The sequence below is a fragment of the Isoptericola haloaureus genome, assembly GCF_036689775.1.
Lineage (GTDB): Bacteria > Actinomycetota > Actinomycetes > Actinomycetales > Cellulomonadaceae > Isoptericola > Isoptericola haloaureus.
The window spans coordinates 454,587-511,724 of record NZ_JBAGLP010000116.1; the positions used below are offsets into that span (position 1 = coordinate 454,587).

General features: G+C 72.2%; 49 protein-coding genes (1 of these 49 cut by a window edge). 20 read left to right on the forward strand and 29 right to left on the reverse strand.

The genetic code is table 11. The features are described from left to right. The 3 genes in view from V5O49_RS07555 to V5O49_RS07565 are tightly spaced (at most 34 nt apart) and all read right to left on the reverse strand, a layout consistent with a single transcriptional unit that may run on beyond the window. Window positions 1-771, reverse strand: partial view of a TIGR03842 family LLM class F420-dependent oxidoreductase gene (locus V5O49_RS07555; protein ID WP_332901673.1) — the 5' portion only. 261 nt of this gene lie to the left of the window's left edge; the window shows 771 of its 1,032 coding nt (coding positions 1-771); it begins with the start codon at window positions 769-771; the stop codon falls past the left edge of the window. Window positions 772-792: 21 nt separating this feature from the next. Further along, complete coding sequence (gene hydA / locus V5O49_RS07560) at window positions 793-2,226, reverse strand: dihydropyrimidinase (RefSeq protein ID WP_332901674.1); 1,434 nt, start codon at window positions 2,224-2,226, stop codon at window positions 793-795. 34 nt (window positions 2,227-2,260) lie between these two features. Then, window positions 2,261-3,109 carry a nitrilase-related carbon-nitrogen hydrolase gene (locus tag V5O49_RS07565; protein WP_278237024.1) on the reverse strand — a complete coding sequence of 283 codons (849 nt, stop codon included), beginning with the start codon at window positions 3,107-3,109 and terminating at the stop codon, window positions 2,261-2,263. Between the two features lie 188 nt (window positions 3,110-3,297). Here V5O49_RS07565 and V5O49_RS07570 point away from each other — a divergent pair, with 188 nt between their 5' ends. Beyond that, entirely contained in the window at window positions 3,298-4,716 is a 1,419-nt protein-coding gene (locus V5O49_RS07570; RefSeq protein ID WP_332901675.1) for an aminotransferase class I/II-fold pyridoxal phosphate-dependent enzyme, read from the forward strand. A 25-nt stretch (window positions 4,717-4,741) separates the two neighbouring features. On the opposite strand, the gene V5O49_RS07575 is transcribed toward V5O49_RS07570, so the two are convergent. After that, the gene (locus tag V5O49_RS07575; protein ID WP_332901676.1) at window positions 4,742-6,337 is read right to left on the reverse strand and encodes a molybdopterin-dependent oxidoreductase; all 1,596 of its coding nucleotides are present in this window, start codon (window positions 6,335-6,337) and stop codon (window positions 4,742-4,744) included. A 311-nt stretch (window positions 6,338-6,648) separates the two neighbouring features. Between V5O49_RS07575 and V5O49_RS07580 the strand changes: the two genes are divergently transcribed. The 3 genes from V5O49_RS07580 to V5O49_RS07590 are packed head-to-tail and all read left to right on the forward strand — an operon-like array spanning window position 6,649 to window position 9,705. Further along, a complete protein-coding gene (locus V5O49_RS07580; protein WP_278237021.1) occupies window positions 6,649-7,683 on the forward strand; it encodes a putative F420-0 ABC transporter substrate-binding protein in 1,035 nt (344 codons plus the stop codon). Continuing rightward, window positions 7,673-8,752 carry a putative F420-0 ABC transporter permease subunit gene (locus V5O49_RS07585; protein ID WP_405001149.1) on the forward strand — a complete coding sequence of 360 codons (1,080 nt, stop codon included), beginning with the start codon at window positions 7,673-7,675 and terminating at the stop codon, window positions 8,750-8,752. Before V5O49_RS07580 ends, V5O49_RS07585 begins: the two co-directional genes overlap by 11 nt. Further along, window positions 8,749-9,705, forward strand: coding sequence for an ATP-binding cassette domain-containing protein (locus tag V5O49_RS07590; protein WP_332901677.1), 957 nt, complete (start codon window positions 8,749-8,751; stop codon window positions 9,703-9,705). The genes V5O49_RS07585 and V5O49_RS07590 overlap by 4 nt, the downstream gene beginning before the upstream one ends. Before the next feature lie 14 nt (window positions 9,706-9,719). Here V5O49_RS07590 and V5O49_RS07595 read toward each other — a convergent pair whose 3' ends face one another. Then, window positions 9,720-10,775: a hypothetical protein gene (locus V5O49_RS07595; RefSeq protein WP_332901678.1), complete on the reverse strand. Its 1,056-nt coding sequence runs from the start codon at window positions 10,773-10,775 to the stop codon at window positions 9,720-9,722. Window positions 10,776-10,854: 79 nt separating this feature from the next. After that, window positions 10,855-11,235 (reverse strand): DoxX family protein, encoded by a 381-nt coding sequence (locus V5O49_RS07600; RefSeq protein WP_332901679.1) that lies wholly within the window; start codon window positions 11,233-11,235, stop codon window positions 10,855-10,857. A gap of 29 nt (window positions 11,236-11,264) precedes the next feature. Between V5O49_RS07600 and V5O49_RS07605 the strand changes: the two genes are divergently transcribed. From V5O49_RS07605 to V5O49_RS07630, 6 genes are all read left to right on the forward strand, one after another. Further along, entirely contained in the window at window positions 11,265-11,867 is a 603-nt protein-coding gene (locus V5O49_RS07605; RefSeq protein ID WP_332901680.1) for an HhH-GPD-type base excision DNA repair protein, read from the forward strand. Further along, entirely contained in the window at window positions 11,864-12,943 is a 1,080-nt protein-coding gene (locus tag V5O49_RS07610) for a glutathione S-transferase family protein (RefSeq protein WP_405001150.1), read from the forward strand. Before V5O49_RS07605 ends, V5O49_RS07610 begins: the two co-directional genes overlap by 4 nt. Window positions 12,944-12,956: 13 nt before the next feature. After that, entirely contained in the window at window positions 12,957-13,616 is a 660-nt protein-coding gene (locus V5O49_RS07615) for a DUF4126 domain-containing protein (RefSeq protein WP_332901681.1), read from the forward strand. Between the two features lie 10 nt (window positions 13,617-13,626). Beyond that, complete coding sequence (locus V5O49_RS07620) at window positions 13,627-14,472, forward strand: hypothetical protein (RefSeq protein ID WP_332901682.1); 846 nt, start codon at window positions 13,627-13,629, stop codon at window positions 14,470-14,472. A 173-nt stretch (window positions 14,473-14,645) separates the two neighbouring features. Next, window positions 14,646-15,278, forward strand: a complete 633-nt coding sequence (locus tag V5O49_RS07625) for a DUF6318 family protein (protein WP_332901683.1) — start codon at window positions 14,646-14,648, stop codon at window positions 15,276-15,278. 1 nt (window position 15,279) lies between these two features. Beyond that, entirely contained in the window at window positions 15,280-16,116 is an 837-nt protein-coding gene (locus V5O49_RS07630; RefSeq protein WP_332901684.1) for a hypothetical protein, read from the forward strand. A 6-nt stretch (window positions 16,117-16,122) separates the two neighbouring features. Here V5O49_RS07630 and cutA read toward each other — a convergent pair whose 3' ends face one another. Together cutA and V5O49_RS07640 are read right to left on the reverse strand one after the other, a co-directional pair. Then, on the reverse strand, window positions 16,123-16,440 hold the full coding sequence (cutA, locus tag V5O49_RS07635) for a divalent-cation tolerance protein CutA (protein ID WP_332901685.1): 318 nt from the start codon (window positions 16,438-16,440) through the stop codon (window positions 16,123-16,125). A gap of 100 nt (window positions 16,441-16,540) precedes the next feature. Continuing rightward, window positions 16,541-17,413 carry a Rossmann-fold NAD(P)-binding domain-containing protein gene (locus V5O49_RS07640; protein ID WP_332901686.1) on the reverse strand — a complete coding sequence of 291 codons (873 nt, stop codon included), beginning with the start codon at window positions 17,411-17,413 and terminating at the stop codon, window positions 16,541-16,543. Between the two features lie 139 nt (window positions 17,414-17,552). Here V5O49_RS07640 and V5O49_RS07645 point away from each other — a divergent pair, with 139 nt between their 5' ends. Then, window positions 17,553-18,545 carry an AraC family transcriptional regulator gene (locus V5O49_RS07645; RefSeq protein ID WP_332901687.1) on the forward strand — a complete coding sequence of 331 codons (993 nt, stop codon included), beginning with the start codon at window positions 17,553-17,555 and terminating at the stop codon, window positions 18,543-18,545. Here the strand turns inward: V5O49_RS07645 and V5O49_RS07650 are convergent. From V5O49_RS07650 to V5O49_RS07690, 9 genes are all read right to left on the reverse strand, one after another. After that, window positions 18,511-19,110, reverse strand: coding sequence for an STM3941 family protein (locus V5O49_RS07650; protein ID WP_332901688.1), 600 nt, complete (start codon window positions 19,108-19,110; stop codon window positions 18,511-18,513). The genes V5O49_RS07645 and V5O49_RS07650 overlap by 35 nt on opposite strands. 54 nt (window positions 19,111-19,164) lie before the next feature. Continuing rightward, window positions 19,165-19,692: a hypothetical protein gene (locus tag V5O49_RS07655; RefSeq protein ID WP_332901689.1), complete on the reverse strand. Its 528-nt coding sequence runs from the start codon at window positions 19,690-19,692 to the stop codon at window positions 19,165-19,167. A gap of 10 nt (window positions 19,693-19,702) precedes the next feature. Continuing rightward, window positions 19,703-20,992, reverse strand: coding sequence for an MFS transporter (locus V5O49_RS07660; protein ID WP_332901690.1), 1,290 nt, complete (start codon window positions 20,990-20,992; stop codon window positions 19,703-19,705). Between the two features lie 681 nt (window positions 20,993-21,673). Beyond that, a complete protein-coding gene (locus V5O49_RS07665) occupies window positions 21,674-23,395 on the reverse strand; it encodes a DNA/RNA helicase domain-containing protein (RefSeq protein WP_332901691.1) in 1,722 nt (573 codons plus the stop codon). Continuing rightward, the gene (locus V5O49_RS07670; protein ID WP_332901692.1) at window positions 23,382-23,702 is read right to left on the reverse strand and encodes a nucleotide pyrophosphohydrolase; all 321 of its coding nucleotides are present in this window, start codon (window positions 23,700-23,702) and stop codon (window positions 23,382-23,384) included. Before V5O49_RS07670 ends, V5O49_RS07665 begins: the two co-directional genes overlap by 14 nt. A 16-nt stretch (window positions 23,703-23,718) precedes the next feature. Beyond that, on the reverse strand, window positions 23,719-27,255 hold the full coding sequence (locus V5O49_RS07675; protein ID WP_332901693.1) for a DEAD/DEAH box helicase: 3,537 nt from the start codon (window positions 27,253-27,255) through the stop codon (window positions 23,719-23,721). Next, window positions 27,252-29,078 carry a phospholipase D family protein gene (locus V5O49_RS07680; protein ID WP_332901694.1) on the reverse strand — a complete coding sequence of 609 codons (1,827 nt, stop codon included), beginning with the start codon at window positions 29,076-29,078 and terminating at the stop codon, window positions 27,252-27,254. The genes V5O49_RS07675 and V5O49_RS07680 overlap by 4 nt, the downstream gene beginning before the upstream one ends. Further along, complete coding sequence (locus tag V5O49_RS07685) at window positions 29,078-30,277, reverse strand: DUF6361 family protein (RefSeq protein WP_332901695.1); 1,200 nt, start codon at window positions 30,275-30,277, stop codon at window positions 29,078-29,080. The genes V5O49_RS07680 and V5O49_RS07685 overlap by 1 nt, the downstream gene beginning before the upstream one ends. Window positions 30,278-30,353: 76 nt before the next feature. After that, entirely contained in the window at window positions 30,354-31,064 is a 711-nt protein-coding gene (locus V5O49_RS07690) for an 8-oxoguanine DNA glycosylase OGG fold protein (RefSeq protein WP_332901696.1), read from the reverse strand. Between the two features lie 359 nt (window positions 31,065-31,423). Between V5O49_RS07690 and V5O49_RS07695 the strand changes: the two genes are divergently transcribed. Together V5O49_RS07695 and ddaH are read left to right on the forward strand one after the other, a co-directional pair. Further along, on the forward strand, window positions 31,424-34,081 hold the full coding sequence (locus V5O49_RS07695; RefSeq protein ID WP_332901697.1) for an FG-GAP-like repeat-containing protein: 2,658 nt from the start codon (window positions 31,424-31,426) through the stop codon (window positions 34,079-34,081). A 59-nt stretch (window positions 34,082-34,140) separates the two neighbouring features. Then, window positions 34,141-34,902 (forward strand): dimethylargininase, encoded by a 762-nt coding sequence (gene ddaH / locus V5O49_RS07700; RefSeq protein WP_332901698.1) that lies wholly within the window; start codon window positions 34,141-34,143, stop codon window positions 34,900-34,902. A gap of 5 nt (window positions 34,903-34,907) precedes the next feature. On the opposite strand, the gene V5O49_RS07705 is transcribed toward ddaH, so the two are convergent. Next, window positions 34,908-35,342: a hypothetical protein gene (locus V5O49_RS07705; RefSeq protein WP_332901699.1), complete on the reverse strand. Its 435-nt coding sequence runs from the start codon at window positions 35,340-35,342 to the stop codon at window positions 34,908-34,910. 237 nt (window positions 35,343-35,579) lie between these two features. On the opposite strand from V5O49_RS07705, the gene V5O49_RS07710 reads away from it, so the two are divergent. From V5O49_RS07710 to V5O49_RS07725, 4 genes are all read left to right on the forward strand, one after another. Continuing rightward, window positions 35,580-37,970 carry a family 43 glycosylhydrolase gene (locus V5O49_RS07710; RefSeq protein ID WP_332901700.1) on the forward strand — a complete coding sequence of 797 codons (2,391 nt, stop codon included), beginning with the start codon at window positions 35,580-35,582 and terminating at the stop codon, window positions 37,968-37,970. 208 nt (window positions 37,971-38,178) lie between these two features. Further along, complete coding sequence (locus V5O49_RS07715) at window positions 38,179-38,871, forward strand: histidine phosphatase family protein (RefSeq protein ID WP_332901701.1); 693 nt, start codon at window positions 38,179-38,181, stop codon at window positions 38,869-38,871. Between the two features lie 93 nt (window positions 38,872-38,964). Beyond that, a complete protein-coding gene (locus V5O49_RS07720; protein ID WP_332901702.1) occupies window positions 38,965-40,017 on the forward strand; it encodes an alcohol dehydrogenase catalytic domain-containing protein in 1,053 nt (350 codons plus the stop codon). Between the two features lie 294 nt (window positions 40,018-40,311). Beyond that, window positions 40,312-41,469, forward strand: a complete 1,158-nt coding sequence (locus V5O49_RS07725; RefSeq protein WP_332901703.1) for a magnesium and cobalt transport protein CorA — start codon at window positions 40,312-40,314, stop codon at window positions 41,467-41,469. Window positions 41,470-41,478: 9 nt separating this feature from the next. On the opposite strand, the gene V5O49_RS07730 is transcribed toward V5O49_RS07725, so the two are convergent. Further along, window positions 41,479-41,925, reverse strand: a complete 447-nt coding sequence (locus tag V5O49_RS07730; RefSeq protein WP_278236996.1) for a cold-shock protein — start codon at window positions 41,923-41,925, stop codon at window positions 41,479-41,481. Between the two features lie 103 nt (window positions 41,926-42,028). Here V5O49_RS07730 and V5O49_RS07735 point away from each other — a divergent pair, with 103 nt between their 5' ends. Continuing rightward, entirely contained in the window at window positions 42,029-43,246 is a 1,218-nt protein-coding gene (locus V5O49_RS07735) for an AI-2E family transporter (protein ID WP_332901704.1), read from the forward strand. Window positions 43,247-43,303: 57 nt separating this feature from the next. Here the strand turns inward: V5O49_RS07735 and V5O49_RS07740 are convergent, their stop codons facing one another. Beyond that, window positions 43,304-44,092, reverse strand: a complete 789-nt coding sequence (locus tag V5O49_RS07740) for an alpha/beta fold hydrolase (protein ID WP_332901705.1) — start codon at window positions 44,090-44,092, stop codon at window positions 43,304-43,306. Window positions 44,093-44,149: 57 nt separating this feature from the next. On the opposite strand from V5O49_RS07740, the gene V5O49_RS07745 reads away from it, so the two are divergent. After that, complete coding sequence (locus V5O49_RS07745; RefSeq protein WP_332901706.1) at window positions 44,150-44,644, forward strand: YbaK/EbsC family protein; 495 nt, start codon at window positions 44,150-44,152, stop codon at window positions 44,642-44,644. An 88-nt stretch (window positions 44,645-44,732) separates the two neighbouring features. Here the strand turns inward: V5O49_RS07745 and cofE are convergent, their stop codons facing one another. From cofE to V5O49_RS07760, 3 genes are read right to left on the reverse strand one after another with little or no spacing between them, the layout of a single operon-like run. Continuing rightward, a complete protein-coding gene (cofE, locus tag V5O49_RS07750) occupies window positions 44,733-45,554 on the reverse strand; it encodes a coenzyme F420-0:L-glutamate ligase (RefSeq protein ID WP_332901707.1) in 822 nt (273 codons plus the stop codon). Further along, window positions 45,551-46,561, reverse strand: a complete 1,011-nt coding sequence (locus V5O49_RS07755) for a TIGR03557 family F420-dependent LLM class oxidoreductase (protein WP_332901708.1) — start codon at window positions 46,559-46,561, stop codon at window positions 45,551-45,553. Before V5O49_RS07755 ends, cofE begins: the two co-directional genes overlap by 4 nt. Before the next feature lie 20 nt (window positions 46,562-46,581). Then, window positions 46,582-47,475 carry a bifunctional helix-turn-helix transcriptional regulator/GNAT family N-acetyltransferase gene (locus V5O49_RS07760; RefSeq protein ID WP_332901709.1) on the reverse strand — a complete coding sequence of 298 codons (894 nt, stop codon included), beginning with the start codon at window positions 47,473-47,475 and terminating at the stop codon, window positions 46,582-46,584. A 110-nt stretch (window positions 47,476-47,585) separates the two neighbouring features. Here V5O49_RS07760 and valS point away from each other — a divergent pair, with 110 nt between their 5' ends. Then, complete coding sequence (gene valS, locus V5O49_RS07765) at window positions 47,586-50,372, forward strand: valine--tRNA ligase (protein ID WP_332901710.1); 2,787 nt, start codon at window positions 47,586-47,588, stop codon at window positions 50,370-50,372. A 124-nt stretch (window positions 50,373-50,496) separates the two neighbouring features. On the opposite strand, the gene V5O49_RS07770 is transcribed toward valS, so the two are convergent. From V5O49_RS07770 to tig, 6 genes are all read right to left on the reverse strand, one after another. After that, complete coding sequence (locus tag V5O49_RS07770; protein ID WP_332901711.1) at window positions 50,497-51,738, reverse strand: baeRF2 domain-containing protein; 1,242 nt, start codon at window positions 51,736-51,738, stop codon at window positions 50,497-50,499. Window positions 51,739-51,906: 168 nt separating this feature from the next. Continuing rightward, complete coding sequence (locus V5O49_RS07775; RefSeq protein WP_278236987.1) at window positions 51,907-52,284, reverse strand: chorismate mutase; 378 nt, start codon at window positions 52,282-52,284, stop codon at window positions 51,907-51,909. 105 nt (window positions 52,285-52,389) lie between these two features. Further along, on the reverse strand, window positions 52,390-53,655 hold the full coding sequence (gene clpX, locus V5O49_RS07780) for an ATP-dependent Clp protease ATP-binding subunit ClpX (RefSeq protein WP_332901712.1): 1,266 nt from the start codon (window positions 53,653-53,655) through the stop codon (window positions 52,390-52,392). A gap of 156 nt (window positions 53,656-53,811) precedes the next feature. Further along, complete coding sequence (locus tag V5O49_RS07785) at window positions 53,812-54,525, reverse strand: ATP-dependent Clp protease proteolytic subunit (RefSeq protein WP_332901713.1); 714 nt, start codon at window positions 54,523-54,525, stop codon at window positions 53,812-53,814. A gap of 50 nt (window positions 54,526-54,575) precedes the next feature. Further along, the gene (locus V5O49_RS07790) at window positions 54,576-55,196 is read right to left on the reverse strand and encodes an ATP-dependent Clp protease proteolytic subunit (RefSeq protein WP_278237464.1); all 621 of its coding nucleotides are present in this window, start codon (window positions 55,194-55,196) and stop codon (window positions 54,576-54,578) included. A gap of 187 nt (window positions 55,197-55,383) precedes the next feature. Then, window positions 55,384-56,799 carry a trigger factor gene (tig, locus tag V5O49_RS07795; protein ID WP_332901783.1) on the reverse strand — a complete coding sequence of 472 codons (1,416 nt, stop codon included), beginning with the start codon at window positions 56,797-56,799 and terminating at the stop codon, window positions 55,384-55,386. Window positions 56,800-57,138: the final 339 nt, after the last annotated feature.

The following is a 57,138-nucleotide window of genomic DNA, read 5'->3' on the forward strand; positions in this document are numbered from 1 at the left end:
GATGTAGTCGGTCAGCGCCTGCGGGATCGCCGAGTCCGTGCCGTAGCGCCGCACGATGTCGGCGACGTGGTTGCCGACCATGCCGCCGAACCACCGGCACTGCTCGCGCATGTGCGCCCGGGCGGCCGGCGAGGACCCGTCACCCGTGTAGCCGGGGGCGGCGACGCAGAACGTCACGTCGTCGGGGTCCCGCCCGGCGGCCTCGGCGGAGTCGCGGACGGCCTTGATCATCCACGCGGCGATGTCCGGGTCGGCGAGCTGCAGGATGAACCCGTCACCCACCTCACCGGTCAGGGCGAGCGCCTTGGGCCCGTACGCGGCGACCCAGACGTCCAGCTCGGAGCCGTGGCTCCACGGGAAGCGGACGGTCCGCTCCCCCACCTCGGCCTCGCGGGAGTTGCCGAGCTCACGGATGACGTGGACGGCGTCGCGCAGGGTCGCCAGGTTCGAGGGCCGGCCGTTGAGGGTGCGCACCGCCGAGTCGCCGCGACCGATGCCGCAGACGGTGCGGTTGCCGTACATGTCGTTGAGCGTGGCGAACAGCGAGGCCAGGACCGTCCAGTCGCGGGTGGCCGGGTTGGTGACCATCGGCCCCACGGTGATCTTGCGGGTGGCGGCGAGCATCGCCGAGTAGATGACGAACGGCTCCTGCCACAGCAGGTGCGAGTCGAAGGTCCACGCGTAGTCGAAGCCGTGGTTCTCGGCCTGGCGCGTGAGCTCGACGACGCGGGAGGCGGGCGGGTCGGTCTGCAGGACGACACCGAAGTCCATGGGGTGCTCCTTCTCCCTCGCTCAGACGAGGTACTGGGACAGGTCGCGCTTGACGTACTTGCCGTGCCCGACGCGGCCGACGAACTCGTCGTCGGCGACCAGGACCTGCCCGCGCGAGATCACCGTGTCGACGTGGCCGTCGATCTCGAAGCCCTCCCAGGGCGAGTAGTCGAGGTTCGAGTGGTGCGTCTTGCCCAGGCCGATGGAGGTGTGGCCGGCCGGGTCGTAGACCACGACGTCGGCGTCGGCGCCCGGGGCGAGCACGCCCTTGCGTCCGTACATGCCGAACATCCGCGCCGGGGTGACCGAGGTGATCTCCACCCAGCGCTCCAGCGAGATCTGACCGGTGACCACGCCCTGGTACATCAGGTCCATACGGTGCTCGACCGACCCGATGCCGTTGGGGATCTTGGAGAAGTCGCCGCGCCCGAGCTCCTTCTGGTCGGCCATGCAGAACGGGCAGTGGTCGGTGGAGACGAGCTGCAGGTCGTTGGTGCGCAGGGCCTGCCACATGTGGTGCTGGTGGCCCTCGTGCTTCGAGCGCAGCGGGGTGGAGCACACCCACTTGGCGCCCTCGAAGTCGCCCCACTGCTCGCTCACGGCGCCGAGCTGCTCCTCCAGGGACAGGTAGAGGTACTGCGGGCACGTCTCGCCGAACACGTTCTGGCCCTTGTCGCGGGCCAGGGCGATCTGCTCGACGGCCTGCTTGGCCGAGACGTGCACGACGTACAGCGGAGCACCGGTGAGGTCGGCGAGCATGATGGCCCGGCTCGTGGCCTCGGCCTCGGCCTGCCACGGGCGGGTAGTGCCGTGGAAGAACGGGGACGTGTTGCCGGCGGCGAGCGCCTGCTGCACGAGGACGTCGATGACGGCGCCGTTCTCGGCGTGCATCATCATCATGGCGCCGTTGTCGGCGGCCTTCTGCATGGCCCGCAGGATCTGGCCGTCGTCGGAGAGGAACACGCCCTTGTAGGCCATGAACAGCTTGAAGCTGGTCACGCCCTCGTCGATGAGCTCGTCCATCGCGGCCAGCGACGAGTCCTGCACGTCGGACAGGATCTGGTGGAAGCCGTAGTCGACGGCACAGTTCCCGGCGGCCTTGTCGTGCCACAGGGCGTACTGGTCGAGGACGTTCTGGTCGGGGTACTGGACCACGAAGTCGACGATCGTCGTCGTCCCGCCCCAGGCGGCCGCCGTCGTGCCGGTGGTGAAGGTGTCGGCGGCGAACGTGCCGCCGAACGGCATCTCCATGTGGGTGTGGGCGTCGATCCCGCCGGGCACGACGTACTTGCCCGTGGCGTCCACGACCTTGTCGACGGAGGCCGCGAGATCGACGCCGAACAGGGTGGATCCGGGTTCCAGCAGGGCGACGATCTGCTCGCCGTCGATGAGCACGTCGGCCCGCGAGCGGCCGCTGGCGTTGACGACGGTGCCGCCGGTGATGAGGGTCTTCAAGGGGTCCTCCTGTCGTGGGCGCGTGCGGGGCGGGTCACGGGGCGACGATCGGGCCGTAGGCGTCCGGCCGGCGGTCGCGGAAGAACTGCCAGCGCCGGCGGACCTCACGGATCTGGCCGAGGTCGAGGTCGCGGATCACGAGCTCGTCGTCGCTGTCGCTGGCGACGTCGCCCACGTAGTTGCCGTCGGGGCCGACGGCGTACGAGCTGCCGTAGAACTGGACCGCCTCGTCGCCGTACTCGTTGTCCTCCAGGCCGACGCGGTTGTTCGCGACGATGAAGTAGCCGTTGGCGGCCGCCGCGGCGGGCTGCTCGATCTCCCACAGCCGGTTGGAGACGCCGGGGGCGGTGGCGTTCGGGTTGAACACGATCTCGGCGCCGTTCAGGGCCAGCACGCGCCAGCCCTCGGGGAAGTGCCGGTCGTAGCAGATGTTGACGCCGATCTTGCCCACGCTCGTGTCGAAGACGGGGTAGCCGAGGTTGCCGGGGCGGAAGTAGAACTTCTCCCAGAACTTCGGCAGGTGCGGGATGTGGTGCTTGCGGTACTTGCCGAGGTAGGTGCCGTCGGCGTCGATGACGGCCGCGGTGTTGTACAGCACGCCCGGCTGCTCCTCCTCGTAGACGGGGAGCACCATCACGACGCCGAGCTCCTTCGCCAGCGCGGCGAAGCGGTCGACGGTCGGGCCGGGGACGGACTCGGCGTAGTCGTAGTACTCGGTGTCCTGGGTGATGCCGAAGTAGGGGCCGTAGAACAGCTCCTGGAAGGCGACGACCTGCGCGCCCTGCTCGGCGGCCTCGCGCGTCCAGCGCTCGTGCAGCGCGATCATCGACTCCTTGTCGCCGGCCCAGCGGGCCTGGGTGAATGCGACGCGTACCACGCTCATGGAGGACCTCCCGAGGTCTGGCTGGCGATGCGGCCCGCCGGGATGCCGGCTGCCCATCGGACGAATGAATGTGACTCTGGGGCTTGAACATTTCTGTGGCGTCACCGACCGTTTTCGGTACCGGGTCGACTCGGGCCGGCGATGTAAACACTCCGAGTCGGACACTTCGGTCACCGCAGGAGGAGCGCATGCCTCAGGATCAGCAGCCCGAGCACGACCTCGACGCCGCGCGGCTCGCTGCACGGGTCACCGACCCCAGCCCCCGCGGCATCGCCGCCACGCTGTCCCGGGTGGTGCGCTCCGGCGAGCTCCGGCCCGGCGACCGCCTACCGACCGTGCGCGACCTCGCCGCGGCCCTCGGTGTCAGCCCGGCCACGGTCAGCGGCGCGTTCCAGGCGCTGTCCGCCGTCGGGCTCGTCACGTCCCGGGGCCGCGCCGGCACCGTCGTGCTGCCCGAACCGCGCGGCTGGCTGCCCCCGCGGTACCGGTCGATGGCCGACGGCGGTCCGCGGTCGGGGGTCCGGTCCGCCGCGCGGGGCGACGCCCGCCGCCTCGACCTGTCCGGCGGGACGCCCGACCCGGCCCTGCTCCCCCGCCTGGGCGCCGCGCTGCGCCGCGCCGCCGCCGACGACCCGGCCGCCGACACCGGCAGCTACCTCGACGCGCCCCTGCTGCCGGACCTCGAGACGCTGCAGCGCGAGACCTGGCCGTTCCTGCCGCAGCGCGTCACCGTCGTCGACGGCGCCCTGGACGCCATCGAGCGCACGCTGGAGCAGGTGGCGGGTTTCGGCGACCGCGTCGCGGTCGAGGACCCCGGGTTCCCGCCCGTATTCGACGTCCTGGACCAGCTCGGCCTGGAGCGGGTGCCGCTCGCGCTCGACGGCCACGGCGTGCGCCCGGAGTCCCTGGCGCAGGCCCTGCGGCGCGGGGTGCGCGCCGTCGTGCTCCAGCCGCGCGCGCAGAACCCGACCGGACGCAGCCTGACCTCGACGCGGGCCCGCGAGCTCGCGCGCCTGCTGCGCGCGCACGGCCCCGACGTCGTCGTCCTCGAGGACGACCACTCCGGCCTCATCGCCTCGGCCCGGGACGTCAGCCTCGGGTCCTACCTTCCCGACCGCGTGGTGCACGTGCGCTCGTACTCCAAGTCGCACGGCCCCGACCTGCGCATCGCGACCGTCGGCGGACCGGCCACGGTGCTCGACCCCCTGGTGGCCCGGCGCATGCTCGGGCCCGGCTGGACCAGCCGCCTGCTGCAACGCGTCCTGGCCGACCTGCTCACCGACTCCGACGCCATCGCGGCCGTCGAGCACGCCCGCCGGATGTACTTCGCCCGCCAGCGCGGGTTCGTCGCCGCCCTGGAACGGCACGGCGTCGTGGCACAGGCCGGCGACGGGGTGAACCTGTGGCTGGCGGTGGCCGACGAGGACACCGCTCTCGTCCGCCTGGAGGCCGCGGGGATCCGGGCCGCCCCCGGGTCACCGTTCCACGCCGGCCGGGAGGGCTCGGCGGCCGACGGCGGCCCGCACCTGCGGCTCACCGTCGGGATGGTGCGCGACGACGTCGAGGAGGTGGCCGCGGCCGTCGCCCTGGCCGTCGGGAGCGCGTGAGCGCCGGCGGCGGCCGGCCGTGGCATCAGCCGACGAAGAGGCCGAACGAGTGGTGGCCGGTCGCGCCGTCCGGTGCCGGTGGCGCCTCCTCCTCGGTCTGCACCTGGCCGTCGGCGTCGACGGCCCGCACGAGCACGCTGTGGTCGCCGGCTGTGGCGTCCCAGACGTACCGCCACTGGCGCCACGTGTCCGGGCCGACGGTGTCGGCGAGCTCGGCGGGCATCCAGTCGCCGTCGTCCACGCGCACCTCGACGGCAGAGATGCCGGTGTGCTGGGCCCAGGCGACCCCGGCGAGCGTGACGGGGCCCGGCTCGAGCGGGGTGCCGGGGCGCGGCACGTCGATGCGCGAGTGCAGCTTGACCGGCCCTCGCGCCGACCAGCCGCGCGGGGTCCAGTAGCCCTCGTCGTCGGCGAAGCGGGTGACCTTCAGCTCGGTGACCCACTTGGTCGCCGAGACGTAGCCGTACAGTCCCGGCACGACGAGGCGCGCCGGGAAACCGTGCTCCTCGGGCAGGGGCTCGCCGTTCATGCCGATCGCTAGCAGGGCCTCCCGGTCGGGGTCGGTCAGCGCCTCCAAGGGGGTCCCCGCCGTCCAGCCGTCGACGGAGGACGACAGCACCATGTCCGCGTCGGCCTGCGGGCCGGCGCGGGCCAGGAGCTCGCGGACCGGGTAGCCGAGCCACAGCGCGTTGTCGATGAGGTCGCCGCCGACCTGGTTGGACACGCAGCACAACGTCACGTGGTGCTCGGTCATCGGCAGGTCGAGCAGCTCGTCCCAGGAGATCTCGAACGGCTCGTCCACGAGACCGGTGACCCGCAGCGACCAGGTCGCCGGGTCGACCTTCGGCACCCGCAGGGCGGTGTCGATGCGGTAGAAGTCCGGGTTCGGTGTGACGTAGGGCGTGAGCCCCTCGACGCCCAGGTCGGCGCCGGAAGGCACGGCGGGCGCGGGGGTCGCCGCGCCCGGCAGACGGATGGCCTCGCGGACCACCTCGACCGCTCGGCTGCCGGCGGCCAGGGTACGCGAGGCCGCCAGGGCCAGGACACCGCCGACGGCGGTCGCACCGGCCCAGACCAGGAAGGTGCGGCGCGAGGCGCCGGTCTCGGCCTCCGTGCCAGCCGTCGTGTCGGCCGGCTCGGCGCCGATCCCGCCGGCGGCGACCGGTACCGCGGCGGTGGTGGCAGGCGCCGGCACGCGCGCGACGAGGAGCCGCAGCAGCACCACCGCGGCGCCGACGCCGACGACCGCCGGGGCGGCCCACAGCGGCGTGGCCTCGGGCCGGGTCGCGGCGACGAGCGCCATGACGGCGCCCACCGCACCCAGCAGGACCCGGCCCGCGGGGGGCCGACGCAGCTCCAGCCACCCGGACAGCGCCGCGCCCGCGGCCAGCACGACGCCCATCGTGGACAGCAGCACGAGCTTGTCCGCGGTGCCGAACCACTCGACGGCGACGTCCTTGAGCCACGGCGGGACCGAGTCGACCACCACCCCGCCCAGGGCGAGCACCGGGGAGGAGGCCGGGTCGACCCAGGCGGCGATCAGCTCGGCCAGCGCCAGACCGGCGCCGGCGGCGACGACGCCGGCCAGGGCGGCCCACCAGCCGTTTCCTCGGGTGCTCATGCGTCCCACCCTGCCACCGCGAGCGCCGCGCGCCGCGCCGGATCCGCCGTCGGACGCGGACCGTCATCACCCCGTAATCCCCGACCCGTTGTGGGCATGAAATCTGCAGCCTGGGCCCCGTCCGAGTTGCAGATTTCATGCCCACAACTCCGGGCCGGTCGGGGCGCGTACTAGGGTGGAAGACCTCGCGGACCACGGGCACCGGTGAATCGCCCGTCGGTGCGGCCCCACTCTCTGGGCCGCAGGTCCGGTCGGTGCGAGATGACGCACCTGCCATCGACGCCACCCCCTGCCTTCCGGGAGTCCCGCCCGTGCCCCGAGCGCGTATCGCTGCCCTGACCCTCGCAACCCTCGCCGTCGCCTCCCTCGCCGCCTGCTCGACCGGCTCGCCGCCGGCCGACGGTGCAGCGTCCGCGGGACCGTCCGAGTCCGCCGTGTCCGACGGCATCAGGACCGGGTACCCGCTGACCCTCGACAACTGCGGGACCGAGGTGACGTTCGACGCCGCGCCCGAGCGCGTCGTCACCGTCAAGTCCTCCACCGCCGAGACGCTGCTGGCGCTCGGCCTCGGCGACCGCATCGTCGGATCGGCCTTCCTCGACGGCCCCGTGCCGGACTGGCTGGCCGAGGACGCCGAGGGCACGGCCGTCGCCGATCCCTTCAGCGACGAGGTGCCCGGCACCGAGGCGGTCCTCGAGCTGGAGCCGGACCTGGTCTACGCGGGCTGGGAGTCGAACGTCGCGGCCGACGGCGCCGGCGACCGCGAGACCCTCGACTCGCTCGGGGTGCACAGCTACGTCGCACCCGCGGCCTGCAAGGCGCCCGAGTACATGCCGAACCCGCTGACCTTCGAGGAGGTCTTCGCCGAGATCAGCGAGGTCGGCGCGATCTTCGACGCGAACGACGCCGCCGCCGCGCTCGTCGCGGAGCAGCAGGAGACTCTCGACGGGGTCACCCCGGACGACCGGGAGCTGAGCGCCCTGTGGTACTCCTCGGGCAGCGACATCCCCTACGTCGGGGCCGGCATCGGTGCCCCGCAGATGATCCTGGAGGCCGTCGGGCTGTCCAACGTCGCCGGCGACGTCGAGGACACCTGGACGTCGCTGTCCTGGGAGGAGATCGTCGACGCCGACCCGGACGTCATCGTCCTGGTGGACGCCGTGTGGAACTCGGCCGACGACAAGATCGCCCGCCTCGAGGACAACCCGGCCACCGCGGAGCTGACCGCGGTGCGCGAGGAGCGCTACCTCGTCGTGCCGTTCCCGGCCACCGAGGCGGGCGTGCGCAACGCCGACGCCGTCGCCGACCTCGCCGACCAGCTCGCGGAGCTCGAGATTGCCGACTGAGACCGCAGCACGCACGGCACCGGCCCCCGCGACGCTCTCGCGGGGCCGGCTGCTGGCGTGGCTCGGCGCGACGACGGCGGTGCTGCTGGCCAGCGTCGTCGTCACGGTCGCGATCGGCCCGGCCGGGCTGACGCCGTCGGACGTCGGGCAGGTCGTGGCGACGCGGCTCGGGCTGGGCGACCTGCTGGGGATCGCCGCGCCGGACCGGCTCGACGACGGCATCGTGTGGCAGCTGCGGCTTCCCCGGGTGCTCACCGCCGCGGCCGTGGGCGCGGGGCTCGCGGTGTGCGGAGTGGTGATGCAGTCGCTGACCCGCAACCCGCTGGCCGACCCCTACCTGCTGGGCCTCAGCTCGGGAGCGTCGCTGGGCGCGGTCAGCGTGCTCGTGCTCGGCTGGCTCGCCGTGCTGCCGGTCGCGGCGTTCGTCGGCGCGGCCGCCGCCCTGGTCGCGACCCTGGCGCTGGCCACGGCCGCCGGACGGGGCGCCGGCGGACTCTCCCCCGGGCGGACCGTGCTGGCCGGGCTGGCGGTGTCCCAGCTCGCGGCCGCGGCGACCAGCTTCGTCATCTTCTGGTCCGCCCAGGGCGACCAGTACCGCGAGATCCTGTCCTGGATGCTCGGGTCGGTGGCCGGGGCCGAGTGGTCGTCGGTGCTGATCGCCGGCGGCGCGGTGCTCGTGCTGGGCACGCTGCTGGCCTCGACCGGGTCGGTGCTGGACGCCTTCACCTTCGGTGACACGGCCGCCGCGACGCTCGGCGTGCCGGTGGCCCGGGTGCGCTGGGTGCTGCTGATCGGCGTCGCGCTGCTGACCGGCGCCCTGGTCTCGCAGTCCGGGGCCATCGGGTTCGTCGGCCTCATCCTGCCGCACGCGGTGCGGATGATCACCGGTGCCCGGCACCGCGCCCTGCTGCCGCTGTCCATGCTCTGCGGGGCGACGTTCCTCATCTGGGCCGACACCCTGGCCCGCACCGTCTTCGCCCCGCGCGAGCTGCCGGTCGGGATCGTCACCGCCGCGATCGGTGCGCCCGTATTCGCCGTGCTGCTCTGGAAGGGACGGGCCCGCGCATGACGCAGACCTCGGAGCACCGCCCGGGCACCCGGACGCCGGTGGCCGACGCACCCTTGCAGGGCGCGGCGTCGTCCGGCACCGGACTGGCCGCCGACCGGGTGCGCTGGTCGGTGGGCGACCGACTGATCCTCGACGACGTCGACGTCACCGCTCCCCCGGGTGCCTTGACCGGCCTGCTCGGGCCGAACGGGACCGGCAAGTCGAGCCTGCTGCGCCTGATCGCCGGGGTGGAGCGGCCCGACGGCGGCCGCGTCGCCCTGGTCCCGCGGCACGGCGGCGCCGACTCGGCCGGGGCCGGGGAATCCGCTGCAGCCGACGGTGCCGCCGGCGCCGACGGTCCTTCCGGCGTCGGTGAGCCGGAGGACCTGCTGACGATGCGGCGCCGTCGTCGGGCCCGAACGCTGGCCTTCGTGGAGCAGGACGCCGCGTCCGAGCTGCCGGTCACGGTCTTCGACGCCGTCCTGCTGGGCCGCACCCCGCACCGCTCGGTGCTGGCCGGCCCCACCGAGGACGACCACACGATCGCGCGGTCCGCCCTCGAGCGGGCCGGCGCGGGCGACCTGGCCGCCCGCGAGATCTCGACGCTGTCCGGGGGCGAGCGCCAGCGGGTGCACATGGCGCGGGCGCTCGCGCAGCAGCCGCGTGTGCTGCTCCTCGACGAGCCGACCAACCACCTCGACGTGGCCGCCCAGCTCGCCACGATGCGGCTGGTCGGCGAGCTCGCGGCCGACGGCGTCACCGTGCTGGCCGCGCTGCACGACCTGTCCCTGGCCGCCGCGACGTGCGACCACGTCGTCGTGCTCGCCCCGGAGCCGGCCGGGCACGTCGTCGCGGCCGGACCCGTCGAGGAGGTCCTGGTGCCCGAGGTCATCGACCCGACCTACGGGGTGCGCACCACGGTGCTGCGCCATCCGCGCACCGGGCGGCCGGTGCTGACGTTCGACGAACAGTAGGCCGCCCGAGTCGATCACGGGGCCTCCATCATCGAGTCGAGCTCCCAGCGGTCCTGGTCGTCGAGGTACAGCGCCACCACGAGGCCGTGGGTCGTGGCCGGCGCCACGACGTCGCCGTCGGGAGAGCGCCGCACGGTCCGGTCCTGGTGGACCAGGGTGTCCAGCAGGAAGATCCGCTGCAGGAGCGCCTCGTCGACCCCCGTGGTGTCGAAGATCTCCTCGTGCGGGATCTGGCGGAGAAGCTCGACGTCGCTGCGACCGCCGATGTACTCGTCGACCGATGCGTACCTCTCCTGGGCCAGCCGGACACGCGCCCGGCACCCCGCGCAGTCCGGTCCGATCAGCGCCTCGATCTCGCTCGTCTCGCCGGTGCGAGCCACCTCGCGCTCCAGGTCGAGGAACCGCTGCGCGACCGCGACCGCGTCCTCGACCGTCGGCATCTCGTCCCGCCCGGCGAGCGCCTCGGCCTGCTCGGGATCGGCGTTGAGGGACGCCACGCCGGCGTCGCCGGGCATCCGGGTGACGTCGTCGACGACCCAGCGGGTCCCGTCGTGGGACAGGTGGACGCGCGCCCGGTGCGCACCCTCCTCGGCCGCCATCTCGCGGACGTCGACGGTGCCGTCCGGGGCGACCATCTCCGGCGGGACGAGGGCGAGACCGACGATCCCCAGCTCGAGCCGGACGTCGACGACGGCGCCGTCGTCGCCGTCGAGCGCGGCCGCCAGCGTGGTGACGTCGTAGCCCGAGAGGTCGGCCCCGGCCAGCGAGCGGACGTCCCCGTCCTGGAGGCCGGCGCCGAACCCGAAGCCCGCACCGGTCTCCGCCATCGTGACGCAGAAGAAGCAGTCGGGCGACGACCGCTGGAGCCAGTAGTCCTCGTCCCCGGTGAGGACGACCTGCTCGAACGCCGCGAAGAAGGCGTGGACGTCGGCCTCGGCCGCCTCCGCGGTGGCCGGAGCCGGCGGGGCGGCACCGGGCGGCTCCGGTCCCCGGTACGTGGCCGGTGACCAGCAGCCTCCGAGGAGCAGGACGAGCAGGGCCGGCCACAGGGTGCGCCATCGGAAGGTCATGCCCACGGACGCTAGGGATGATCCGGGTCCGTCCGCTCACGGTTTCCACAGCCTGTGGACAGGCTCGGACGGGGAGAGCTCACCCGGCGCTGCGGGCCACCCTCCAGGCCCACGCGACCAGCGGGACCTGCAGCGGCAGCCGGCCCCAGGCGACCGACGGCTTGCGCGACCAGTGCCGCGCGCCCGGGTGGGAGTCGAGCGCCATCTTCACGTTGCCGGGGAACACCCCGACGAACAGCGCCGCGGAGGCGTACCCGCCGACACGACGCGTGGCCGGGACCGCAACCGCAGCGGCGCACGCGAGCTCGGCCACGCCGCTGCCGTAGACCCAGGCGCGCGGGGACCCCAGTGCCTCGGGGATCAGCCCCTCGAACACGCGGGGCCGGAGGAAGTGCAGGGTGCCGGTGACGGTGAGCACGGCGACGAGGGAGCCGGCCAGGACGTTCGGGTGTCGAGCCATTCCGCGAGGCTATCGGGCAGGATGGGGGCATGACTGACGCGCTCTGGATCACCGGTGACGACGCCACGGACCGGTTGCTCGCCGAGGACCCGTTCGCGCTGCTGATCGGGATGCTGCTGGACCAGCAGTACCCGATGGAGCACGCGTTCGCGGGCCCGCGCAAGATCGCCGACCGGTTCGGCACGCTCGACCCGGCCGCGATCGCCGACGCCGACCCCGACGCGTTCGTCGAGATGGCGACCACTCCCCCGGCGATCCACCGCTACGGCCGCTCCATGGCCGGGCGGGTGCAGGCCGTGGCACGCGCCGTCGTCGACGACTACGACGGGGACGTGACCCGGATCTGGACCGACCCGGGGGCCGCCGGCGAGGCCCCGACCGGGGCCGAGGTGGTGAAGCGGCTGAACGCCCTGCCCGGGTTCGGCGCGCAGAAGGCGCAGATCTTCCTGGCGCTGCTGGGCAAGCAGCGCGGCGTCGAGCCGGACGGGTGGCGCGAGGCCGCCGGGCACTACGGCGACGACGGGTCGCGCCGCTCGATCGCGGACGTGACCAGCGCGGAGACCCTGCAGGAGGTCCGCGAGTTCAAGAAGGCCCAGAAGTCCACAGCCAAGACAGCGAAGGCGACGAAGTGAGCGAGCAGCAGACGAGCCCCGGCACGACGGCGGAGCGCCCCGAGCACGCCCAGGGCGGCACCTACACGGTGCCCGGCCAGGAGTACGTGCGCGACCAGAACTACCTCTCGACCCGGATCACCCGCGACGGGGCCGACGGCTTCCCGGTCGAGCCGGGCCGGTACCGGCTCGTGGCGGCCCGGGCCTGCCCGTGGGCGAACCGTTCGATCATCGTGCGGCGGCTGCTGGGTCTCGAGGACGTGCTCAGCATCGGGATGCCCGGCCCGACCCACGACGAGCGCAGCTGGACGTTCGACCTCGACCCGGACGGCCGGGACCCGGTGCTCGGCATCGAGCGCCTGCAGGAGGCGTTCTTCGCCCGGGACCCGCAGTACCCGCGCGGCATCACGGTGCCGGCGATCGTGGACACGCGTGACGGCGCCGTCGTGACGAACGACTTCGACCTGATCACGCGCGACCTGTCGGGCGAGTGGACCGAGCACCACCGGGCGGGCGCGCCGGCCCTGTGGCCCACCGATCCCGACGAGGCCGCCGAGATGGAGTCCGTCATGCGGCGCGTCTTCACCGAGGTCAACAACGGCGTCTACCGGTGCGGTTTCGCGGGCTCCCAGGACGCCTACGAGGCGGCCTACCTGCGGCTCTGGACCGCGATGGACTGGCTGGAGGACCGGCTCAGCACGCGCCGCTTCCTCATGGGCGACCGGGTCACCGAGGCCGACGTGCGGCTGTTCACGACCCTGGTGCGGTTCGACGCCGTCTACCACGGGCACTTCAAGTGCAACCGGAACAAGCTGACCGAGATGCCGGTGCTGTGGGCGTACGCCCGCGACCTGTTCCAGCTGCCCGGGTTCGGCGACACCGTCGACTTCGAGCAGATCAAGGAGCACTACTACGTGGTGCACACCGACATCAATCCCACCCAGATCATCCCGTGCGGGCCCGACACCTCCGGCTGGCTGACGCCGCACGGCCGCGAGTCGTTCGGCGGCGACCCGTGGGGTGGCGGCACCGCGCCGGGTCCGGTGCGTGACGGCGAGCGGGTCATCGCGGGGCACAACCCGCTCGTGGAGCTCTGACGCGGGGGCGCTGATGCTGGAGCTCGCCACCGGGACCGGCCTCGCGCTCGCCGCCGGGCTGAACGCGTGGATCCCGCTGCTGGCGCTCGGTCTGCTCGCCCGGTACACGGACCTGCTGACCCTGCCGAGCGGCTGGGCCTGGCTCGAGAACGGCTGGGTGCTGCTGGTGCTCGCCGTGCTGCTCGCGCTCGAGGTGGTCGGCGACAAGGTGCCGGTGCTCGACTCGGCGAGCGACCTCGTCCAGACGGTGGTGCGGCCCGGTGCGGGCGGGATCGCCTTCGGCGCCGGGGCGACGTCGTCGACCACGCGGGTGGAGGACCCGGGCGCGTTCGTGGACTCCGGCGCCTGGGTCCCGGTGGTGCTCGGCATCGTGCTGGCGCTCGCCGTGCACCTGACCAAGGCGGCGCTGCGTGCCGGCGCCAACGCCGCGACCGGCGGGCTGGCCGCCCCGGTGCTGTCCACGGCGGAGGACGGCGCGTCGGTGGGGCTGTCGTTGGCGGCGATCCTCGTGCCGCTGCTGGTGATCCCCCTCGTCGTCGTGCTCGCGATCCTGATCTGGCGGATGCTGCGGGCACGTGGACGACGGCGCGAGGCCGCCCGGGGTGTCGAGCCTCACGCGGGCGGGCCGCCCGCGCCTCCGCCGGTGCCGCCGTCGGGCACCCGTGGCGGTTAGGCTCGTCGGCATGGACGCTCTGCTCCCCCTCGGTACTGCCCCGCGCCCGGACTCGGACCAGGACCTGGCCGCCCGGCTGCGTGCCGCGCTCGTCGGCCTGGCCGGCGACCGCGTGCAGGGCCTGGACGCCGCGAAGATCCTGCCGGTGCTCGACGGCGCCGACGTCGCCTCGCTCGACCTCGACCTGACCGACGTGGTGGTCGGCATGCCGACCGGCGCGCAGGACAAGCCCGAGCCGTGGCGACCGCAGGTCACCGAGCGGGAGGCCGCGGCTCTGCGCACGCTGCGGATCGACGCGCACCCGATGGTCGCCGTCGACCTGCCCGTCGACCTGACCACCGAGATCACCGGGCTGCAATTCTCCTGGGTGACCGCGGCCGACGACACCGTGGGCGTGGAGTTCGTCGAGCCGACCGACGACTCGCCCGTCTCCGGGCACGCGCGCGTGGCGGTGTCCCGCGACGGGCTGGCCGGCACCGTGCAGGGTCTGCTCGCCGTGGCGCTGTCCGGCAACGGCATCGCGCTCAACGACTTCGACCTGCAGGTCGAGCAGGCGGGGCCGCGCGAGGCGTCGCTGCGGATCGAGGCGGGCATCAAGAAGTCGTTCCTGTCCGCGACGGTGACCGCGACGGCCTCGGCGTCCGTCGACGACGCCATGGTGCTCACGATCGGCGACGTCGAGCTGTCGAGCGGCAACCCGATCGTCGGCGCGATGCTCGGGGCGATCCGGGGCCGTCTCGAGGCCGCGGCCGGCCGGAAGATCGACCTGTCGGCGTCGCTGCCTCCCGGCGTGCAGCTGGCCGACGTGCAGATCGACGTGGGCGAGGACATCGTCCTCACCGCCCAGCTCGCCTGAACCCTCTTCCTCCCCTTCCCACTCCGCCGAGGTAGGCAACTTCTGGCCGAGGTAGGCAATTTCTGCGCGAGATCGCACGCGGTTGTCCACAGGGTGGGACGTGAGGTTTCGTCCGGTGTGTCCGGGTCGCTAGGGTCGGGAGGCGTTCCTGCCACTGATGCCCTGGAGACGCAATGGCGCGCACACCCCGGCACCACCTGCAGCTTCTACCGCTCGCCGCGGCAGTCCTCGGCGCCGCGCTGCTCACCGGCTGCACCGGCGATCAGCCCGCGCCGGAGGCCGTCGCCAGCTCGCCACCTGCTTCTACGCCGGCGTCGGACCCACCGTCGGCAGAACCGAGCCCGTCGCCCTCGCCGTCTGAGACAGGTCCGTCGAAGCCGGAGCGCCCGGCCGCCATGGACAAGAAGGACGCCGACGGCGCCGCGGCGGCGGTGAAGTACATCCTCGCTTTGGAACAACCGATGATGGTCACGGGCGATACCGCCGAGTGGGAGAGACGGTCGCACCGCTCGTGCGAGTACTGCGCGTCGCGCTTGGACCAGGCCCAGACCATTGCCGAGCGCGGCGACATCTTCGAAGGCGGCGACGTCAGTGTCACGGTCGACACCGTGTATCAGCGAGATGCGGTCACCGGGATCTGGCCGGTCGACATCACTGGCGACGAGTCCCCGTCGGAGATCCTAGATCGCGCCGGTGAAGTGGTGTTCACAAGTGACGGTGGCACCGGCGAACGCCGAGTGGAGGTTGCCCTCAAGGATGGGAGTTGGGTCCTCGTAGAGCTCGGCATGATTCCAGATGGAGACTGAGATGCGATCACACATCCTGTTCTCGGTCGGAGTCATGGCGGCAATAGCTGCCGGGACGCCTGATTACGACAACTGGCTCGATTCAGGCGAGGAACCCGCGGTCAACGTTGGCGCAACGCTCAGAGAGCAGGACGACCTCCTCAAGGGCACGAGCAACGACTCCGCCTCCGACACCCGCTACTTCCGCGCCACCGTGCACTACTGTCTGCTCAGCGATCTGGAGAACACCGTCCTGCGCGACGCCTGCGCGGAGGGCACGGAGACGATCGCGACCGGCATCGACTGCCCCGACGACGCCTACGAGCTCCCGGGCCTCTTCGCCGTCACCCTGGCAGGCAACGGCTCCGAGTCCGCTCCGACACTGGTCAGCGAGGGAACCTGCGTCACGCCGGCCGACCTGCGGGCCGAGGCCGAGCGCGCCTTTAGGACCATGCCCGTGGAACCGGCCGAGATCGAGCTCGAGGTCGATCGGGACTGGGCCATCGTCAACTTCGGCATCCATCCCCGCACCACCGACGCCGACCAGGTCATGGACACCACGCTCCTGGGCGTCCCGGTCCAGATCCGGGCACTCCCCGCCGAGTTCACCTGGGACGCCGGCGACGAGACCGAGCCGCTGACCACCGAGCATCCCGTCGGTCGCTGGGACAGCGCCGACGCCGTCCATCTTCCCTACCCTGCACCGGGGACCTTCACCGCGAGCCTCACCACCACCTGGCACGGCCAGTTCCGTATCACCGGCACGCCGACCTGGACCGACATCGACGGCGAGCTCACCACCACGGACACCACGGCCCCGATCGAGGTGCACGACGCCGAGGTGCGGCTGACGGGCTGATCCCATTCAGCCGACTTCGGAACGCACCCACGCCAGGTAGTCGGGGTTCCCGTCGGTCACGGGCGTGGCGAGCACCTCGGGGACGTCGTACGGATGCTGCTCGACCAGCCAGGTCCGCAGCTCGCCGACCCGAGCCGCCGTCGTCTTGAGGGTCAGGCGCCACTCGATGGACGTCTCCACCGCACTGTCCCACCAGTACGCGCTGGTGACCGGCCCGTCGACCTGGCCACACGCGACCAGTCGGCGCCCGACGGCGTTCTGCATGAGTCGCAGCGCGGACTCTTCGGAATCGGTCGTGGTGACGACCTGCACGACATCGCCCATGCTCCCGACCGTAGGCGAGGCACGGTCTGGTGTCAGTCGCGGCCGCCGCGGGGCAGGACGCGACGAGCAGGACACGGGACGCCGAAGGCCTCCTGGGCCTTCACGACGCCGCCCGCCAGGCCGCCGCCTCCCGCTGGGCGTACTCGTGGACGTCCCGTGCCGGCCGGCCGAGCACGCGCTGGACGCCGTCGGTGACGAACGCGCCACGACCGTCCAGCACCTCGGTAAACAGGTAGCGCAGCAGGTCGACCTCCACGTCCGGCACACCGACCGCGGCCAGCCCGGCGGTGAAGTCCTCCATGCCGATCGGGACGAAGGCGACCTCGCGCCCGCTCGCGGCCGAGATCTCGTCGACCACGTCGGCGAACGTCAGCAGCCGCGGTCCGGTGAGCTCGTAGGTCTCGCCCGCGTGCCGCTCGTCGGTGAGCGCTGCCACCGCGACGTCGGCGACGTCCTCGAGGTCGACGAACGGTTCGCCGACGTCGTCCACCGGCAGCGCGAGCGACCCGGCGCGCACCGGGTCGAGGAGGAAGCTCTCCGAGAAGTTCTGGGCGAAGAATGCGGCCCGGACGACGGTGCGCCCGGGGAACACCTCGGCGACGAGCCGCTCGGCCCGCTGCGCCTCCTCCTCGCCCCGTCCGGTGAGCATCACGAGACGCCGTACGCCAGCGTCCCGGGCTCGGGCGGCGAGGCGGGTCACGACCTCCGGCGCGCCGGGGACGGCGAGGTCCGGCGCGTAGGCGACGTACACGGCGGCCGCGCCCTCCAGGACCGGCCCCCAGGTGGACTCGTCCTCCCATTCGAAACGCGGCGTCGTGCTGCGGGAGACGGCACGGACCGGGACACCCAGGTCGTGCAGCCGCTGGGTGACCCGGCGACCGGTCTTGCCGGTGCCGCCGAGGACGGCGACCACGCCGTCGCTCGGAGCGCTCTCGCGCCGGGACATCTCGAGGGGGGTGCTGTGCATGGTCATGGGTACCTCCAGGTGAGTCGGTGTGCGTGGTCCGCACTCCTTGATCTCACCGCGCCAAGGCGAGACGATCCATGGCCGAGGCGCGCAGCGGCATGCGCGATCGTCTCCACAGCTCGGTCCTCGAAGCTATCCTGACCGGGTGGACGTCGTCGCCGGTCTGCTCGACGGCCCCCGGGCGCGGGGCGCCTTCCTGCTGCGCAGCCACCTCACGGCGCCGTGGGGCATGCGCATCGAGGACGAGTCGCCGCTGACCATCGTCCCCGTCCTGCGCGGACGGGCGTGGCTGGATCCGAACGAGACCACGACGACCGGGGCCGACGACGACGGCACGTCGGCGGCGCCGTCGGGCACAGGCGGCGAGAGCGGGACCTGGGTCGAGGCGGGCGACGTGGTGCTGCTGCGCGGACCGGAGCACTACGTGGTGGCCGACTCCCCTGCCACGCGACCGACCGTCGTCGTCGGCCCGAACCCGCAGGACTGCCGCGCGATCGACGGCGGACCCTCTGAGATGACGACCTTCGGCGTGCGCTCGTGGGGCAACGACCCCGCCGGCGAGACCGTGATCGTCACCGGCACCTACCCCCTGGACGGCGCGGTCGGGCGACGCATCCTGCGCCTCCTGCCGCATCGCGTCGTGCTGCGGCGGGGCGAGATCGACGGCACGGTGATCGACCTGCTCGCCCGGGAGGTCGTCCAGGACCTCCCCGGCCAGGAGGCCGTGCTGGACCGTCTGCTCGACCTGCTCCTGATCACCTGCCTACGGACCTGGCTGGACCGGCCCGACGCTCCCGGCTGGTACCGCGCCAAGGCCGACCCGGCCGTCCGTGCCGCGCTGCGACTCGTTCACGACGATCCGGCGCGGCCGTGGAGCGTGGAGTCGCTGGCGCGGGAGGTCGGCCTGTCCCGGGCGGCGTTCGCACGACGTTTCACCGCGCTCGTGGGCGAGCCGCCGATGGCCTACCTCACGGGCTGGCGCCTCGACCTGGCGGCCGACCTGCTGCTGGCCGACGACGCCGCGACGCTGGCGGCGGTGGCCCGCGCCGTCGGGTACACGACGCCCTTCGCCCTGAGCGCCGCGTTCAAGCGTGAGCGCGGGATCAGTCCCGCCGAGCACCGACGTCGCGCGGCGTGACCGCCGAGGCGTCCTGCCCGTCGACGGGCGAGGGGTCGGGGCGGGACGGGCGGCTGGAGAATCGTGCCCGGGTCGCCTCCAGCCACGACACGAGCTCTCGGTGCTGCGGAAAGGGCCCGGGGATGCTGATGCCGGGTGCTCCGACGACCGCCGTGTCCGCCGCCATCAACGTCCGGGTCGTCCCCGACGACGATGCCATGCGCTCCGCGGCGGATTCGTCGAGACGCAGGAGCACCATCCTGGCGCGCGCGATGTTGATCTCCTCCACACCCAGCAGGTCGTCCCAGGGATACGCGCGTCCCTTATAGCGGATCCCCCCGCGCGTGACCACGAAGAACACCGGCCGCACGATCTGCCACAGGAAGACGAGCACACCGATCCCCGCGAATCCCAGGACGAAGCCCGACATCAGACGGCTGGTGGCGGCGTCGAGCCACATCCAGACCCCGACGACAGCAAAGGCGACGGCGATCGCGAGGTACCCCACGAGGCGCCATCGCGAGCCGGATATGCGGACCTCGCCGCCGAGGAGAAGTCGCTGGTCCCAGGCGTCGGTAGCAGTCATGAGGCGCAGCGTAGCGAGAGTCTGGCCTGGTGGGCAGCCCGTCGCCGCGCGGGATCAGTCCCGCCGAGCACCGACGTCGCGGCGCCTGAGGCGCACGTCGGCGAGCCATGCCACGAGCTCGCCGTGGTGGTCGAACGGACCGGCGACCTCCACGCAGGCCTTGCCGCTCGTGTCGTCGTCGTGGCGCAGCAGCCGGCGGCTGACCCCCTGCTGGGAGCCCAGCCGAGCCGCCGCCTCGTCGGTGATCTGCAGCAGCACGAAGTGGTTGGCCCCGGTGGACCGCTCATGGACTGCGACGACGTCGTCCCACGGCAGCTCGAGTCGTCGGTAGCGGACGCCGGCCTGCGTGACCTCGAGCCGGACGGGTCGGACGATCCGCCACAGCAGGACGCCGACGCCGACCGCGAAGACCACGACGACGGCGATGGACAGCGGCCGGACCTCGTCTCTCACCATGGCGACCCCGAGGGCGAGGAAGACGGCCGCCGCGGCGAGCGGCCAGAGCATCCGCGCGCGGGACGCGGTGATCTGCGCTCGCCCGTCCCGGGCGAGGTCCGCGTCCCAGCGTTCAGCAGGTGCCATTCGATCCAGTTTAACGGTCGGCCAGCCTCCAGTTCGCGACGGCGGCCACGAGGACGACACCTCCGGCGACTGCCGGCGTCGCCAGGGCCGCCCCCGTGCCGACCGTGTCGGCGAGTGCGCCCGTGGCCGCCGAGGCCGCCGACTGCCCGAGGATCACCGACGAACCGAGCATGGTCATCAGGGTCGTGCCGCGGCCGCGCGGGCTGCGCTCCGAGCCGAGCGAGTAGATCGTCACGAGGCTCGGGCCGATACCGAGCCCGGCGACCAGGAGCCCGACGATCAGCACGCCGGTCGAGTCCGACGTGGCGACCACGACGGCGCCGGCGAGCTGCAGGACGGCGGCCGTCAGCCAGCGGGCGCGGAGGCTGAACCGCGCCGGGAACGCGGAGACCGCGAGCGCCGAGACGACCGACCCGATCCCCATGAACCCGTACAGCAGCCCAGCCCGCTCGGAGTGCCCGGCATCCCCGGTCACGGCCGACATCGCGGTCAGCGTCGCGCCGAAGAACAGTCCGATGCCGACGAAACCGGCCACCAACACCAGGACGCGTCGGTGCCACAGCTCCTGGACCGGCGCCTGGGAGCCGGTGCTGTGCGCGGCGGGGGCCGTCGCACCCGTGGCGGGTGCCGCCGTCGTGCGCGACGTGGCGTGCAGAGCGAAGGCCCCGACGGCCACGGCGGTCAGCCCGGCTGCCGCGATCATCGGCGCGGTGGGGCCGAAGGCCGCCGCCAGCACGCCGACGACGAACGGTCCGACGACGAAGACGATCTCGTCGGCCGCGGACTCGTACGACATGGTGCGGCTCAGGGTGCGCTGCTGCCGTGCCACGGGAAGGCGCGTGCGGATGATCGCCACGAGGCGGCTGCGCGACATCGGCGGCACCTGCGGGGCACTGGCGCCGATGGCGAACGCGATCGCGAGGACGGCGGCGTCCGACGCCGTGGAATACACGGCGGCCGTCAGGCCGAGGAGCAGCAGGCTGTGCACCACGGCGGTCGCGAGCAGGACGCGACGCTGGCCCGCGCGGTCGGCCCAGGCCCCGACGAGCGGCCCGATCGCCGCCCCTCCGAGGCCGACCATGCCCGACGTCGCACCGCCCAGCGTGAGCGAGTCGCGGCCGGCGACCACCAGGGTCAGGACGCCGACGACCATCATCGCGAACGGCAGCCGCGCGACGAATGCCAGCGGGAAGTAGGTGCGGCCCACGGCCTGCAGCACGGTGGTGCGGTGGTTCGTGTCCGGCGTGGACTCGGGCCCGGTGACCTGCGTCGTCGCGGTCAGGGTCTGGGTCGTACTCACTCTCGGTCTCCTCCAGCGCGGCGATGCCGCACGATCGTCGTGCCGCCGTGGGCGCGAGGAGCACCTGGTAGATACACAAGCCTGTTTCGTTCTCGATCGGGACGCCTCGGCGTGCCGACCACGGGCCACGTTACATGCTGGCAACACTTCGCGCCGTGATCTGGGTCGCGTCGGAACCGCGAGAGTCCACGTACGGCGACATCTCTGCCATGTCGCCGTACGTGGACACCCGAGCCCGCGGACGGCCACGACTAGAGGACCCGTCGCCAAGCTCCGAATTCACCCAACCATCACGGAGAAGCAGACAAGGGCGCCAGACGCGGCAGGTGCCCGACTGACGATGGGAGGCTGGGCCACAAATGAATGCTCATGCGGAACGCACCGCACCCCTCGTCGACGGGCACCCGCAGTTCACGATCAACGGAGTGCGCCAACGCTGGCGTCAAATGCTCGAGCAACGGGGGAAGTTCAGCGACAGGAACCGCCAGGTCGGTGCGGACGACCTACGCATCTCGTGGTCCCCTACGAGTGACGCCCGTCCCCTCTGAATCATTCACAAATCTAGACCTCGAATGCCCAAAAACTTGCTAAGCGATCAGATCGACAGGCGCTTGACGGCGCCCATGGCACGATTCCTCGAGGAGAGCAGACTGTCGGATCGGGGCAAACGGAGCACGATTCCTACGCTGGCGCAGAGAAGTACGGCCGTAGGTGTTCCCGCAACCCAGGGTCACACACGTAGACGTAGGTGCCGAGAATTCCACGGGTCATGAGCACAGCATAGATATTGAGGATGAAATCTCGCAGATCGTCATCAGTGTAGACTATGTCGCGCCGTGGATTGTTCTCCTTGCCTTTCTTGTCATGATAGTTCGCGCGATCGATGACCAACCTGCGCGCCGTCGGGTCGTAGCGAAGGTCGGGGCCGACGATGACGCCCGCATAGTTGAGGTCATACCCCTGCACCGTGTGGATCGACCCCACCTCGTCAGGCGAGGTCGCCGAGTTGATCCAGTCCGTCTGGGTCTGGTTCCACCGCAGCCTTTCGCCGTCGAGCTCGATGTCGTAGGCAGCAGGATCCTTCTTGGTCACCCACGGCCAGGCATACCCCGCGACGAGCCGACTTAGACCGACCTCCCGGTTACGCTGGGCGATCTCAGCTCGCATCTCACCCAGGTCGTCGAAGAACCGCAGGTCGTAGGGCGAGAAGTCCTCCGCCTCGCCAGGTGGCGCGTCCCCGAGGACTCGTCGCACGTAGCGCACGAAGTCGCTCCCCGCGCGAACGCGCATCTGCGATGTCAACCAGTAGCGACGTCGCCCACGTTGCGCCTCGTCCACCAGTAGACGCTGCAGATCCTGGGGAATGTCCGCAGGTTTGACGCTCTGAAGGCTGTCGAGCAGGAAGATGGTGTGCTTGCTCTGTCGCCTGATCCAGTCGAGCTGGGTCCACTGGGAGTCGTCGTTGCCGAAGAGGCGCAGGTTGATCTCGGTGTACTTCGAGTTGAGAGAGGCCGAGGGTTGGTTGGCTCGCTGACCCAGTCGGTGCGCCTCGTCCACGACGAGTAGATCGAAGCGCTCCTGGGCAGTCCCGACCTCGAAGGGCCCGAGCACCTCGACGCCCTTCATCCGGGGCGTCTTGCGGAAGACCTTCTGGATCGTCTTGCGCAGGGACTGCTGCGGGATGACGAAGCCAATGCGCTTGCCCTCGAGCAGCTCCCGATGCCCCTCGGCGAAGAAGTCGGAGAACATGGTGTCCGTCTCCGCAGCGTCCTGCGCGTCGACAGTCGCGATGTCACGCAGCAGCTTGAGCAGGAAGACGGCCACGATGGTCTTCCCGGTCCCCGGCTCACCCTGGACGACTGCCGTGGTGTCGACGTCCCGCTCCAGATCGCCGAACAGCCCTTCCAGGATGTCCTCGATGACGATGGCCTGCTCCTGGGTCAACGCCTTGAAGGGTGAGTACTTGAACAGGTCGCTGTTCTCGATCTCCGGGATCGACCGTTCGAAGAGACCGAGCGAGCGCAACTCGTCGAAGACCGCCTCGAAGGTATCCTTGTAGTCCTCTCGCAGGAAGTAGTCGGCGTCGATCACGCCGTCGTTGCGGTTGAGGACCTCGAGCTTCGCGTCGCCGGAGAAGTACCGAATCAGGTGCGACTCGAGATCGAGGCACACCGACTTGTTGAACGTGTCGTCCAGCACGATGCGCACCTGCTCCAGGTGGCTCTTGGTCTCCGCGTGCTGCCTCATCCGGTTGGCCACGTTGCCCGTCTCGCCCACGTAGACCTGTCGACCGTCGTCCAGCACGTAGACAACGGGCCAGTTCGTGTACCGATCCCCCGCCTGGCGAAGCTCCTCGTGAGTCGTCGACGAGAAGGCACGACTCGAGATCTCAAAGCTGGTCATACTTGGTACTGCTCCCTCGCGCCTTGTCGACGGGGTACTTCTCCCGCGTCATCTCCAGCTTCTCCAGAACGATGCGGTCCACGTCGAGGTCGAGGCGCTCGGCGAGGTGCAGGCAGTAGGACAGCACATCAGCCAGCTCGTGGCGGACCGCCGCTGGATCCGGTTCCGCACCCCACTGGAAGCACTCAAGGAGTTCCCCGGCTTCGATGGCGATGCTCTTCGCCAGGTTCTCGGGGGTGTGGAACTGGGCCCAGTCTCGTTCGGCGACGAAGTCCCGCAGCGCGCCTCTCACCTGCTCATTCACCATGGCTGCACCCTAGCTTTCACCAGCCCAGGTCCACCGGCAGCTCTCGGCCGAGCGCGTAGGCGCTCTCCTCCAACTCACATCGACCGACGAACGTCAGCCACAGACCGCCGTCGGCCCCGCGCGTCGCCCGCGTCCCGGCGACGCCACGCCCGTCGCCGTACCCGGCACGGCGTGCGATGTCCCGGTGCTCGGCCGATGTCGCTCCGCGCCCCTCCCGGACGTTGATCGCGAGCAGCCCGCCGTCGTACAGCACCTGCGACCAGAGAGCGGCCTCGCCGCTCCCCCACGGGTCCGGCACGACCGGCGGCTCGTCCTTGACGGGGTCGAACACCGGCCGGTCCGCGGCCGGCGCCCTGCCGTCGGCCGCAGGCACCTCGACCGGCTCCGGCGTCAGGTCCACTCGAAGCCACGAGGCATCGGCCCCGCTCTCCCCCACGTACTGCAGCAGGTCGTCCTGGCGCGGCTGCCCGATCACCATCCGGTACGCCCCGACCGTGCGCTGGAGCCGGCGGTAGTGCTGCTTCTCGCGACTCAGCGGGAGCGCTGGGACGTACCGCTCGATCGCGGCGCCGCCGTCGCGTGCGTACACCCAGTACGGCGTGATGTCCGACCCGTCGTTCGCGCAGGCCCGGGACGCCGCGTGGAACACGCCAGCCCAGGGGTCGCCGTCGAGACCGCCCAGCACCGCGCCGCCATGGTCGACCGCGACGTTCTTGCGCACCGCGTGCCCCTTGTACCGGTGCACGCGCCCCTCGCGCTGCTCGAGGTCCACCGGGTTGCTCGGCAGGTTCCAGTGCACCAGGGCGTGGCTGTAGGTGTGGAAGTCCAGGCCCTCCTGCCCCACCGACGTCGAGGCCAGCACGAACGGCCGGAAAGGCGAGTTGTACGCCACGCGCACGGTCGACTCACGCACCGCCGTCTGCTCGCTGGTCGCGGCCCGCCCGTACCGAGCCGCGAAGTGGCTCGCCATACGGTGCTCGTCGAGCTCGATCCGGCCGTCGGCGACCCCTACCTGCTCGACGACGTTCGTCGCCGCCCGGATCGTGAGCGCCTCGGTCATGACGTCCGAGATCGTCACGGCCCGGTCCAGCCGATGCGCCTCCTGCAGGCCTTCGGACTCGACCAGCACGTGCGCGTACTCGTCGAGGACCGACTGCAGCACCCCGTCGAGGCAGTGGTCGAGCACGGCGCGCCAGTAGCGCTCGTCGTCCTCCGCGCGCAGGATCGCCACGATCTCCGGCTTGTTGAACAGCGACCGCAACCCCTGGGCGACGACGAGCGCCTCGCGCCGGATCACAGGATGACCGAGCGCCCTCTCCCCACCGGTCACCCGTGACAGCGCCCGCAACGCACACACTCCCGGGCCCGCCACCGCCATCTGCGCGAGCACCATCGGCAGATCGGCAGGCCGCCGGCCCAGCTCGAGTTGGGTGACCTGCTGCGCGAGCCGCAGGTGCGCGCCGAAGGCGGACCCCTCGTCGTGGCGGTCGTCCTCGCCGTCAGCGAGGAGATGCCAGAACGCGCCGTGGTCGTGCTCCCCCGCCAGGTCGAGCAGCATCGGGGCGGCCCAGTACCAGCGCCGGTCGACGTCGCCGCTCTCACCGCCCGGCGGCAACGCGGTGAGCAACGGCTCGAGATGTCCGCGGACGACGTCGAGCACCGCCTGCGTGTCCGCGTCCAGCGAGCCGAGCTCGCGGGCGACGTCCAGCGGGTCCCCCAGACGGGCGAGCACCGGGGACGGGTGCAGCAGCCCGAGCGTCGACATCGCTCCCGGTCGCGGATCGTCACCGGAGGTCATGCGGAACTGCAGCGGCGGCGTGACCGGACGGTCGTCGTACCGTCGCCGCGGCCGTCCGGCCGCGGGCGTGTCGCCCGACGACGCCTCCATCGCGCGCCGCTCGGAGCCGTAGCTCATCATCACCGCGATCGCCTTGGGCACCACCGCCCACGCGGAGAAGACGAGCCGCTTGGTGAACGACCGCAGCGCGGGATCCGCGTACGCACCGGCCGGGGCGTAATAGGGCAGCGACGGCGGCACCCACGCCAGCCGCCACGCACCGCGGTCCAGCACGTCGGTGACCAGCCCGCGCATCTTGGCGTTGCCCGGGTCGATCGCCCGATAGCTGCGCACGTCGTCCCAGTTCAGCAGCCCCGTCGCATCTGCGAGCGCCGCGGCGACGTCCGGGTCCCCCCGCTCGACGGCCGCCTGGAACCGGGTCCGCACCTGGTAGGAGTCGCGATCCATGAGGTTGAGCGGGTACGGCGTGGAGCGCCAGTACTCGAAGACGTCGTGCCGGTCGATCTGCCGGGCCACGTCGTCGAAGGTCCGCCAGGAGCGCAGGTCGTCGGGCGTGAGGCGCACGTCGAGCGGCTTCTTGCAGAGCATGCCGTCCCGGTCGGGCGTGGCGGCGAGCCGTTCGGTGCGACACATGACCTGCCGCAGCTCGTGCTGAACGCGGTCGCGGGCGGCGCGGGCGCGGTCGGGATCGCCACCGGCGAGGACCTCCGCGCGCAGGGTGCGCAGCTCACGTTCGACGACGCCGGCCCTCTCGTCGCCGCCGAGGAACCGGATGGTGCGGGTGAAGTCGCGGTAGTGGTCGTCACCCTCCGGCTCGTCGGGCAGCGTGTACATCTTGTACGGCGTGGCCGAGAGCAGCAGCACCTTGGCGTCCGGGTGGTCGAAGACGGCGTGCGCCAGACCTGCCCCCTCGTCGTCCGCCTCCGCGTCGAGCAGGTCCTTGAACCGCTGGAACTCGTCGAGGATCACCAGGTCCGGTTCCAGGTGCTCGACCGACGCGCGGGCGACGAGTTGGCGCAACGTGCCGACCAGCCGGTCCCGGCGGCGGGCGAGGTCACCCTCGGCGGGGCGGCGCCGGTAGGCGAACTCGTCGGCGCAGGCCTCGAGCTCGGCGGTGAGCGGTGCGCCGCCGGGTCCGGTGGCCTGCGCGATCTCCTCCTCCAGGGACTGGCACAGCTCGTCGTCGAGGTCGTTGCGGTCGACGGCAGCGAGGCGTCGTTCGAAGTTCTCCAGGCTCATCCAGCCCTGGAAGAACTTCTTCCAGGCGTTGCGCCGGGTGAACTCGCCGCCGCGGCTCTTGGCGAGCATCTGGTACAGCAGCGCCCGCTCCTCGGCCTTACCGCCCGTGCTGCCCACCTGGAACGACGTCCCAGGCGTGAAGGAGACGAAGTTCAGGCGGCTCCGGCGCAGGTCCCGGATGACGTGCGGCAGCAGGGTGAGGCGGTCGGCGTGGCGCAGCTCGGTCCCGCCGACGACGTTGAGCCGGGACAGGTTCTGCCGGGCGATCTGGCTGTTGGAGCAGATGTAGACGATGTCGATCCGCCGGTCGGGGTCGTCCCACAGGTGGTCGACGGCCCGGGCGATGAGTCCCTTCGCGACCATCGTCTTGCCGAGCCCGACCTCGTCGGCGACGAGGAACCGCTTGGTGGCGTCCTCGTCGGTGAACAGCCGGTGGAAGGCGTGCTCGACGGTGGCGCGCTGGAAGTCCTTGAGGCTCGCCAGTGTCCGTTCGACGTCGGGCCGGGTCTCGGTCATGCGCGTCCTTCCTGGTGCACCTGCCACACGACATCCCACAGTTCGTCGAAACCGTCCGGCACGAGGTCCTCGGCGCGGTCGAGCTCGCGCAACTCCTCGACGAGGCTGGCCACCCGAGCCAGGGCCTCCTCGTCGCGCCCCGTGGCACGCACCAGCGGTTCGAAGAGCGCGACGTCCTCGACCGAGTGTCCGGACGCGCCGTGGAAACCGGCACCGTCGACGCCGGCGAGCTGAGCGAACAACGCGTCGTACGAGGGGTCACCGAGCAGCAGGACGAGGTAGCGCAGCACGTCGGCCTTGCTCTGCAGGACCGAGGCCACCGCGTCCTGGCGACGTGAGCCCACCGCGCCGGTCAGGTCGGCCTTGATCACGCAGCGCCGCGTGGCGCGGGCGCCGCCGCTGCCCGCGGTGGTCTCCACGGCGACGAACGGCGTGACGTTCGACGGGGCGACGGTCCACTCGACCTGATCGGCCAGGGACCGGGACTGACCCTCCCCGGGCAGGGAGGCGAGCCAGATGCGGGTCTCGCCCCGCAGGTCGTCCGGCAGGTCGTCCGGCAGGGTCAGCGTCAGCGTGGCGTGGACGCGCTCGTCGTCGAGCGGCTCGACGTGCAGCACCGGCCCACCGACCGCGAGCGCCCGGTGGAACGCCTCCAGCGCGTACGAGGTCTCGATCGCGGCGTCGTCGGCGCCCTCGGCCGTGGACACCGCGTGCTCGGCGAGCATCCTGCGCAGTCCGGGGGCCTCGTCGGACCCGTCAAGGGTCGCCGCCACCCCGCAGCGCGCCGTCGGACCGGTCAGCACGGCGTCGAACTCGACGCTGCGCCCCCAGGGCGCCGCAGTGAGGTTGGCGCTGCCGGTCACGGTCATTGACTGGGACCGCGGCAGGTCGAGCACGAACGTCTTGGCGTGCAGGCCCTCACCGACGGCGAACTCGTCGGGTGCTGCCGGCGGCGCGTCGACGTCTTCTCCGGCCTCGACCTCGGCGAGGCGCTGCAGCACCGTGGCCTCCCACCCCGCCAACGCCTGCGAACCGACGAGCTCCAGGGACTCGGGACGAGACACCAGCACCCGGTCGATGCTCAGCGCACCGAGCCGACGCACCGCGTGCCGGGTCAGGAACGGACTGATGGCGAGCAGCCGTCGCGCCTCGTCCGGGAACGGCCACACCGGTTCGTCCGACAGGCCGATCGGCAGCAGCCGGCCGCCGGTGAAGGGCTCCGGCGGCGCAAGGCTCACCCCTGCCAACGTCGAGGCCAGGTCGTCGACCTGGGCGGCGCGGTCGGGCTGCAGCTCGCGGAGTGCCAGTCCCGGAAGTCCCCGCAGGAAGTCCGCGGCCGGTGCCGCCTCGACCCTGCCGCCGTCGGACTCGTCGAGGACGAGCGCCGTGTCCCACGAGCGGTCGAAGGTCAGGTTCCGGCTCAGCACCACCACGCGATGCACGAGGCCGCCGTCAGGGCCGACGAACCGCAGCGCCCACAGCTTGGGGTGGAACAGCGTGCGCCCCTCGGGCGGCATCACTTCGAGCACGCTGTCCTCGACGAACGTGTGGATCGGGCGGTAGGCCGCCGGGACGTGGATCCCTCCGGCCTGGCAGAACACGGTGGTGCGGGCGGTGTGCCGGCGCACCGCCTCGAGCAGGCGGACCGGATCGACGGCGAGGACATCGTCGCCTGAGTGGTCATAGAGCGCGAACGACAGCGGCGCGAGCAGCAGGGCGGTGAGGTCGAGCGAGTAGGAGGTTCCGACGGCGGTGTCGACGCGGTAGCCGGCGGGCGGACGCAGGGCGCCGGTGAGCATGACGCGGGTCTGTGGCGTGAGCATCAGGCCGCCACCTCGATGCCGCGGGCGCTGTAGAGGTCCTCCAGATGGGACCGCGCCACGAGCCAGCGGAAGTCGTGGCGGCCGGTGCCGCTCGCGCCGGTCCACCGGTCCAGCGCCGACTGGTTGAGGAGGCGGGCACGGCCGCCCTTGATGCTCTTCTCCCGCGTGCTCACCAGGGTGCGCGCCTCACCGACGTCGGCGACGCCGTCGTGCACGGCGATCAGGTCGAGCCATCGATCCACGAAGGCTCGTGTGACCGCACGGACCCGCGGGTTGCTGGCGTGGACCGTGGCCCAGAAGTCGGCGCGGTCCCAGTCCGCGAGTGCCCCGGTCGCCTCCAGCTCGGAGCGCCAGTCACCGAGTGCGTCGCGGTAGGCCTCCACGAGCTCCTCCTGTTCGGAGGCCTCGGCCAGGAGCAGGTTGTACAGGAGCGCCGCCCCGTGGATTGCCAGGCTGTAGCGGCGGGCATGGTCGACCGCGACGCGGAGGTGTTCCGGCGCCTCGTCGAGATGCTCGACGTCCCACACCCGCCGCGGGAGCTCACCGGGCGGGTGGTGGACGAGCCAGGCGAGCATCGAGCCGCGCGTCGACGCCGCGATGCGGTCGGAGAGGTACTGCTCCTCGACCGGTGCGAGAGCGAGACCCGTGGCGCTCAGCAGCTCGTCCGGTTCCGGCGGCAGATGCGGGTCGATCCCCGACGCCGGGACGAAGGCACGGGACTCCGGGTCGTCGGTCGCGGCCGTGCGGCGCTGCAGGGCGCGCGTGTCGTGCATCCGACGGAAGAACGCGTCGACGGTGGCGACGTCGCGGACCCCCCAGGCGTCGAGCGCCGACCAGTACATGGTACTCGGGAGCTGTTTGAGGCTCTTGCGGGCGGTGTTGCCGATGACGCCCTGCTTTTCGCCACCGGCCAGGAGGCTCTCGATCAGCCGGAACTCGAGGCGCCGGAACTCGGCACTCATCTCGGCCGGACTGCTCTTGTGCGCGGCGCGCTGCATCAACCACGGGACGAACAGCACGTAGCGCAGCCGCGTGTGCAGCACGGAGGTGCCGGGGAAGAGCAGGTCGGAGAGAGCGTCACGGATGGTGCCGACACCGAGGTCGTCGACCGTGCCCTGTTCGCGGAAGAGGTCCACGACCTCGAGCATCTTCTGCCGTTGTGTGGCGTCGACGTCGAGCCAGCCGAAGGAGGACACCATGCGAGCGATCCTCGCCCACGGGCGCGATAGATGACTACCGCACCCGTCCGATTTCACCCGTTAAGGCCACCCGGTCTCAGAGCACCCGGCCGTGCTCCGAGTAGGCGTACTCGATCTCGTCGGATCGCACCGTCCGGCCGAGCTCGATCGCCGCCAGCCACGCCTGTTCCGCGGCGATATCCAGCCACCGCGCGTACAGGTCCACCGACCATGGACCGCCGTCGGGCACCGACAGGCCGTGCAGGTCGTTCAGCGCGCGGACGACGTTCCGATCCATGATCAGCGCGTCACCGCCGCGCACACCGCCGCGGGTCGCGAAGTCGGCGACGTACAGGAACGTCGTGAACGCCGCCGGACCGAGGTGCTTCACGCTCGCCGCTCCCCCGCGCTGCATCGCCCGGTAGGCGTCGACGGCGCCCCGCCCGGTGCCGAGGTGCTTGGCGGCCAGCCGGAGCCGTGACAGGAGCTCGCTCGGCTCCGTCTCGACGAGGGCGCGCGCGCTGCGGCTCGCCACGAGGGCCCGGTCCCCCGCGCTCCACGCGCACGACGCGAGCAGGGCCTGCGACTCCCAGTCGTCCGCCCCGTCGGCGGCGGCGAGCATCCGGCCGCGCGAGAGCCGGCGGCGCTCCGGGTCGGCCGGGTCCGCCGGGAGCTCCTCGAGCCACGAGGACGCCGGTGCCTGCGAGGTCCACCACCGCGGGCGGAACCGGACGTCCTGCGCGAGCAGCGCCTCCTGCCCCGGCAGTCGGTCGAGCAGGGTCTGGCCACCGGCCAGGCTCGTTCCCATCGGTGATCGGGCTCCTTCGGTGCGGACGACGCGCCCCGCCGGACGCGCGGGCACGAGCAGAATCCTGGCGGACCGGGCGCCCGGTGACCAGTACCAGCCGCAGATTCACGCAGCGCGCGCGACTGGTCGGCAGTTCGTCGTCGGATCGGCACTTCGAAGTGCCGATCCGACGACGAACTGCCGACGCTACGACCCGGGGTCGGGACCATCCGAAACCTCGCACCCTCGGCCCTACTGGTATACGGTTTCCAGAGGCGACCTTGAATCGATTTACCGTCGCCGTGCGACGACACCGAGGTCGTCGCACGCCGGGCCGACGGTGGCCCGGCAGCACGTCAGGACACCGATGGAGGACGACGTTGTCACCCACACGCCGCACACACCCCCACCGATCACCCCGCCCCACGATCGCGATCGCGGCCGCCGCCGCGGTCGCCCTCGCCCCGCTCCCGCTCGCCACCGGCGCCGCGGCGGACACCTCCGACCCGACCACCGCCGTCGACCAGCGTTTCGACTTCGGCTCCACCAGCTCGCCCGTGGCCGACGGCTACACCCGCGTCGCACACACCACCTTGTACGACGACGGCGCGGGCTACGGCCTCTCGCGGCAGGTCGCCGTCCGCGACCGCGGGGCACCCGACGACCTGCGCCGCGACTTCACGGTCGGCACCACGACCTTCTCTACCGACGTCCCGGACGGCACCTACTGGGTGACCGTCACCAGCGGCGACCACATCGCCGGCAACTACACCGAGCTCACGGTCGAGGGCGAGGACCAGGGCACGCTCGAGGCGGGCGCCTCGGAGTACGCCACGTGGGCCCAGGCCGTCGAGGTCACCGACGGTCGCCTCGACCTGGACGTCGCCCGCGACGGCCGGCTCAACGGCGTCACCGTCTCCTCCCAGCTCCCGCCGACCAACCTGGTCTCGGACGTCGAGGTCGACGGCACCGCGGTCGAGGTCGACCTCACCTGGGACGCCCCGGCAGACGCCGCGTCCTACACCGTCTACCGGAGCACCAACGGCGGCGACGCTGAGCAGGTCGGCACCGCCACGGAGGCCGCCCTCACGGACGCGGACGACGCGATCCGCCTGGGCGACACCCTCACGTACACCGTCACCCAGACCAACGCGGCGGGCACCGAGTCCGGCCCGTCGCAGCCGCTGGAGATCGAGGCGGCGGACGAGGAGCAGGATCCGCCGTCGGCCCCGACGAACCTGCGCGTCGAGGGCGAGGAGGACGCCACCACCTCGACCCTGCGCTGGGACGCCGTCGACGGCGCCGTCGCCTACGACGTCTACCGCACCGACCACGTCGCCCACTCCTGGCAGCTCCTGGAGCGCACGGAGGACACCGCGAGCGCCCTGGACGTCGGCTACGGCACCGAGTGCTGCTTCACCTGGACCTACCAGGTCCGGGCGGTCGGCGCGGGCGGCATCTCCGACCCCTCGGAGAACACCACGCTGGAGCAGATGATCGGCACGAACACGGTCGCCGAGATCGACACCAGCGTCGCCGGCGACGGCGCCCGTCCGTGGTTCGGCGACCTGACCGGCGACGGTCGGCCCGAGATCATCATGGTCCAGCCGCACCACATCAACGCCGGCGCGCTGTACACCGGCCCGATGGTCGCCTCCATGACCGCGTTCACCGCCACGGGCGAGCAGCTCTGGCAGATCGGCGAGGTGGACCCGGACGGGCGCAACAACAGCCAGGACATCCCCGCCCAGGTCGTCGACACCGACGGCGACGGTGACCTGGAGGTCGTGGCCGTGATGTACCCCGACGGGGACACCGAGGCCGAGGGCCGCTTCTACGTGTTCGACGGCGCCACCGGCGAGCACGTGCGAGACTTCGCCCTGCCGACGCCGGAGGCGCACGACGCCATCGTGTTCGTCGACGCCGACGGCGAGGGCCACCCGGACGAGATCCTCGTCAAGAACCGCTACTCGAAGGCGTGGCTGCTGGAGTCCGACGGCACCGTGATCTGGGAGCACGAGGGCAACACGGGGCACTACCCGTGGCCCTACGACTTCGACGGCGACGGCCGTGACGAGATCATGATCGGCTACGACATGGTCGACGCCGACGGCAACCTGCTGTGGAGCGCCGACCTGCCCGACCACGCCGACACCATCTGGGTGGCGGACATCGACTCCGACGGCACCGCGGACGTGCTGCTCGGCGGCGCCTCGACGTCGGCCCACCGCTGGGACACCGGCGAGACGATCTGGGTCAACGACGACACCGTCGAGTCCCAGAACATCATGGTCGGCGAGTACCGCACCGACCTGCCGGGGCTGGAGACGTTCGGCCTGGACCGCATCAACCGGTCCTCCAACGGCCTGGACGGGCTGTTCATGATCGACGCCCAGGGCGAGACGGTCTGGGCCGAGGAGCGGCAGACCCGCGGCTGCTACGGCACGATCCCCGAGCCGATCCACAACTGGACCGGCGACGGCACCGACCAGATCATGGTCTGGAACCGCGGGTGCGGCGAGCCCACGGGCATCTACTCCGGCGACGGCGAGTTCGTCACCGAGCTGGACGACGCGCGCCTGTGGCACGTGGACATCTGCGGCGACGACAAGGAGGAGGTCGTCGAGTACGTCCAGGGCGAGTGGCTCGAGATCGAGGCCAACGGACCCTGCGACCTGGACGCCAAGGTCACCGGCGAGCAGCGTCCGCAGTCCCCGCGGGAGTACAACTTCACGCGGTACACCGCGGGCGAGACGCCGGTGGCGGCCGTCGTCACCGGTCAGCCGTCCGACGTGACCGCACGGCCGGGCCGGCAGGCCACCTTCACCGCCGACACGGTCGTTGCCACGGGCTACCAGTGGCAGCGTCTCGTCGACGACGAGTGGACCGACCTGGACGGGAAGACGACGGCGGAGCTCACCGTCGTCGCCGCACCCCCGTTCGCCGGGGACTACCGCGTCCTCGTGGAAGGTCAGACCGGTGCACGACCGACGGCGTCGGAGCCGGCGACGCTGACCGTCGAGGTCGGCGCACCCTGACCGGACTCGCCGCGCCCGCGAGGGTCACCTCGCGGGCGCGGCGACGGTACGGTCACCTCATGCCCGGCACCCTGCTCGTCCGCCCGCCCTCGCCCCGCCTCGCCGAGGGCGAGCTGACCCACCTCGACCGCGTCCCGGTCGACGCCGACCTGGCCCGCCGACAGTGGCAGGACTACACGAGGCGGTACGCCGACCGCGGCTGGCAGCTCGTCGTGCTGCCCGCCGCGGACGAGCACCCGGACGGCGTCTTCGTCGAGGACGCCGTCGTGGTCTTCGACGACCTCGCCGTGCTCACCCGCCCGGGCGCGGAGTCCCGCCGGGGCGAGGTCGCCGGCATGCGCCCCGTCGTCGAGTCCCTCGGCCTGGAGGTCGCCGCGATCGAGGCACCCGCAACCCTGGAGGGCGGCGACGTCCTCAAGGTCGGCCGCACGGTCTACGTGGGCCGCTCCAGCCGCACCGACGACGACGGCGTGGCCCAGCTCCGCACGCTCCTGGAGCCGCGCGGGTGGCAGGTCGTGCCGGTGCCGGTCACCCGGGCGCTGCACCTCAAGAGCGCCGTCACGGCGTTGCCGGACGGCACCGTGATCGGCCACGAGCCGCTGGTCGAGGCGCCCGAGCTGTTCGAGCGGTTCGTGCCGGTCCCCGAGGCCGAGGGGAACGCCGTCGTCGTCCTCGACGAGGGCACGGTGCTGCTGTCCGCGAGCGCCCCGCGCACGGCCGAGCTGCTGCGGGACCGCGGCCTGGAGGTCGTCACCACCCCGGTGACGGAGTTCGAGAAGCTCGAGGGCTGCGTCACCTGCCTGTCCGTGCGGGTGCGCTGAGCGGCTCAGGCCGGGGTGAGCGGCTCGGTGAGCAGGTCGCGCAGCGGGACGCACCCGCTGGTGAGGTAGGACGCCGCGGCGAGCCGGTGCCGCAGCGAGGCCACGAGCTGGTCGTGGCGGGCCACGGCGGCAGACCGGTCGGCGAAGGACTCCTCGACCACGGTCTCGTCGGTGAGCAGCAGCGTGGCGGGGGTGTCGTCGTCGGCGTCGGCGGGCAGCACGTATCCGAGGGGATGGACGCTGACCCGGTAGATGTGCGGCGGTCCGGGCCGGCGGTCCTCGCGGTCGGTCCCGACCCAGCGCGCCTCGACGACGTAGTCGGCCCCGACGAGCGTCTGCGCGACGCACCGGTCCTCCGTGTGCCACATGACCGCCCACCGCGCCTCGGAGACGGGCATGCCGTCCAGGTCGTAGTAGCGCGGTCCGCTGTCCATGCTCATGGCGACTCCAGGTCGACGTGCCGGTCCTGGCACCCTAACCACGCCCGGGGACATCGTCTGCACCCCGGGGCGGATCGGACACGTCTCGGGTGCCCGCCGTGGGGGCCCGGCCGGCACCCGCTCACGGTCTTGGACCTCGGGGTACAACGATGTAGGATTCAGGATTACATCGATGTACAAGTGCGCGGCCCCACCGTGGGGCCGCACCGTTCGACGACGAACACCGAGGAGCCGCACATGACCATCCGATGGTCACGCCGCATCGCCACCGTCACCGCCGCCTCGCTCGCGCTGCCGCTCACGGCCGCCGCCGCGGGGGCCGACCCCCGCACGCCGCCGGACCCGGCGCCGCCCACCTTCACCGACGTCGAGGTGCACGACCCCTCCCTGGTCACGACCGAGGCCGGGGAGCACTGGGTCTTCGGCTCGCACCTCGCGGCCGCGAAGACCGACGACTTCGTGCAGTGGGAGCAGACGGCGAACCACGTCACGCCGGACAACCCGTTGTTCGAGGACGTCACCACCGAGCTCGCCGAGACCTTCGAGTGGGCCGAGACCGACACGCTCTGGGCCGCGGACGTCCACCGCCTGGAGTCCGACGGCCGCTACTACATGTACTACAACGCCTGCGAGGGCAGCTCGCCCCGCAGCGCGCTCGGGGTCGCCGTGGCCGACGACGTCGACGGCCCGTACGAGGACCTCGGCATCATCCTGCGCTCCGGGCACCGGGAGGGCGAGGGCCCCGCCGAGGACGGCACCACCTACGACGCGCACGTCCACCCCAACGCCGTGGACCCCGACACCTTCTACGACGCCGAGGGCGACCTCTGGATGGTCTACGGGTCCTTCTCCGGCGGCATCTTCATCCTCGCCATGGACGAGGAGACCGGCCTGCCCGAGCCCGGCCAGGGCTACGGCACGCACCTCGTCGGCGGCAACCACAGCCGCATCGAGGGGCCGGCGATGATGTACGACCCCGACACCGAGTACTACTACCTCTTCACGTCCTTCGGCGGGCTGACCGCCGACGAGGGCTACAACATGCGCGTCATGCGCTCGACCAGCCCCGACGGGCCGTACGAGGACGCGGCCGGCGACCCGATGTCCGAGGTCCGCTCGGACCCCGACCTGCCGATCTTCGACGACGCCTCCATCGAGGGCGCCGGCACCAAGCTCATGGGCAACTACCTGTTCCAGCGCGAGGTCGGCGACCCGGGCGAGGGCATCGGTGACGGCCGGGTCTCCCCCGGGCACAACACCGTCCACCGCGACCCGGAGACCGGCCAGATGCTGCTGATCTTCCACAGCCGCTTCCCGCAGCAGGGCGAGCGGCACCAGGTGCGGGTGCGCGAGATGCGGATGAACGCCGACGGCTGGCCCGTCGTCGCGCCCTACCGGTACGCCGGCGGCCACGACGCGACGTCGTTCCTGCGCAAGCAGGTGGTCGGCGACTACCGGTTCGTCGTGCACGACAAGGCGATCACCCCCGAGATCCGCGAGGCGACCACCGTCACCCTCCACCAGGACGGCTCCGTCTCCGGCACCGTCGACGGCCGCTGGCGCCTGTCCGACCAGAACCGCCTGCACCTGCGGGTCGACGGCGCGGAGTACGACGGCGTGGTCTCGCGCGAGTGGGACCCCACCGGTCAGCGCTGGATCACCACCTTCAGCGTGGTCGGTGACCAGGGCGTCCCCCTGTGGGGCAGCGCGCTGGAGCCGATGACCGACCAGGAGATCGTCGACGCCGTCGTGGCGGACCTCGACCTGCCCACCGCGGACGCCGTCGTGGCGGACCTGGAGCTGCCGACCACCGGCACGCACGGCGCCACCGTCGCATGGACGTCGAGCGCCCCGGACGTCGTGGCCCCGACCGGAGAGGTCACCCGGCCCGGCGCGGACGACGGCGACGCGACCGTCACGCTGACCGCCGAGGTCACCAGCGGGGACGTCACCGCCACGACGACCTTCGCGGTCACGGTGCCGGCCGAGCCGGAACCCGGGCTCGTCGCCCGGTACGCGTTCGACGGCGACCTGGCCTCCACCGGCGACGCCGCGACCGGCACCGTCACCGGCACCCGCGTCGACACCACCGGCGGCCAGGTCTCCTACACCGACGGGGCGCACGGCCAGGGCCTCGTGCTCGACGGCAGCAGCGGGGTGCGCCTGCCCGACGGGCTGATCACCGGGCACGACTACTCGGTGAGCCTGTGGCTCGCACCGGAGGCCCGGACGCCGTTCACGACCGCTTTCTTCGGGGCCCGCGACACCACCAGCTGGACCAGCCTCCTGCCGCAGGCGGGCTGGGGCGAGGGCAACTCGCTGCTGTGGTCCGGGACCGACCCGTACTACGACGGCGACCTGGGCACCCGGCTGCCGCTCGGCGAGTGGTCGCACGTGGCCTACACGGTCGCCGCCGGGGAGGTCACGATCTACCTGGACGGCGAGGTCGTGCACACCGGGTCCGACTTCCCCGACGTGTTCACCACCGCCGACGGCGTCTTCGCCCTCGGCGTCAACTGGTGGGACGCCCCGTACCGGGGCGCGGTCGACGACCTCCAGGTCTACCTAGGGGCGCTGGACGCCGACCAGGTCGCGGCCGTCGGCGCCGGCGAGGTCGCGGAGCTCTGATCCCCGCACCGGTCCTCCGGGGCGCACCCGCGCGGGTGCGCCCCGGAGGCGCCGCGGGCCGGAAGCGCCGCGGGCCGGAGGCGCCGCGGGCCGGAGGCGCCGCACCGACGCCCGGCGGCCCCCCGCCGTGCACCGCGAGGTCACCCGGAGTCCACCCACCGGGTCTAGGGTCGTGGCGAGACACACGCGACGAAAGGTCACCTCGACGATGACCCTCACCCTCACGCTCGTCCGCCACGGGCAGACGACCCTCAACGCCCGCCGCCACCTGCAGGGCGCCTGCGACTCGCCGCTGACGCGGACGGGCCGTGCCGGTGTCCGGGTCACGGCCCAGCACCTGGCCGACCAGTCGTTCGACGCCGTCTACTCCTCCCCGCAGGGCCGGGCGGTCCAGACGGCCACGGAGATCCTCAAGCACCACCCCGACCAGCGGCTGCGCATCGACGAGGGCCTGCGCGAGCTGTCGTTCGGCAGCTTCGAACGGCGGCCCGAGCACATCCTCGACGCCGAGGTGCCATGGGCGGAGCTCGTCCCCGCGATGCTCGCGGGCTCCCACCCGGGGGTCGGCGGCGGGGAGTCCGGCGCCGACTTCATGGGCCGGGTGCGCGGCGCGTTCGGCCGCATCGTCGCCGAGCACGCGACGGCGCCCGCGGGTGCCTCGCACGGAGCGGATGCGCCGAACGCGGCGCACGTCCTCGTCGTCGGGCACGGGCTGACGCTCGCCGCCTACCTGTGGACCGTCGACCCGTCCGGGCTCACCGCGCTGCCGAACGCCTCCGTCTCGACCGTCGAGGTGTCCGACGGCGCAGCCCGCGTCGTGCGCGCGGGCGTCGACGTCGCGGGCCACGGCGCCGTGGCGGCGCGCCCCGCCCCGGCACCCGCGGCGGCCGCCGCACGCTGAGATCCGGTCGCGCACCGGCGTCGGACCCGGCGTGCGATCATCGCGGCATGCCTGCCGTCGCCCGGATCCGCCAGATCGCCGAGGAGGTCTGAGATGCGCGCCGTCGCCTACGACGCCTTCGGCGGTCCCGTCACCGTCCGTGAGCTGCCCGAGCCCGTCGCGCCCGACGGCGGCGTGGTGGTGCGCGTGCACGCCACGGGGCTGTGCCTGAGCGACTGGCACGGCTGGGCCGGCCACGACGGCGACATCACCACGTTTCCGCACGTGCCGGGTCACGAGCTGGCCGGCACGGTCGCCGCCGTCGGCGCCGGCGTGCGGCGGTGGAGGGTCGGCGACCGCGTCACCACGCCGTTCGTCTGCGGCTGCGGACGCTGCGCGTGGTGCCGGGCGGGCGACGCCCAGGTCTGCCCCGACCAGACCCAGCCCGGGTTCACCCACCACGGCTCCTGGGCCGAGCTCGTGGCCCTGCACGCGGCGGACACCAACCTCGTCGCGGTGCCCGACGACGTCACCGACGCCACCGCGGCAGCCCTCGGCTGCCGCTTCGCCACCGCGTTCCGCGCCGTGGCGCACCGCGCCCGCGTGCGCGCCGGCGAGCAGGTCACCGTCGTCGGGGCCGGCGGCGTCGGCCTGAGCGCCGTCATGGTCGCGGCCGCCCGCGGGGCCCGGGTGATCGCCGTCGACCGCGACCCCGCCGCGCTGGAGGCCGCTCGACGCGCCGGGGCCGAGCACACCCTCCTGACCGACGGCACCGACGGCACCGACGTCACCACCGCGATCCACGACCTGTCCGACGGCGGCACGCACGTCGCGCTCGACGCCGTCGGCTCGCCGGACACCTGCGCGACGGCGATCGGTGCGCTGCGTCGCCGGGGCCGGCACGTGCAGGTCGGCCTGCTGCCCGCCGTCGAGGGCCGCCCGCCGGTGGCGATGGACCGGGTCATCGCGCTCGAGCTGGACGTGCTGGGCTCGCACGGCATGTCCGCGGCCGACTACCCGGCGATGATGGGGCTCGTCGGCGACGGGACGCTGCGTCCGCAGGACCTCCTCGACGGCGTCGTGGACCTCGCGGCGGCGGCCGACCTGCTGCCGCGGATGCGCGAGCGCAGCACGGCGGGCATCACGGTCTGCGACCCGCGCCGCTGAGTCGGTGACGCAGGCCACGACCCGGCTCCCGGGCGCCGTGATCAGCGCCGGAGTAGACTGACCCCGGCCAGCAGCCGGCGGCCGGAACGCCGCCCGACGTCGAAGGAGGTACCGCGCATGACCCGCAGCGAGCCTCCCAGTAGTCCGAGCCGCGACTGACCCGGCTCCACACGACCTGCCCAGCGTCGGGCGGGTGATGCCGCTGTCCCCGAGCACCTCCGCCAGGACGAACTCGTCGTCAGTCGCGGGATCCAGCACGCAGACCACCGTTCCTGCACGCCTGGGAGTCCCCTCATGGCCTTCAGCTCCAACCGTTCGGTCCGTACCCGCCAGATGCTGGGCGCGCTGCGCCCGCGTCGACCCGGCACGCAGCAGGCGCCGGGATACCCGGAGAACGAGCCGACGCCCCCCACCCCGATCCGCCCGCGCTCGGCGATGGTGGCCGCCGCCGTCTACGACGACGAGGGCCACCGCAGCGCGAGCTTCACGCGGCTCGCCGACGCCTTCCGTGCCCTGCGCTCCACCCCGGGCGGCATGGCGTGGATCGGCCTCGAGCGCCCGGACGAGCACGAGCTCGCCGCACTGGCCCGCGAGTTCGACCTGCACCCGCTGGCGATCGAGGACGCGATCCAGGCGCACCAGCGCCCCAAGATCGAGCGCTACGGCGAGACGCTGTTCGTCGTGCTGCACGCCGCGCGCTACCTGGACTCGATCGAGGAGGTGGAGTTCTCCGAGCTCCACCTGTTCGTCGGCCCCGACTTCGTGGTCTCGGTGCGGCACGGGGACTCCCCCGACCTCAGCGCCGTGCGCGCGCGGCTGGAGTCGACGCCGCAGATGCTCGCCCGCGGCCCCGAGGCCGCGCTGTACGCGATCATGGACCGCGTCGTGGACGACTACGCACCCGTCGTCTCCGGCCTGGACTACGACATCGACCAGATCGAGGGCGAGGTCTTCTCCGGCGACGCCCACGTCTCGCGGCGCATCTACGAGCTGTCCCGCGAGGTCGTCGACTTCCAGCGCGCGGTCCGCCCGCTGCAGAACGTCTGCCTGTCCCTGGCCAAGGGCGCCGAGAAGTACGGCGTCGACTCCGAGCTCCAGGCCTACCTGCGCGACGTCGCCGACCACCTCATCGAGGTCGCCGAGTCCGTGGAGACCTACCGTGTCGCGCTGCGCGACATCCTCACGGTGAACGCCACCCTCGTGGCCCAGCGGCAGAACGAGGAGATGACGCACCTGACCGAGGTGTCCATCAAGCAGGGCGAGGAGGTCAAGAAGATCTCCGGCTGGGCGGCCATCCTGTTCGCCCCGACCCTCGTCGGCACGGTCTACGGCATGAACTTCGACGTGATGCCCGAGCTGCACTGGGCCTGGGGCTACCCGGTGGCGCTCGTGCTCATGGTCGGCGTCTCCGTCAGCCTGTTCGCCGTCTTCCGCTGGAAGAAGTGGATCTGACCCTCGTCGTCAGGCGTCCAGCCAGCCGTGCCGCCGGGCGACCTGCTCGACGGCGGTGCGCACCGCCAGCACCTGGCGTGCGGTGAGGTCCCCGACCGCCGCGAGCAGCTTCTCGGTGACCTCGGTGCGCAGCTCGGCGGCCGAGAGCACGTCCGCGTAGCCGTCGTGGTGCCCCTCCGGCGCGGACGACGGCGGCGCGGCGTGCTCGCGCGACGGGCCGCCGCCCATCGCCGCCTGCACCGCCTCGGCCACCGGGGAGGAGATCAGCGAGGCGCTCAGCGCGCGCGGCCCCCGCTCGCCCATCTCGTGGGTGAAATCCACGACCGTGCCGACCGCCAGGAGCGACTTGTCGAAGTCGAGGTCGTTCACGTGGAGGAACACGTCCTCGTCGAGCTCGTCCGCCGCGACGAAGGCGTATCCCTTGACCGCGTCGTACCGCACCACGTCACCACGCACCGCGCACCGTCCCTGTGTCGTCGGGCAGCCTCTGACCGCAGCATAACCACGCGGGCCGCGACTTGACGGGCGAAGTGCCGTCCCACGCCGCTAGGGTCGCCCCGTGACGTCGACACCCGCGACCCCGGCCAGCAGCACCCGTCCCCCGCACGATCCGCACCCACCGACCCCCGGGACGACCGGGCTGTCCCCGGCGGCGCGCACCCTGCTCGCCCTGGCCTGCGGCGTGCTGGTGCTCGCGGGCATGGCCGCGGCGGCCGAGGTGCTGGCACCGCTGTTCCTGGCGGCTGTCATCGTGATCATCTGCCACCCGGTCCGGTTCCCGCTGCTGGCGCGGGGATGGCCGAGCTGGCTGGCCACCACGACCGTCATCCTGGTCGCCTACCTCATCCTGGCGGCCCTGGTGGGCATGCTCGTCTGGTCCGGGTTCCGGTTCGCGGCGCTGGTACGGGAGTTCCTCCCCCAGCTCAGCGAGTCCGTGGCGCAGATCCAGGGGCAGCTCGCCGCCGCGGGGCTCGACACCCAGATCGCCGAGGCCGTCACGGGGTGGTTCCAGCCGTCCAACATCCTGGCGCTCGCGGGCGGCGTCAGCTCGGTCGCGCTGGGCATCGGCACGGCGTTCTTCTTCGTCCTGGCCTACGCCGTGTTCATGGCGGCCGACACCGGTCGCTACTCCACGGCGTCGCAGCACTTCGGCGTCTCGCGGGCGGGGGCGATCGACCGCGCCACCCGGTTCAGCAGCGGGGTGCGGCGGTACTACGTCGTCAACGCGTCCTTCGGCGCCGTCGTGGCGGTCGTGGACGGCGTCGCGCTGTGGCTCCTCAACGTCCCCGGCGCCGCCATCTGGGCGATCCTGGCGTTCGTCACCAACTTCGTGCCGAACATCGGGTTCATCCTCGGCCTGGTGCCGCCCGCCATCATGGCCTTCGTCGTCGGCGGCTGGCAGCTCGCGCTGGCGGTGGTCGCGGTCTACTGCGTGGTCAACGTGGTGCTGCAGGTGTTCGTCCAGCCGAAGTTCGTCTCGGACGCCGTGTCGCTGTCGCTGACGCTCAGCTTCGTCTCGGTCGTCTTCTGGACCTTCGTCATCGGCCCGCTCGGCGCGATCCTCTCCATCCCGCTGACGCTGCTCGTGCGGGCGCTGCTGCTGGAGGGCGACCCGCGCAACGCGTGGTTGCGGTGGCTGTCGGGAGACGACGTCGAGCCCGCCGAGGAGGACTCGCACGCCCGGGACGCCGTCGGCCGCCGGGAAGCCGACCACGACGAGGAGCCGACGGCGGACGGCGGCCTCGACGGCGAGCCGGCCGGCGAGCACGGTCGCTGACCGACCGGGATCGTCGGCCCCGGTGCGTCCCGGGGCCGACGGCCCGCTCGCGGGCGCTCAGGTCTCGTCGCGCACGAACCGCACGATCTGGTCGGCCATCGCGCCGACGTCCCAGGTGTGATCGGCGCCGGCGACCTCCCGCTCGGTGCCGCGGGTCACGGCACCGGCGATGCGTCGCGCTGCGACAGGCATCTCGTCGAAGGTGCTCGTGCCGTAGGTCGCCAGGACGGGTACCGCCAGCTCACGCAGCAGGTCGGCCTCGATGAGGTCGGTGGCACGCACCAGCGCCTGACCGTCCGCACGCTGGCTGATCGAGGTGCGGGCGATCTGCTCGAAGTCCGGCGAGGCACGCAGCCCCTCCAGCCACTCGGCCGGCATGTCCTTCATGTACTGCTCGAGGGCGCCGACGTAGTCCTCGGCGTCGAGCCGTTGCTCGAACTCGGTGATCCACGCGACCGTGTCCTCCGCGGACCGCGCGAGCGGTGCCTCCCACAGCACGAGTCCGGACACCGGCAGCTCCGCGTCCGCGGCGCACAGGGCCAGCGCAGCGCCTGAGGAGTGACCGACCAGCACCGCCGGGGCACCGGCCGCGTCGATCACGGCGTGCAGGGCGGACAGCTCGCGATCGAGGTCGAGCACGCCGTCGGCCGGGCTGTCGCCCCGCCCGAGCCGGTCGTAGACGACTGCCGTGAGGCCTTGCTGCGCGCAGCGCGCGGCCGTCTCGGTCGTCACCGGGTCGACGGCCCGGAACGGGCCCGCCCCCGCGACGAACACCACCGCGGGTCCCTCGCCGTCGCGGTCGAACCCGACCCGGTCTCCGGCCACGCTCGTCACGTGGTGGGTCATCTCCGTCTCCTTCCCGCCGGGTGATCGACCCGGTCGCCACGGCTATATTGCAGCACCATGAGCTCCCCGACGACTTCACACCCCGCCGTCGAGCAGGTCCGTGCCGCGTTGGTCGAGGCCGGAGCCACGGACGCGGCGCGCGGGATCCGCTGGTTCGACGACGCCGTGACCACCGCCGCGGCGGCGGCCGACGCCCTGGGCGTCGAGGTCGCCGCGATCGCCAACTCGCTCGTCTTCACCCTCGACGACACCCCGCTGCTGGTGCTGACCTCCGGCGCGCACCGCGTCGACACCGCTTTCCTCGGCGACCGCCTCGGCGGTCGTGTCGGGCGCGCGTCCAAGGAGGTCGTCAAGGAGGCGACCGGACAGGTGATCGGCGGCGTGGCGCCGGTGGGGCACCCCGCTCCGGTGCGCACCGTGGTGGACACCGCCCTGGCCGACCTCGACGTCGTCTGGGCGGCCGCCGGGCACGCCCGGACGGTGTTCCCCACGACCTTCGACGAGCTGGTGCGCCTCACCGGCGGCGAGCCGTCGCCCGTCACGCCGGACTGACCGCCGGACCTCCGCAGAGAGTTCGGTCCTCCGGAACGGGTTCGGTCCGTTGTCCGACCGAACCCGTTCCTGACGACCGACGCCACGCCTAGCGGCTCGCGCGACCGTCCGCGACACCCCGCGCGTAGGCCTCGGCGGTGCCTTCGCGGAACAGGTCGTCGGGCCCCGTCCGCACCAGGACCCGGGCACCCGGGCCGTCGCCGTCCGGCCCGGTCCCCCCGCGCACGAACCGGGACAGCCCGCGCGCCACCGCCACGGCCCGGCCGGAGGCCTTGCCGCGCACCAGCTCCGAGGCCGCGGCGATCTCGTCGGCCACCGCGGTCACCGTGACCGAGATCGGCCGCCCGTGCGAGTCCACGCCGCCGCGCAGGTCGTCGACCACGCGCAGCCCGGCGGCGCCGATCGCGACGTCGGTCACGCCGTCGCGCCACGGGCGGCCCGCGGTGTCGGTGACGACGACGCCGAGCCGGTCGAGACCGAACCGGTCCCGCAGCGCCGCCCGCACCGAGCGCGCGGTGGCGTCCGGGTCCTCGGGCAGCAGCAGCACGGTGCCGTCCGGCGTGTTCGAGGCGTCCACCCCGGCCGCGGCCATCACGAGACCGAGCCGGTTCTCCACGATGCGCAGGGGCGGGAGCCCGTCGGGTCGCTCGCGGGTGGCCACGACCCGCACGGTCTCGTCGGTGATCGCCTGCTCGCGGTCGGTGGCGCGCACGACGCGGCCCTCGGCCTTGGACACGATCTTGGAGGTCACCACGACGACGTCGCCCTCGGCGAGCGGGTCGCCGGAACCCTCCGCGTCGCGGGCGAGCAGGTCGCCGACCAGCGCCGCGAGGTCGTCGCCGGGACGGACCTCCCCCAGCCCGGCCGGCGCCCACAGCGTCAGGCGGGCACCGTCGAGGACAGCCGTCACCGGACCAGCTTCGGCAGCACCTCGCGGCCGAAGACCTCGATCCACTCCTTCTGGTTCCGGCCCACGTTGTGCAGGTAGATGCGGTCGAAGCCGAGGTCGACGTACTGCTGGATGGCCTCGCGGTGCTTGTCGGGGTCCGCGGAGACCACCATCCGACCGGAGAAGTCCTCCGGGCGGACGAGCTTGGCCATCTGGGCGAAGTCGTGCGGCGAGCGGATGTCGGCCTTGGGGAACTTCATGCCGCCGTTCGGCCACTCGGTCATGGCGTTGGCCATGGCCTCCTCGTCGGTCTCGGCCCAGGACATGTGCACCTGGAGGACCTTCGGCATCGTCGAGGCGTCCCGGCCGGACTCCTTGACGCCGGCCTCGAACCGTCCGAACAGCATCTCGATCTTCTCCAGCGGCGCCCCGACGGTGATGAGGCCGTCGGCGTGCTTGCCGGCCCGCTTGGCCGTGATCGGCCCGGCGGTGGCCACGAGGATCTCCGGCGGGACCTCGGGCATGGTCCACAGCCGGGTGGACTCCATCTTGTAGAACTGCCCGGAGTGCTTGACGTCCTTGCCGTCGACACCGGAGGCGAAGAGCTTCTTGATGATGTCGATGGCCTCGAACATGCGGTTGATCCGCTCGGGCGCCTCGGGCCAGTAGCCGGCCGTGACGTGCTCGTTGAGCGCCTCGCCCGAACCCAGGCCGAGCCAGTGCCGGCCCGGGTACATCGCGGCGAGGGTCGCCGAGGCCTGCGCCACCATCGCCGGGTGGAACCGGAAGGAGGGGCACGTCACGCCGGGGCCGATGTCCCCGCGGGTGCGCTCGCCCAAAGCGGTCAGCACGTTCCAGACGAACGCGGCCTCCCCCTGCTGCGGCACCCACGGCTGGAAGTGGTCGGCGGCCATGACGCCGTCGAAGCCGTGCTCCTCGGCGTAGGCGGAGTAGTCGACCACGTCGGTCGGGTGGAACTGCTCGAGCATCGCGGCGTAGCCGACGGTGAGGTCCTTCGAAGCTGCCATGTCCCGACCCTACGCCGCCCTCAGGCGAGGTCCTTCGCGAAGAAGTGCGTGGCGTGCGGGTTGTCGTTGTACCGCTCGACCTGCCGGTAGCCGGCCCGCTCGTACATCGCGATCGCCTCGGTGAGCACGGCGTTCGTGTCGAGGTGGACGACGGCGTGCCCGAGCTCGCGCGCGAGCTCCTCCAGGCGGCGCAGCAGCCGGGACCCGAGCCCGGCGCCGCGCCAGGCGTCGTCGACCCACATCCGCTTGATCTCCGCGCCGTCGCCGGCGAGCGCCTGGACCCCGCCGCATGCGACGGGTGCGCCCGCGGAGGTGGCGACGACGAACGCGCCGTGCGGCGGGGCGAGCCGTCCGGCGTCGGCGGCGAGCTCGGCCTCGACGTCGAACGTGCCCGCGCCCCCGATCCGTGTCCCGACCTCCGTGAGGTAGGCGGCGACGGCGCGCCGCGCGAGGGGCGTGGTCGGCTCCATCGTCTCCAGATCGACGGTGGCGGCGCGCACGAGCAGGTCGGCCTCGGCCAGCGCCGCGGACAACCGGGCGCGCTGACGCTCGGTGAGCGGGTCGACGAGGCGGTGGGCACGCTCGGCGGAGCGCCGCTCGAGCTCGTCCCAGGTCCGGCGGCCGGCGTCCGTCAGGGCCACGCGGCGCCGACGCCGGTCGACCGGGTCGGGTCCGAGCGCGACGAGACCGTCGTCCTCCAGCCGGCGCAGCAACCGGCTCAGGTACCCCGAGTCGAGCCCGAGGCGTGCGCGCAACGACCGGGTCGTGCCCGGTTCGACGCCGATCTCGTAGAGCAGCCGGGCGGTGCCGAGCGGCATCCCCAGCCCGAGGAAGGACTCCTCCAGCGCACCGACCCGCTGGGTGTAGCCGCGGTTGAACCGGCGCAGGACGTCGACAGGATCCGTCACGCTCATTTCGCTGACTTTAGTCAGAGAATTGAGCTCGGCGCCAGCCCGGCCGCCGGGACGTTCACGTGGTGAAAGCGCGTCCGCCCCTCCCGGGGGATCTGGGACAATGAGGCACCATGAGCGACTTCCCGAACCCCGGGGCGCCGACCGCGCCCGAGCAGACCTCCGCAGCGACCTCCACGTCCGGCCCCGTAGCCGACGACGTCGTGCGCGCGGTGGTCCGGGAGGTACCGGACAGGGTCAGCACCGACGGCCTCGAGGAGAAGTTCGACGAGCGCTGGGCCGCCGAGCGCACGTTCGCCTTCGACCGCTCCGCCACCCGCGAGCAGGTCTACTCCATCGACACCCCGCCGCCGACCGTCTCCGGCTCGCTGCACGTGGGTCACGTGTTCAGCTACACCCACACCGACGTCGTCGCGCGCTTCCAGCGCATGCGGGGCAAGGAAGTCTTCTACCCGATGGGCTGGGACGACAACGGCCTGCCCACCGAGCGTCGCGTGCAGAACTACTACGGCGTGCGCTGCGACCCGTCGCTGCCGTACGACCCGGACTTCGTTCCCCCGCACCAGGGCACCGAGGGCAAGAAGGTCAAGCCCGGCGACCAGGTGCCGATCAGCCGCCGCAACTTCATCGAGCTGTGCGAGGAGCTGACCGCCGACGACGAGCGCCAGTTCGAGGAGCTGTGGCGCCGGCTCGGGCTGTCCGTGGACTGGTCGCAGACCTACCAGACCATCGACGCCACCTCGCGCGCCGCCTCCCAGCGCGCCTTCCTGCGCAACCTGCAGCGCGGCGAGGCCTACCAGGCCGAGGCCCCGGGACTGTGGGACGTCACCTTCCAGACGGCCGTCGCCCAGGCCGAGCTCGAGGCCCGCGAGTACCCCGGCCACTACCACCGCGTCGCGTTCCACCGTGCCGGCGACGGCGCGACCGGTGAGCCGGTGTACATCGAGACCACGCGCCCCGAGCTCGTGCCGTCCGTCGTGGCCCTCATCGCCCACCCGGACGACGAGCGCTACCAGCACCTGTTCGGCACCACCGTGACCTCGCCCCTGTTCGGCGTCGAGGTGCCGGTGCTCGCCCACCACGCCGCCGCCATGGACAAGGGCGCCGGCATCGCCATGTGCTGCACCTTCGGCGACCTCACCGACGTGCAGTGGTGGCGCGAGCTGCAGCTGCCCACGCGCTCCGTCATCGGCCGCGACGGCCGCCTGACCCGCGAGACCCCCGAGTGGATCGCGGGCGGCCCCGGCGCCGACCTGTACGCCGAGGGCCTCGCCGGCAAGACCGCGTTCAGCGCCCGCACCGCCGTCGTCGACGCGCTGCGCGAGTCCGGTGACCTGGACGGCGAGCCCTCGCCCACCCAGCGCATGACGAACTTCTACGAGAAGGGCGACAAGCCCCTCGAGATCGTCACCTCCCGCCAGTGGTACATCCGCAACGGGGGCCGCGCCTGGGAGCAGCGCGACCTGAAGGCCGAGCTGCTCGCGCGCGGCAAGGAGCTCGACTTCCACCCCGACTTCATGCGGGTGCGCTACGAGAACTGGGTCAACGGCCTCAACGGCGACTGGCTCATCTCCCGCCAGCGGTTCTTCGGCGTGGCCGTGCCGGTCTGGTACGGGCTCGACGAGCACGGCGAGGTGGACTACGACCGCCTCATCACGCCGTCCGAGGCCGAGCTGCCCGTGGACCCGACGTCGCAGGCGCCCGCGGGCTACACCGAGGACCAGCGCGGCGAGCCCGGCGGGTTCGTCGGCGACAACGACGTCATGGACACCTGGGCGACGTCGTCGCTGAGCCCCCTGATCGTCTCCGGCTGGGAGCGCGACGCCGACCTGTTCGACCGCGTCTACCCCATGGACCTGCGTCCGCAGGGCCAGGACATCATCCGCACCTGGCTGTTCTCCTCCGTGGTGCGCTCGCACCTGGAGTGCGGCGTGCTGCCGTGGAAGAACGCGGCCATCAGCGGCTGGATCCTCGACCCCGACCGCAAGAAGATGTCCAAGTCCAAGGGCAACGTCGTCACGCCGATGGACCTGCTCACCGAGCACGGGTCCGACGCCGTGCGCTACTGGGCGGCAGCGGCCCGCCTGGGCACGGACGCGGCCTTCGAGGTCGGCCAGATGAAGATCGGTCGCCGGCTGGCGATCAAGGTCCTCAACGCCTCCAAGTTCGCCCTGACCTTCGGCGTGGACCCTGAGTCCGGCGCCGGCGAGATCGTGCTCGACCCCGCCGCCGTCACCGTCGACCTGGACCGCGCCATGCTGGCCGGGCTGGCCGACGTCGTCGACCAGGCGACCGCCGCGCTCGAGTCGTACGACCACACGCGCGCCCTGGAGATCACCGAGTCCTACTTCTGGGCGTTCTGCGACGACTACCTCGAGCTCGTCAAGGACCGCGCCTACGGCGCCGGGTCCGAAGCTGCCGAGGTCTCGGCCGCGACGCTCTCGGCCCGCACCGCCCTGGCGATCGCCCTGGACGCGATGCTGCGGCTGCTGGCCCCGTTCATCCCGTTCGCCACCGAGGAGGTCTGGTCCTGGTGGCGCACCGGGTCCGTCCACCGGGCCCCGTGGCCGACGGCGCAGCCGCTGCGGGACGCGTCCGCCGACGTCGACCCGACCGGCCTCACCGCGGCCGGCCACGCCCTGGCCGCGCTGCGCAAGCTGAAGTCGGCCGCCAAGGTCTCCATGAAGACCCCGGTCCTGTCCGGCACCGTCGCGGTCCCGGCGCACCTGCTGCCGGGCGTCGAGTCCGCCATGGTGGACCTGCGCGGCGCGGGCCGTGTCACCGGCCCCCTGGAGCTCGTGGAGGCGACCGACGGCCAGGGCGACCCCGACGTCCAGGGCGGGATCGTCGTCGTCGAGCACGAGCTGGGTGAGCCGCCGGCCAAGAAGCCGCGCGGCTGACACCGCCCCGACCCGGCGACGGGGAGGGTCGCGGCACGATCGCGTTCACGGGCGCTGCGCGCCCTGCACTTCGCGATGGACGATCGTGCCGCGACCCTCCCCGTCGCCTTTCTCGTGCCTCGTCCTAGTGAGCCGCCGAGACACGACCGTCGTCGCCGCTCATGGTGGCGGCCGACTCGTGCGGTGTCCCGCCGTCGTGCCAGCGCAGCGTGGCCCCGACACCGTCCCGGAGCTCGACCGAGCCCTCCGGGGCGAAGACGAGCCCGGCGTCCTGCCCGATGGCGGCACGCAGCAGCGCGGTCGCGGCCGGCAGCTCCTCGAGCTCGCCGACGCCCTCGAGCTCGGCCCGCGAGGCGGCGATGTGCATCGGGTCGGGCCCGATGAACAGCTGGAAGCCGTTGAGCAGACCGCCCAGTCCGGGCTCCTCGACCGAGCCGTCGACCCAGGCGTGCAGGGCACGGGCCGCGTCGTCGGCCAGCTCCTCGGAGAGCACCAGCTGCTTGACCTGGCCGCGCGCCAGGACCTGGGCGACGTCCCCGATGCTGGTCACGGCCCCCGCCTCGCGGCCGAGCCCCTCGCGCAGCTCCGCCAGGACCTGCTCGCGACGGCGTTCGCGGAACGAGTCGAGAGCGTCCGCGACGGTCTCCGCGAAGGGACCCACGTGCACGCCGTCGTCGCGACCCCCGCCGGGCACCTCCACGGTGACCTGGGCGGCCTGCTGGCCGAGCGCGTCCCGCACCATGTGCACGGCCCGCACGTCGCCGGTGATCAGCACGATCTCCGGGCGGCGTTCGGCTACGCGCCGGTCGATCTCGCCGGCCACCGCCTCGGCGTTGCGGTGCCACGAGTCCTCGGCGCGCGACTCGATGACCGACCGCTTGGTCGACGTGCTGGACGTCTTGGAGATCTCGTCGTCCGGCCCCTCGAAGGTGTCCTTCTCGCCGGCGGGACGCCCGTCGGAGCCCACCGCGAAGAAGTCGGCACCCGAGCGGTCGATGGCCACGCAGAGCGCGTCGACCTCCTCGTCGGCCGACCGTGCCGCCTGCAGCAGGCTCGGGACGCGGTGCCAGACCCCCGCCATCACCGGCGGCGGCTCGCGCAGGACCCGGTCGACCAGCACCCCCTCGTCGTCGGCGATGAGCACTCGGCCGTGCGGGCCGTGCACCCACGTCGGGCGGTCCACGGAGGCGTCCAGGTCGCTCAGGACGGTGTCCGTGGCGCCCTGCTTGGCGAGCGAGCGGCGCACGGAACGCCACCGGTTCGCCACATCCTTGTCGCCGGCCTCGACCGATCGCGTCGCGTCCAGGTAGACCGTCGCGAACGGGCCGGGGTGTCCGACCAAGGGCTTGAGCCAATCGATCTTCATGCAGATCTCCCTCGCGTCCGTCGGCTGTGAACCTCCAGCGTGCGACGGATCGCCGGTCGGCGCATCCCCGCTGGGCACAGGGTCGCGCGACCTCGGAGGACGCGGCGCCGCCCGGTGGCCGGGACCACCGGTGCGGACCGTGTCAGCGGCTCAGAAGCCGGAACCCCTTCAACTGTAGGTGTCCAGCGGGGGCACGTCCTCGGCCCGTCCGGCCGCGGCGTGCTCGGCGGCGATCCGCTCGTGGCGGCGGATGACCTCGGAGACGATGAAGTGACGGAACTGCTCGGCGAACTCCGGGTCCAGCCCGGCACCGGAGGCGATCGCCTTGAGCCGGTCGATCTGCTGGCGGTCCCGCTGGGGGTCCGCCGGCGGCAGGCCCTCGGTCGCCTTCAGCTCGCCCACGCGCTGCGTGGCGCGGAACCGCTCGGCCAGCAGGTGCACCAGCGCGGCGTCGATGTTGTCGATCGTGCTGCGCAGCCCGAGGATCTCGGTCGGCAGCGCCCGACCGGTCTCGGGCACGGGTGCTTCGTCGAAGGGCTCAGCCATGCCCACGATCCTACGGTCGGCACGCGCGGTGCGGGCGCCCGCCCGCCATGTGGCCGCCCGCCGACCATGCCAGGCGGCGCACCCGTCGTCGGGCCGGGCGGGACGTCAGGCGGACTTGCGGTTGCGCACCGGTCCCGAGGACCGCGGCACGATCGTCGGGTTGACGTTCTCCTCGACGACCTCGCGGCTGATGACCACGCCCTCGACGTCGTCACGGCTCGGCACGTCGAACATCACCTGCTGCAGGACCTCCTCCATGATGGCCCGCAGCCCGCGGGCACCGGTCCCCCGCAGCAGCGCCTGCTCGGCGATCGCCTCGACCGCGTCGTCGGCGAACTCCAGGCGCACGCCGTCGATCTCGAACATGCGCTGGTACTGCTTGACCAGAGCGTTGCGCGGCTCGGTGAGGATGCGCACGAGCGCGTCGCGGTCCAGCGGCGAGACGGAGGCGATGACGGGCAGGCGGCCGATGAACTCGGGAATGAGGCCGAACTTGTGCAGGTCCTCGGGGCGCACCTCGGAGAAGAGGTCCACGTCGGTGGTGGACTCCATCGGGGCGGAGAAGCCGATGCCGCGCTGACGGGCGCGGGAGGCGATGATGTCGTCCAGCCCGGCGAACGCCCCGGCGACCACGAACAGCACGTTCGAGGTGTCGATCTGGATGAACTCCTGGTGCGGGTGCTTGCGCCCGCCCTGCGGCGGCACCGACGCGCTGGTGCCCTCGATGATCTTCAGCAGGGCCTGCTGGACACCCTCGCCGGAGACGTCACGTGTGATCGACGGGTTCTCGGCCTTGCGGGCCACCTTGTCGATCTCGTCGATGTAGATGATGCCCGTCTCGGCCTTCTTGACGTCGTAGTCCGCGGCCTGGATCAGCTTGAGCAGGATGTTCTCGACGTCCTCGCCCACGTAGCCGGCCTCCGTCAGCGCCGTCGCGTCGGCGATGGCGAACGGGACGTTGAGCATCTTGGCCAGCGTCTGCGCCAGGTAGGTCTTGCCGGTCCCGGTGGGCCCGATCAGCAGGATGTTGGACTTGGCGATCTCCACCGAGTCCTCGTCGTCCTTGGACGGCGGGGGCGCCTGGACCCGCTTGTAGTGGTTGTAGACCGCGACGGCGAGCGCGCGCTTCGCGGGGTCCTGACCGATGACGTACTGCTCGAGGAAGTCGAAGATCTCCCGCGGCTTGGGCAGCTCGGTCAGCCCCAGCTCCGTCGTCTCACCGAGCTCTTCCTCGATGATCTCGTTGCACAGGTCGATGCACTCGTCGCAGATGTATACGCCGGGCCCAGCGATCAGCTTCTTGACCTGCTTCTGCGACTTCCCGCAGAAGGAGCACTTGAGCAGGTCTGCACCGTCACCGATTCGAGCCACCGCGGGCCTCCTTGTCTCGTGCGCGTCCTTCGACCATTCCACACCACACCGGCCCCGTTGTCAGCAGAGACGGCCCGGTGTGGCGCGACCCGGGTGCCGACCTCGTGGTCGGCACCCGGGTCGCGCGCGATGTCGTCACCGGTGGTCCCGGGGCTCTCAGGCTCGGATCTGACCCGGCTTGCGGGACTCGAGCACCTGGTCGACCAGGCCGTAGTCCTTGGCCTCGGCGGCCGTGAGGATCTTGTCGCGCTCGATGTCGTCGCGGATCTCCTCGACGTCCTTGCCGGTGTGCCGGGCCAGCGTCTCCTCGAGCCACTCGCGCATCCGGATGAGCTCGTTGGCGTGGATCTCGATGTCGGAGGCCTGGGCGTAGCCGCCGCCCTCCATCGCCGGCTGGTGGATCAGCACGCGGGCGTTCGGCAGCGCCAGGCGCTTGCCGGGCTGACCCGCGGCCAGCAGCACGGACGCGGCCGAGGCCGCCTGCCCGAGGCAGACCGTCTGGATCTGCGGCTTGATGAACTGCATCGTGTCGTAGAGCGCGGTCATCGCGGTGAACGACCCGCCCGGGGAGTTGATGTAGATCATCACGTCGCGGTCGGGGTCCTGGGACTCCAGGACGAGCAGCTGGGCCATGATGTCGTCGGCCGACGCGTCGTCGACCTGGACGCCCATGAAGATGATGCGGTCCTCGAACAGCTTCGTGTACGGGTCCTGGCGCTTGAAGCCGTACGGCGTGCGCTCCTCGAACTGCGGGAGCACGTAGCGCGACGACGGGGCGCCGTGCGGCAGCGCGATCCCGCCCGGGCGGGCGGCGTCGCCGGCGAGACGCTCGGCCCGCATCGCGAACTGGTACTCGGCGGAGTGGCTCATGGTTCTCCTCGGTGGGAAGTCGTCAGGGGTCTCGATCGACCGGGGTGGGGTCAGCTGGCGGTCGTGCCGCCGCCCCCGGACACCGAGGCAGCGTTGGCGACGACCCGGTCGACGAAGCCGTACTCGAGGGCCTCGTCCGCCGTGAACCAGCTGTCGCGGTCGTTGTCCTTGAGGATCTTCTCGAGCGGCTGGCCGGTCTGCTCGGCCGTGAGCTCCGCGAGCACCTTCTTCATGTGCATGATCAGCTGGGCGCCGATCCGCACGTCGGTGGCCGTGCCGCCGACGCCACCGGAGGGCTGGTGCATCAGGACCCGCGCGTGCGGGGTGATGTAGCGCTTGCCCTTGGCACCCGAGGACAGCAGGAACTGCCCCATCGAGGCGGCCATGCCCATCGCGACCGTGGCGACGTCCGGCTGGATGAACTGCATGGTGTCGTAGATCGCCATGCCGGCCGTGATCGAGCCGCCCGGGGAGTTGATGTAGAGGTAGATGTCCTTGTCCGGGTCCTCCGCCGCGAGCAGCATCATCTGCGCGCAGATGGCGTTCGCGTTGTCGTCGCGCACCTCCGAGCCCAGCCAGATGATGCGCTCCTTGAGGAGCCGGTTGTAGATGGAGTCGTTGAGGCCGAAGCCCGGGCCGTCGGCGCGGGCCTCAGGTGCCGCTGAGCCCATCTGCAGCAGGTCGTTCACGTCCGTCTCCTTCGCTTCGCTGTCGCTCGACCCTAACGTGCAGGGCGTGCCCGCCGAGTCCCCGGAGCGCCCTGTTTCGCTGCAGGCGCACAGCGGCACGTCGCCGGGGACGACGACGGCCCGCACCCTCCGGGTGGAGGATGCGGGCCGTCGTCGTGCGGCGGTGGCGTCAGGCCTTGCCGGTCTCCTCGGCGGAGTCGCCGGACTCCGCGGAGTCCGGGGTGTCCGCCGACTCGGCCGACTCGCCGGACTCGGCGTCGGCGATCTCCGACTGCGCGGCCTCGGTGGCGGCGGCCGCGGCCTCGTCGTCCTCCTCGGACCCGATGAACTCGGTCAGGTCGACGACGTTGCCGTCCGCGTCCTTGACCTCGATGTCGCGCAGGGCCACGGCGAGCGCCTTGGACCGCGCGACCTCGCCGACCATGGCCGGGATCTGGCCCGACTGGTCGAGGGTCTGGATGAACTGCTGCGGCTCCATGCCGTACTGCTGGGAGGCCTGGACCAGGTACTCGATGAGCTCGCCCTGGCCGACCTGCACCTCGAGCTTCTCGGCGAGGGTGTCGAGCAGGATCTGGTTCGTGATCGCCTTGGTGGCGTCCGCGGTGACCTCGGTGCGGTGCTCGTCGTCCTCGAGACGACCCTCCTGCTCGAGGTGGCGGTGCACCTCGGCCTCGACGACGCCGGACGGCACCGGCACCTCGACGGCCTCGAGCAGCTTCTCCAGCAGGGCGTCGCGCGCGGCGACGGCCTGGTCGGAGGACTTGGAGGAGGCGACCTGCTGGCGCAGGTCGGCCTTGAGCTCCTCGAGGGTGTCGAACTCCGAGGCCATCTGGGCGAAGTCGTCGTCCGCCTCGGGCAGCTCGCGCTCCTTGACGGAGGTGGCGGTCACCGTGACCGTCGCCTCGGCGCCCTCGTGCTCCCCACCGGCGAGGTTGGTGGTGAAGGTGGTGGTCTCGTCCGCGGACAGACCGGTCAGCGCCTCGTCCAGACCCTCGAGCATGTTGCCCGCGCCGATCTGGTAGGAGACGCCGGAGACGGAGTCGACCTCGTCCTCGCCGACCATGGCCTTGAGGTCGATGACGACGTAGTCGCCCTCGACGGCCGGGCGGTCGACGCCCACGAGGATGCCGAACCGCTCGCGCAGCGAGTCGAGACGCTCGGCGACGTCCTCGTCGGAGACCTCGGTGGACTCCACGGTGAGCTCGATGGCGGACAGCTCGGGCAGCTCGAGCTCCGGGCGGACCTCGACCTGCGCGACGAACTCCAGCTGGCCCTCGCCGGCCTTCTCCGGGATGCCGGTGACCTCGACCTCGGGCTGGCCCAGCGGGCGCAGCTCCTCGGCGCTCACGGCGTCGCGGTAGAAGCCGGACAGGCCCTCGTTCACGGCGTGCTCGATGACGGCACCCCAGCCGATGCGCTGGTCGATGATGCGCGGGGGGACCTTGCCCTTGCGGAAGCCGGGGATGTTCACCTGCTCCGCGATGTGCTTGTAGGCGTGGTCGATGCTCGGCTTGAGCTCGTCGTACTCCACCTCGACGGTCAGCTTGACCTTGGTGGGCTCCAGGGTCTCGACGGCGCTCTTCACTTCGATGGTCTCCAACGTGTCGGGTGCGTGCGCGCGCGTCTTGCCGGAGCGGGCCGGCGCGGGATGGTGCGGCGCGGGATGCTTGCGATGCCTGTCGCCCGGCGTCCGCACGACGAGCGCACGGGCAACCCATCGATCATACGCCACGTGACGGAGCGCCGGGCACCGGCCCTCCGGTGGCGAACGCCACGGCGTCGACACCCCGCGGGTGCGCCGGCCGGGTGTCTCGTCACCGACGGGTCCGAACCGGTGCGGCACCCGGGGTGAGCGCGATGGCGGTCACGCCGTCGGTGGTCTCGGGCTCGAGGTGCACGCGCGGCAAGCCGTGCTGCAGCGCGC

What these genes read in the sequence shown, in the direction of transcription:
- V5O49_RS07570 (WP_332901675.1), top strand. Translation starts at nt 3,298, where the DNA reads ATGCCTCAGGATCAGCAGCCCGAGCACGACCTCGACGCCGCGCGGCTC.
- V5O49_RS07740 (WP_332901705.1), bottom strand. Translation starts at nt 44,092, where the DNA reads ATGACCCACCACGTGACGAGCGTGGCCGGAGACCGGGTCGGGTTCGAC.
- V5O49_RS07720 (WP_332901702.1), top strand. Translation starts at nt 38,965, where the DNA reads ATGCGCGCCGTCGCCTACGACGCCTTCGGCGGTCCCGTCACCGTCCGT.
- cutA (WP_332901685.1), bottom strand. Translation starts at nt 16,440, where the DNA reads ATGGGCGATGTCGTGCAGGTCGTCACCACGACCGATTCCGAAGAGTCC.
- V5O49_RS07675 (WP_332901693.1), bottom strand. Translation starts at nt 27,255, where the DNA reads ATGACCGAGACCCGGCCCGACGTCGAACGGACACTGGCGAGCCTCAAG.
- ddaH (WP_332901698.1), top strand. Translation starts at nt 34,141, where the DNA reads ATGCCCGGCACCCTGCTCGTCCGCCCGCCCTCGCCCCGCCTCGCCGAG.
- V5O49_RS07770 (WP_332901711.1), bottom strand. Translation starts at nt 51,738, where the DNA reads ATGAAGATCGATTGGCTCAAGCCCTTGGTCGGACACCCCGGCCCGTTC.
- V5O49_RS07625 (WP_332901683.1), top strand. Translation starts at nt 14,646, where the DNA reads ATGGCGCGCACACCCCGGCACCACCTGCAGCTTCTACCGCTCGCCGCG.
- V5O49_RS07680 (WP_332901694.1), bottom strand. Translation starts at nt 29,078, where the DNA reads ATGCTCACGCCACAGACCCGCGTCATGCTCACCGGCGCCCTGCGTCCG.
- V5O49_RS07785 (WP_332901713.1), bottom strand. Translation starts at nt 54,525, where the DNA reads ATGAGCCACTCCGCCGAGTACCAGTTCGCGATGCGGGCCGAGCGTCTC.
- V5O49_RS07600 (WP_332901679.1), bottom strand. Translation starts at nt 11,235, where the DNA reads ATGGCTCGACACCCGAACGTCCTGGCCGGCTCCCTCGTCGCCGTGCTC.
- V5O49_RS07725 (WP_332901703.1), top strand. Translation starts at nt 40,312, where the DNA reads ATGGCCTTCAGCTCCAACCGTTCGGTCCGTACCCGCCAGATGCTGGGC.
- V5O49_RS07565 (WP_278237024.1), bottom strand. Translation starts at nt 3,109, where the DNA reads ATGAGCGTGGTACGCGTCGCATTCACCCAGGCCCGCTGGGCCGGCGAC.
- V5O49_RS07665 (WP_332901691.1), bottom strand. Translation starts at nt 23,395, where the DNA reads ATGACCAGCTTTGAGATCTCGAGTCGTGCCTTCTCGTCGACGACTCAC.
- V5O49_RS07715 (WP_332901701.1), top strand. Translation starts at nt 38,179, where the DNA reads ATGACCCTCACCCTCACGCTCGTCCGCCACGGGCAGACGACCCTCAAC.
- V5O49_RS07705 (WP_332901699.1), bottom strand. Translation starts at nt 35,342, where the DNA reads ATGAGCATGGACAGCGGACCGCGCTACTACGACCTGGACGGCATGCCC.
- V5O49_RS07690 (WP_332901696.1), bottom strand. Translation starts at nt 31,064, where the DNA reads ATGGGAACGAGCCTGGCCGGTGGCCAGACCCTGCTCGACCGACTGCCG.
- V5O49_RS07755 (WP_332901708.1), bottom strand. Translation starts at nt 46,561, where the DNA reads ATGGCAGCTTCGAAGGACCTCACCGTCGGCTACGCCGCGATGCTCGAG.
- V5O49_RS07605 (WP_332901680.1), top strand. Translation starts at nt 11,265, where the DNA reads ATGACTGACGCGCTCTGGATCACCGGTGACGACGCCACGGACCGGTTG.
- V5O49_RS07685 (WP_332901695.1), bottom strand. Translation starts at nt 30,277, where the DNA reads ATGGTGTCCTCCTTCGGCTGGCTCGACGTCGACGCCACACAACGGCAG.
- V5O49_RS07775 (WP_278236987.1), bottom strand. Translation starts at nt 52,284, where the DNA reads ATGGCTGAGCCCTTCGACGAAGCACCCGTGCCCGAGACCGGTCGGGCG.
- V5O49_RS07745 (WP_332901706.1), top strand. Translation starts at nt 44,150, where the DNA reads ATGAGCTCCCCGACGACTTCACACCCCGCCGTCGAGCAGGTCCGTGCC.
- valS (WP_332901710.1), top strand. Translation starts at nt 47,586, where the DNA reads ATGAGCGACTTCCCGAACCCCGGGGCGCCGACCGCGCCCGAGCAGACC.
- V5O49_RS07655 (WP_332901689.1), bottom strand. Translation starts at nt 19,692, where the DNA reads ATGGCACCTGCTGAACGCTGGGACGCGGACCTCGCCCGGGACGGGCGA.
- V5O49_RS07590 (WP_332901677.1), top strand. Translation starts at nt 8,749, where the DNA reads ATGACGCAGACCTCGGAGCACCGCCCGGGCACCCGGACGCCGGTGGCC.
- V5O49_RS07620 (WP_332901682.1), top strand. Translation starts at nt 13,627, where the DNA reads ATGGACGCTCTGCTCCCCCTCGGTACTGCCCCGCGCCCGGACTCGGAC.
- V5O49_RS07640 (WP_332901686.1), bottom strand. Translation starts at nt 17,413, where the DNA reads ATGACCATGCACAGCACCCCCCTCGAGATGTCCCGGCGCGAGAGCGCT.
- V5O49_RS07670 (WP_332901692.1), bottom strand. Translation starts at nt 23,702, where the DNA reads ATGGTGAATGAGCAGGTGAGAGGCGCGCTGCGGGACTTCGTCGCCGAA.
- V5O49_RS07630 (WP_332901684.1), top strand. Translation starts at nt 15,280, where the DNA reads ATGCGATCACACATCCTGTTCTCGGTCGGAGTCATGGCGGCAATAGCT.
- V5O49_RS07790 (WP_278237464.1), bottom strand. Translation starts at nt 55,196, where the DNA reads ATGGGCTCAGCGGCACCTGAGGCCCGCGCCGACGGCCCGGGCTTCGGC.
- V5O49_RS07760 (WP_332901709.1), bottom strand. Translation starts at nt 47,475, where the DNA reads ATGAGCGTGACGGATCCTGTCGACGTCCTGCGCCGGTTCAACCGCGGC.
- V5O49_RS07615 (WP_332901681.1), top strand. Translation starts at nt 12,957, where the DNA reads ATGCTGGAGCTCGCCACCGGGACCGGCCTCGCGCTCGCCGCCGGGCTG.
- V5O49_RS07650 (WP_332901688.1), bottom strand. Translation starts at nt 19,110, where the DNA reads ATGACTGCTACCGACGCCTGGGACCAGCGACTTCTCCTCGGCGGCGAG.
- V5O49_RS07710 (WP_332901700.1), top strand. Translation starts at nt 35,580, where the DNA reads ATGACCATCCGATGGTCACGCCGCATCGCCACCGTCACCGCCGCCTCG.
- V5O49_RS07575 (WP_332901676.1), bottom strand. Translation starts at nt 6,337, where the DNA reads ATGAGCACCCGAGGAAACGGCTGGTGGGCCGCCCTGGCCGGCGTCGTC.
- V5O49_RS07595 (WP_332901678.1), bottom strand. Translation starts at nt 10,775, where the DNA reads ATGACCTTCCGATGGCGCACCCTGTGGCCGGCCCTGCTCGTCCTGCTC.